The organism is Actinocorallia sp. A-T 12471 (genome assembly GCF_033875155.1).
GTDB lineage: Bacteria > Actinomycetota > Actinomycetes > Streptosporangiales > Streptosporangiaceae > Actinocorallia.
This window is the reverse complement of sequence record NZ_JAWZTE010000012.1, coordinates 56,367-112,283: the sequence shown is the minus strand read 5'-3', so window position 1 is coordinate 112,283 and position 55,917 is coordinate 56,367. Positions and strand designations below refer to the sequence as shown.

The 55,917-nt window shown below is 70.0% G+C and carries 58 protein-coding genes (2 of these 58 running past the window's edge); 26 read left to right on the top strand and 32 right to left on the bottom strand.

Annotation, left to right across the window (positions count from 1 at the left end; genetic code table 11):
* The 5 genes from R9X44_RS27965 to R9X44_RS27945 form a co-directional block, all read left to right on the top strand.
* Positions 1-122, top strand: the 3' end of a protein-coding gene (locus R9X44_RS27965) for a DUF6879 family protein (protein WP_319817294.1). The gene continues 649 nt to the left of window position 1, outside the view; the window shows 122 of its 771 coding nt (coding positions 650-771); the start codon falls outside the window, past its left edge; it ends in the stop codon at positions 120-122.
* Positions 123-288: 166 nt separating this feature from the next.
* Complete coding sequence (locus tag R9X44_RS27960; RefSeq protein ID WP_319817293.1) at positions 289-492, top strand: hypothetical protein; 204 nt, start codon at positions 289-291, stop codon at positions 490-492.
* Between the two features lie 14 nt (positions 493-506).
* Positions 507-1,493 carry an MvdC/MvdD family ATP grasp protein gene (locus tag R9X44_RS27955; RefSeq protein WP_319817292.1) on the top strand — a complete coding sequence of 329 codons (987 nt, stop codon included), beginning with the start codon at positions 507-509 and terminating at the stop codon, positions 1,491-1,493.
* Positions 1,480-2,631 carry a protein-L-isoaspartate(D-aspartate) O-methyltransferase gene (locus R9X44_RS27950; protein ID WP_319817291.1) on the top strand — a complete coding sequence of 384 codons (1,152 nt, stop codon included), beginning with the start codon at positions 1,480-1,482 and terminating at the stop codon, positions 2,629-2,631. Before R9X44_RS27955 ends, R9X44_RS27950 begins: the two co-directional genes overlap by 14 nt.
* 117 nt (positions 2,632-2,748) lie before the next feature.
* On the top strand, positions 2,749-4,038 hold the full coding sequence (locus tag R9X44_RS27945) for a site-2 protease family protein (RefSeq protein WP_319817467.1): 1,290 nt from the start codon (positions 2,749-2,751) through the stop codon (positions 4,036-4,038).
* On the opposite strand, the gene R9X44_RS27940 is transcribed toward R9X44_RS27945, so the two are convergent.
* Positions 4,035-5,573, bottom strand: coding sequence for an ATP-dependent DNA ligase (locus tag R9X44_RS27940; protein WP_319817290.1), 1,539 nt, complete (start codon positions 5,571-5,573; stop codon positions 4,035-4,037). The genes R9X44_RS27945 and R9X44_RS27940 overlap by 4 nt on opposite strands.
* Before the next feature lie 111 nt (positions 5,574-5,684).
* Between R9X44_RS27940 and R9X44_RS27935 the strand changes: the two genes are divergently transcribed.
* Positions 5,685-6,419, top strand: coding sequence for a hypothetical protein (locus R9X44_RS27935; protein WP_319817289.1), 735 nt, complete (start codon positions 5,685-5,687; stop codon positions 6,417-6,419).
* Positions 6,420-6,743: 324 nt separating this feature from the next.
* Here the strand turns inward: R9X44_RS27935 and R9X44_RS27930 are convergent, their stop codons facing one another.
* Genes R9X44_RS27930 through R9X44_RS27920 form a run of 3 tightly spaced genes read right to left on the bottom strand, consistent with a single transcriptional unit; the run spans position 6,744 to position 11,262 of the window.
* Positions 6,744-7,910: a PQQ-dependent sugar dehydrogenase gene (locus R9X44_RS27930; protein WP_319817288.1), complete on the bottom strand. Its 1,167-nt coding sequence runs from the start codon at positions 7,908-7,910 to the stop codon at positions 6,744-6,746.
* A gap of 41 nt (positions 7,911-7,951) precedes the next feature.
* Positions 7,952-9,385, bottom strand: coding sequence for a VCBS repeat-containing protein (locus R9X44_RS27925; protein WP_319817287.1), 1,434 nt, complete (start codon positions 9,383-9,385; stop codon positions 7,952-7,954).
* On the bottom strand, positions 9,382-11,262 hold the full coding sequence (locus tag R9X44_RS27920; RefSeq protein ID WP_319817286.1) for a serine/threonine protein kinase: 1,881 nt from the start codon (positions 11,260-11,262) through the stop codon (positions 9,382-9,384). Before R9X44_RS27920 ends, R9X44_RS27925 begins: the two co-directional genes overlap by 4 nt.
* Before the next feature lie 81 nt (positions 11,263-11,343).
* Here R9X44_RS27920 and R9X44_RS27915 point away from each other — a divergent pair, with 81 nt between their 5' ends.
* Positions 11,344-11,961, top strand: a complete 618-nt coding sequence (locus tag R9X44_RS27915; RefSeq protein WP_319817285.1) for a 4'-phosphopantetheinyl transferase family protein — start codon at positions 11,344-11,346, stop codon at positions 11,959-11,961.
* On the opposite strand, the gene R9X44_RS27910 is transcribed toward R9X44_RS27915, so the two are convergent.
* Positions 11,948-12,625, bottom strand: a complete 678-nt coding sequence (locus tag R9X44_RS27910; protein WP_319817284.1) for a TetR/AcrR family transcriptional regulator — start codon at positions 12,623-12,625, stop codon at positions 11,948-11,950. The two genes, R9X44_RS27915 and R9X44_RS27910, sit on opposite strands and share 14 nt — an antisense overlap.
* A 76-nt stretch (positions 12,626-12,701) precedes the next feature.
* Here R9X44_RS27910 and R9X44_RS27905 point away from each other — a divergent pair, with 76 nt between their 5' ends.
* Positions 12,702-14,135: an NAD(P)/FAD-dependent oxidoreductase gene (locus R9X44_RS27905; protein WP_319817283.1), complete on the top strand. Its 1,434-nt coding sequence runs from the start codon at positions 12,702-12,704 to the stop codon at positions 14,133-14,135.
* 64 nt (positions 14,136-14,199) lie between these two features.
* On the top strand, positions 14,200-14,871 hold the full coding sequence (locus R9X44_RS27900; RefSeq protein WP_319817282.1) for a dienelactone hydrolase family protein: 672 nt from the start codon (positions 14,200-14,202) through the stop codon (positions 14,869-14,871).
* A gap of 48 nt (positions 14,872-14,919) precedes the next feature.
* Here the strand turns inward: R9X44_RS27900 and R9X44_RS27895 are convergent, their stop codons facing one another.
* The 3 genes from R9X44_RS27895 to R9X44_RS27885 all read right to left on the bottom strand — a co-directional run bounded on the left by R9X44_RS27895 (position 14,920) and on the right by R9X44_RS27885 (position 16,790).
* Positions 14,920-15,519 carry a PIN domain-containing protein gene (locus R9X44_RS27895; protein ID WP_319817281.1) on the bottom strand — a complete coding sequence of 200 codons (600 nt, stop codon included), beginning with the start codon at positions 15,517-15,519 and terminating at the stop codon, positions 14,920-14,922.
* Positions 15,520-15,533: 14 nt separating this feature from the next.
* Complete coding sequence (locus tag R9X44_RS27890) at positions 15,534-16,034, bottom strand: helix-turn-helix domain-containing protein (protein WP_319817280.1); 501 nt, start codon at positions 16,032-16,034, stop codon at positions 15,534-15,536.
* A gap of 168 nt (positions 16,035-16,202) precedes the next feature.
* A complete protein-coding gene (locus R9X44_RS27885) occupies positions 16,203-16,790 on the bottom strand; it encodes a helix-turn-helix domain-containing protein (RefSeq protein WP_319817279.1) in 588 nt (195 codons plus the stop codon).
* Between the two features lie 75 nt (positions 16,791-16,865).
* Between R9X44_RS27885 and R9X44_RS27880 the strand changes: the two genes are divergently transcribed.
* A complete protein-coding gene (locus tag R9X44_RS27880) occupies positions 16,866-17,513 on the top strand; it encodes a TetR/AcrR family transcriptional regulator (protein ID WP_319817278.1) in 648 nt (215 codons plus the stop codon).
* Here R9X44_RS27880 and R9X44_RS27875 read toward each other — a convergent pair.
* The 3 genes from R9X44_RS27875 to R9X44_RS27865 form a co-directional block, all read right to left on the bottom strand.
* Entirely contained in the window at positions 17,510-18,004 is a 495-nt protein-coding gene (locus R9X44_RS27875; RefSeq protein ID WP_319817277.1) for a putative quinol monooxygenase, read from the bottom strand. The genes R9X44_RS27880 and R9X44_RS27875 overlap by 4 nt on opposite strands.
* A gap of 61 nt (positions 18,005-18,065) precedes the next feature.
* On the bottom strand, positions 18,066-18,623 hold the full coding sequence (locus tag R9X44_RS27870) for a GNAT family protein (protein WP_319817276.1): 558 nt from the start codon (positions 18,621-18,623) through the stop codon (positions 18,066-18,068).
* Positions 18,624-18,632: 9 nt separating this feature from the next.
* Complete coding sequence (locus R9X44_RS27865) at positions 18,633-20,066, bottom strand: hypothetical protein (protein WP_319817275.1); 1,434 nt, start codon at positions 20,064-20,066, stop codon at positions 18,633-18,635.
* A 271-nt stretch (positions 20,067-20,337) separates the two neighbouring features.
* Between R9X44_RS27865 and R9X44_RS27860 the strand changes: the two genes are divergently transcribed.
* The gene (locus R9X44_RS27860; RefSeq protein WP_319817274.1) at positions 20,338-20,835 is read left to right on the top strand and encodes an ATP-binding protein; all 498 of its coding nucleotides are present in this window, start codon (positions 20,338-20,340) and stop codon (positions 20,833-20,835) included.
* On the opposite strand, the gene R9X44_RS27855 is transcribed toward R9X44_RS27860, so the two are convergent.
* Positions 20,832-21,161: a hypothetical protein gene (locus R9X44_RS27855; protein ID WP_319817273.1), complete on the bottom strand. Its 330-nt coding sequence runs from the start codon at positions 21,159-21,161 to the stop codon at positions 20,832-20,834. The two genes, R9X44_RS27860 and R9X44_RS27855, sit on opposite strands and share 4 nt — an antisense overlap.
* Positions 21,158-22,159, bottom strand: a complete 1,002-nt coding sequence (locus tag R9X44_RS27850; RefSeq protein WP_319817272.1) for a carboxymuconolactone decarboxylase family protein — start codon at positions 22,157-22,159, stop codon at positions 21,158-21,160. Before R9X44_RS27850 ends, R9X44_RS27855 begins: the two co-directional genes overlap by 4 nt.
* 67 nt (positions 22,160-22,226) lie before the next feature.
* Here R9X44_RS27850 and R9X44_RS27845 point away from each other — a divergent pair, with 67 nt between their 5' ends.
* Complete coding sequence (locus R9X44_RS27845; protein WP_319817271.1) at positions 22,227-22,817, top strand: TetR/AcrR family transcriptional regulator; 591 nt, start codon at positions 22,227-22,229, stop codon at positions 22,815-22,817.
* Positions 22,818-22,821: 4 nt separating this feature from the next.
* On the opposite strand, the gene R9X44_RS27840 is transcribed toward R9X44_RS27845, so the two are convergent.
* Positions 22,822-23,214: a hypothetical protein gene (locus R9X44_RS27840; protein ID WP_319817270.1), complete on the bottom strand. Its 393-nt coding sequence runs from the start codon at positions 23,212-23,214 to the stop codon at positions 22,822-22,824.
* A 19-nt stretch (positions 23,215-23,233) separates the two neighbouring features.
* Positions 23,234-24,619 (bottom strand): AarF/UbiB family protein, encoded by a 1,386-nt coding sequence (locus R9X44_RS27835; RefSeq protein WP_319817269.1) that lies wholly within the window; start codon positions 24,617-24,619, stop codon positions 23,234-23,236.
* A gap of 101 nt (positions 24,620-24,720) precedes the next feature.
* Here R9X44_RS27835 and R9X44_RS27830 point away from each other — a divergent pair, with 101 nt between their 5' ends.
* Entirely contained in the window at positions 24,721-26,100 is a 1,380-nt protein-coding gene (locus R9X44_RS27830; protein ID WP_319817268.1) for an ABC1 kinase family protein, read from the top strand.
* Between the two features lie 17 nt (positions 26,101-26,117).
* Here the strand turns inward: R9X44_RS27830 and R9X44_RS27825 are convergent, their stop codons facing one another.
* The 11 genes from R9X44_RS27825 to R9X44_RS27775 all read right to left on the bottom strand — a co-directional run bounded on the left by R9X44_RS27825 (position 26,118) and on the right by R9X44_RS27775 (position 37,558).
* Entirely contained in the window at positions 26,118-26,768 is a 651-nt protein-coding gene (locus R9X44_RS27825; protein WP_319817267.1) for a lytic transglycosylase domain-containing protein, read from the bottom strand.
* Between the two features lie 115 nt (positions 26,769-26,883).
* Positions 26,884-27,993, bottom strand: coding sequence for a hypothetical protein (locus tag R9X44_RS27820; RefSeq protein WP_319817266.1), 1,110 nt, complete (start codon positions 27,991-27,993; stop codon positions 26,884-26,886).
* Positions 27,990-29,216: a methyltransferase, FxLD system gene (gene fxlM, locus R9X44_RS27815; protein WP_319817265.1), complete on the bottom strand. Its 1,227-nt coding sequence runs from the start codon at positions 29,214-29,216 to the stop codon at positions 27,990-27,992. Before fxlM ends, R9X44_RS27820 begins: the two co-directional genes overlap by 4 nt.
* Positions 29,213-30,556, bottom strand: coding sequence for a lanthionine synthetase C family protein (locus R9X44_RS27810; protein ID WP_319817264.1), 1,344 nt, complete (start codon positions 30,554-30,556; stop codon positions 29,213-29,215). The genes fxlM and R9X44_RS27810 overlap by 4 nt, the downstream gene beginning before the upstream one ends.
* Positions 30,553-33,321 (bottom strand): lantibiotic dehydratase, encoded by a 2,769-nt coding sequence (locus R9X44_RS27805; RefSeq protein WP_319817263.1) that lies wholly within the window; start codon positions 33,319-33,321, stop codon positions 30,553-30,555. The genes R9X44_RS27810 and R9X44_RS27805 overlap by 4 nt, the downstream gene beginning before the upstream one ends.
* 89 nt (positions 33,322-33,410) lie before the next feature.
* On the bottom strand, positions 33,411-33,572 hold the full coding sequence (locus tag R9X44_RS27800) for a hypothetical protein (RefSeq protein ID WP_319817262.1): 162 nt from the start codon (positions 33,570-33,572) through the stop codon (positions 33,411-33,413).
* A 116-nt stretch (positions 33,573-33,688) separates the two neighbouring features.
* On the bottom strand, positions 33,689-33,919 hold the full coding sequence (locus tag R9X44_RS27795) for a hypothetical protein (RefSeq protein ID WP_319817261.1): 231 nt from the start codon (positions 33,917-33,919) through the stop codon (positions 33,689-33,691).
* On the bottom strand, positions 33,916-34,239 hold the full coding sequence (locus R9X44_RS27790) for a hypothetical protein (RefSeq protein ID WP_319817260.1): 324 nt from the start codon (positions 34,237-34,239) through the stop codon (positions 33,916-33,918). Before R9X44_RS27790 ends, R9X44_RS27795 begins: the two co-directional genes overlap by 4 nt.
* A gap of 211 nt (positions 34,240-34,450) precedes the next feature.
* Entirely contained in the window at positions 34,451-35,626 is a 1,176-nt protein-coding gene (locus R9X44_RS27785; RefSeq protein WP_319817259.1) for a helix-turn-helix transcriptional regulator, read from the bottom strand.
* Between the two features lie 27 nt (positions 35,627-35,653).
* On the bottom strand, positions 35,654-36,295 hold the full coding sequence (locus R9X44_RS27780; RefSeq protein ID WP_319817258.1) for an HAD family hydrolase: 642 nt from the start codon (positions 36,293-36,295) through the stop codon (positions 35,654-35,656).
* A 72-nt stretch (positions 36,296-36,367) separates the two neighbouring features.
* Complete coding sequence (locus tag R9X44_RS27775; protein WP_319817257.1) at positions 36,368-37,558, bottom strand: M20 family metallopeptidase; 1,191 nt, start codon at positions 37,556-37,558, stop codon at positions 36,368-36,370.
* Between the two features lie 241 nt (positions 37,559-37,799).
* On the opposite strand from R9X44_RS27775, the gene R9X44_RS27770 reads away from it, so the two are divergent.
* The 10 genes from R9X44_RS27770 to R9X44_RS27725 all read left to right on the top strand — a co-directional run bounded on the left by R9X44_RS27770 (position 37,800) and on the right by R9X44_RS27725 (position 47,388).
* Entirely contained in the window at positions 37,800-38,603 is an 804-nt protein-coding gene (locus R9X44_RS27770) for an ABC transporter permease (RefSeq protein ID WP_319817256.1), read from the top strand.
* A gap of 16 nt (positions 38,604-38,619) precedes the next feature.
* The gene (locus R9X44_RS27765; protein ID WP_319817255.1) at positions 38,620-39,474 is read left to right on the top strand and encodes an ABC transporter permease; all 855 of its coding nucleotides are present in this window, start codon (positions 38,620-38,622) and stop codon (positions 39,472-39,474) included.
* Entirely contained in the window at positions 39,471-40,532 is a 1,062-nt protein-coding gene (locus R9X44_RS27760) for an MlaD family protein (protein WP_319817254.1), read from the top strand. Before R9X44_RS27765 ends, R9X44_RS27760 begins: the two co-directional genes overlap by 4 nt.
* Entirely contained in the window at positions 40,532-41,623 is a 1,092-nt protein-coding gene (locus R9X44_RS27755; RefSeq protein ID WP_319817253.1) for an MlaD family protein, read from the top strand. The genes R9X44_RS27760 and R9X44_RS27755 overlap by 1 nt, the downstream gene beginning before the upstream one ends.
* Positions 41,623-42,639 carry an MlaD family protein gene (locus R9X44_RS27750; protein WP_319817252.1) on the top strand — a complete coding sequence of 339 codons (1,017 nt, stop codon included), beginning with the start codon at positions 41,623-41,625 and terminating at the stop codon, positions 42,637-42,639. The genes R9X44_RS27755 and R9X44_RS27750 overlap by 1 nt, the downstream gene beginning before the upstream one ends.
* Positions 42,636-43,646, top strand: coding sequence for an MlaD family protein (locus R9X44_RS27745; protein ID WP_319817251.1), 1,011 nt, complete (start codon positions 42,636-42,638; stop codon positions 43,644-43,646). Before R9X44_RS27750 ends, R9X44_RS27745 begins: the two co-directional genes overlap by 4 nt.
* Positions 43,643-44,638: an MCE family protein gene (locus R9X44_RS27740; RefSeq protein ID WP_319817250.1), complete on the top strand. Its 996-nt coding sequence runs from the start codon at positions 43,643-43,645 to the stop codon at positions 44,636-44,638. Before R9X44_RS27745 ends, R9X44_RS27740 begins: the two co-directional genes overlap by 4 nt.
* Positions 44,635-45,930: an MlaD family protein gene (locus tag R9X44_RS27735; protein ID WP_319817249.1), complete on the top strand. Its 1,296-nt coding sequence runs from the start codon at positions 44,635-44,637 to the stop codon at positions 45,928-45,930. The genes R9X44_RS27740 and R9X44_RS27735 overlap by 4 nt, the downstream gene beginning before the upstream one ends.
* Positions 45,931-45,946: 16 nt before the next feature.
* Entirely contained in the window at positions 45,947-46,852 is a 906-nt protein-coding gene (locus R9X44_RS27730; RefSeq protein WP_319817248.1) for a hypothetical protein, read from the top strand.
* 80 nt (positions 46,853-46,932) lie between these two features.
* Positions 46,933-47,388, top strand: coding sequence for a MarR family winged helix-turn-helix transcriptional regulator (locus R9X44_RS27725; protein WP_319817247.1), 456 nt, complete (start codon positions 46,933-46,935; stop codon positions 47,386-47,388).
* 4 nt (positions 47,389-47,392) lie between these two features.
* Here the strand turns inward: R9X44_RS27725 and R9X44_RS27720 are convergent, their stop codons facing one another.
* Positions 47,393-48,280: a TauD/TfdA dioxygenase family protein gene (locus tag R9X44_RS27720; protein ID WP_319817246.1), complete on the bottom strand. Its 888-nt coding sequence runs from the start codon at positions 48,278-48,280 to the stop codon at positions 47,393-47,395.
* A 177-nt stretch (positions 48,281-48,457) separates the two neighbouring features.
* On the bottom strand, positions 48,458-49,066 hold the full coding sequence (rpsD, locus tag R9X44_RS27715; RefSeq protein WP_319817245.1) for a 30S ribosomal protein S4: 609 nt from the start codon (positions 49,064-49,066) through the stop codon (positions 48,458-48,460).
* A gap of 61 nt (positions 49,067-49,127) precedes the next feature.
* Between rpsD and R9X44_RS27710 the strand changes: the two genes are divergently transcribed.
* On the top strand, positions 49,128-49,901 hold the full coding sequence (locus R9X44_RS27710; RefSeq protein ID WP_319817244.1) for a DUF2470 domain-containing protein: 774 nt from the start codon (positions 49,128-49,130) through the stop codon (positions 49,899-49,901).
* 166 nt (positions 49,902-50,067) lie between these two features.
* Here R9X44_RS27710 and R9X44_RS27705 read toward each other — a convergent pair whose 3' ends face one another.
* From R9X44_RS27705 to R9X44_RS27690, 4 genes are all read right to left on the bottom strand, one after another.
* On the bottom strand, positions 50,068-50,649 hold the full coding sequence (locus R9X44_RS27705; protein ID WP_319817243.1) for a hypothetical protein: 582 nt from the start codon (positions 50,647-50,649) through the stop codon (positions 50,068-50,070).
* 238 nt (positions 50,650-50,887) lie between these two features.
* Positions 50,888-52,066, bottom strand: coding sequence for an aminotransferase class I/II-fold pyridoxal phosphate-dependent enzyme (locus tag R9X44_RS27700; RefSeq protein WP_319817242.1), 1,179 nt, complete (start codon positions 52,064-52,066; stop codon positions 50,888-50,890).
* Between the two features lie 58 nt (positions 52,067-52,124).
* Positions 52,125-52,907, bottom strand: a complete 783-nt coding sequence (locus tag R9X44_RS27695; RefSeq protein ID WP_319817241.1) for a lysophospholipid acyltransferase family protein — start codon at positions 52,905-52,907, stop codon at positions 52,125-52,127.
* A gap of 120 nt (positions 52,908-53,027) precedes the next feature.
* Positions 53,028-54,419: an NAD(P)/FAD-dependent oxidoreductase gene (locus tag R9X44_RS27690; RefSeq protein WP_319817240.1), complete on the bottom strand. Its 1,392-nt coding sequence runs from the start codon at positions 54,417-54,419 to the stop codon at positions 53,028-53,030.
* Positions 54,420-54,570: 151 nt separating this feature from the next.
* Between R9X44_RS27690 and R9X44_RS27685 the strand changes: the two genes are divergently transcribed.
* Positions 54,571-55,347 (top strand): TenA family transcriptional regulator, encoded by a 777-nt coding sequence (locus R9X44_RS27685; protein ID WP_319817239.1) that lies wholly within the window; start codon positions 54,571-54,573, stop codon positions 55,345-55,347.
* A 294-nt stretch (positions 55,348-55,641) separates the two neighbouring features.
* Positions 55,642-55,917: the beginning of a wax ester/triacylglycerol synthase family O-acyltransferase gene (locus R9X44_RS27680; protein WP_319817238.1), read on the top strand. Its footprint extends 1,170 nt past the window's final position; the window shows 276 of its 1,446 coding nt (coding positions 1-276); its start codon is at positions 55,642-55,644; its stop codon lies beyond the right edge, outside the window.

Genomic DNA, 55,917 nt, shown 5'->3' with positions numbered 1-55,917 from the left:
GCGATCATGTGCCGGGCTACACGTATGTGACCGATCCCCGGGAGATCCCGCCCGTCGTCGCTGCCGTGGAGATGGCCTGGGACCGGGCCACGCCGCACGGGAAGTTCAACATAGACGGCTGACTGGGTGCCGTTACCAATCCTTACCAATTTTCTGGTCGCCTGTGGCTGTGATGGGGCAGTGTCGGGCTGTCACGGAACTTGAGGAGGGGCGGCCTTGAAGACTGTCGCTTGTGATGGCGGACCTGATCTGATCGTTTGCTCGCCGGATGGTGAGTCGCGCGGGGAGTTGTTCCGTGTCGGGGACCTGTTCCCGATGGACCCGGGCGGGCACATCCTCATGGCGCCGGGCACGCCCGGCAGCGCCGCGCGGCCCTGGGGGTTGCGGTTCCGGGTCGTGCCGCAGCCGCGCGCTGGGAAACACGAAGGGGCCACGTCCGAGGTCTCCACGAACAACGACGGCAACTCGGCCGAGGAAGTGCAGAGCGACTGATGGGCGCGAACACCGTGGTCATTCTCACTGAGGATCGCGACCGGACCGCGGATCGCGTCGCGGCCGAGCTTGCGGTGCGGGGCGTTCCCGTCGTGCGTATGGCGACGAGCGCGTTCCCGCAGAGCCTTGGCATGACGGCGACGCTCGGTCCGGCGGGCTGGACGGGCGCGCTCACCCTGCCGACGGGCGACACCTTGCCGATTGCCGAGATCGGGGCCGTCTATCGGCGGCGGCCGACCCAGTTCCGGATGGACGCGCGGATGTCCGCGCCGGAGAGGGCGTTCGCCTATGGCGAGGCGCGCCGGGGCCTGGGCGGTGTGCTGAACGCGCTGGCCGTCAGCGGCTGCCGGTGGGTGAACGATCCAGCGGCGGCAGCGGCGGCCGAGTACAAGCCCCTCCAGCTCGCCACCGCGAACGCGGTCGGCCTGGACGTCCCGGAGACGCTCGTCGGCAATGATCCCGTCGCCGCGCACGCCTGGGCGAAGGAACTGGGCAAGCCGGTGGCGTTCAAGCCCCTGTCGGGGGTCTGGCATGCCGATCAGGGGACGCTCGGCATCATCTACACGACGCCCGTCGAGGTCGCCGAGCTTCTTGATCCAGGATTCGGGCGCACCGCGCAGCTCCTCCAGGAATTCATCGATAAGGCCGACGAGGCACGCGCCGTCGTCATCGCGCCGCCGGGCGAGCCCGGGACCGTGTTCGCGGTCCGCATCACCGCGCACAGTGACAAGGCCGGGGTCGACTGGCGTTCGGACTATGACGCGCTGGAGTACGAGCCCCTCGCCCTCCCCGACGACGTGAACACGCGACTGATCGAACTGCACCGTCGTCTCGGCCTCACGGTCGGCATAGTCGACCTGTGCCGGCGGAGTGACGGCCGCTGGTACTTCCTGGAGACGAACCAGAACGGGGAGTGGGGCTGGATTTCCGAGGAGGCCGGGCTGCCGATCGCCTCGGCCGTCGCCGCCGTTCTGGCGAGGGGGCCGCGTGAGGCTGGTTGATGGGCCGGAGGTTCTTGTTCGGGATCTGGAGGCTTGGGGTGTGCTGACGGATGGGCGGGTTCGTGCGGCGTTTCTTGCTGTGCCCCGGCATCTGTTCGTTCCGCGTCGGGGATGGGTGTCGCCGGACCGGACGGGGGCGGCAGGGTATGTGGCCGACGCGCGTGTCGACCCGGACGCGTGGTGCGCCGCCGCCTATTCGAACGCCTCGATATGGATTCAGGCAGACGATGGGGCGACCGATCCGGCGACCGGCCTCGGCTCTCCGACGTCCTCGATCTCCGCGCCCGGTGTCGTCGCCGGGTTCCTGCAGCTTCTCGATGTTCGCCCGGGGCATCGGGTTCTGGAGGTCGGGACCGCCTCTGGGTGGACGGCCGCGCTCTTGGAGCACCTTGCGGGCGGGTCTGGGGCGGTGCGCTCGGTTGAGGTGGACGAGGGCGTCGCGGTGGCGGCGGCGGACGCCCTTGCCGCGTTCGGGAGCGGGGTCACCGCGCTCCACGGGGACGGCGGGCTCGGCGTGCCGGAGGCCGCGCCCTTCGATCGGGTGCACGTTACCTGTGCGATCACCGACGTTCCTGCGGCGCTGATCGGGCAGACCCGGCCCGGTGGCGTGATCGTCGCGCCCTGGCAGCCCGGAGGGCCCGACGGGCACCGGCTCCGTCTGACCGTCACCGGCGACGGCACGGCGACCGGGACCCTGCACGGGCGAGCCAACTACATGCCCATGCGGTCCCAGCGCGTTGGTCGGCGTTGGGAGGCGCATCACGCGGATCGGGCCGAGACGTCAACGACCGCGCTCGACCCCGGGGAGGTCGCTGAGGCCGGGCTTGGTGCGGCCGTCGCCGTCGCCGCGCTGGTCCCTGGGGTGGCCTGGCACGCGGTCTCCGACGGTGCCGGGGCTGTTTCCCTGCTCCTGCATGACCGCGCCGGCTCGGCCGGTTCGTGGGCGGCCTGCGATCGGGAACCCGGCGCGGCGCGCTTTCCCGTCACCCAGTACGGCGAACGACGGCTCTGGGACGAGGTTGAAGCCGCCTATCTCCGCTGGTGCTCATGGGGACGGCCGGACCAGAGCCGCTTCGGACTGACCCTCGACGGGTCCGGCCAGAAGATCTGGCTCGATGATCCGGGTCGCGTGTTGTGACGCCGGCCAGGTCGGTATGCGGCTGGTGGGGGTGGGGTTGGGAGGGGTCAGGTGGGGGTCAAGATCGGATGGGGTGGGGTTCGGTGGGGGAGGGGGTGGGGGTAGGGCGCGGGTGTGATGACCGTGGTGGGGATCGTGGTGTTCTTCGGGCTGCTCATGGCGTCGATCGCGTTGCATGAGCTGGGGCATCTGATCTTCGCGAAGTGGTTCGGAGTGCGGTGTCCGCAGTACATGGTCGGGTTCGGGCCGACGGTCAGGTCGTGGCGGCGGGGGGAGACCGAGTACGGGATCAAGTGGATTCCGTTCGGCGGGTATGTGCGGATGATCGGGATGCTGCCGCCGAGGGCGGGGGACCCCGAAGGGGCGTTGCGGAAGTCGAGTACGGGGAGGTTTGCGCAGCTTGTGGACTCGGCGCGGGCCAGCGCGCTTGAGGAGGTCGGCCCGGGAGATGGGGATCGGGTCTTCTATGCCAAGCCCTGGTGGCAGAAGGCGTTGATCTCGTTCGCCGGGCCGCTCATGAACTTCCTCCTCGCCCTGGTGTTCCTCGGCGCGGCGCTGATGGGGATCGGCGTGCGGGAGCCGTCCACGACGATCGGGACGGTCGCGGCGTGCGTCGTCCCGGCGACCGAGACCGGGCGCGGCTGCACCCCCGCCGACGCCCCCACCCCGGCCGCCGCCGCAGGGCTCAGGCCCGGAGACGAGGTCCTTGCCTTCGACGGCACACAGGTCACCACCTACCGGCAGTTCCAGGGCCTCATCCGCGAGGCCGCAGGACGCCCCGTGACCCTGCGCGTAGTACGCGACGGCCAAACCCTCGACCTCGCGACGACCCCGATAGCCAACCAGGTCAACGACCTGGCCGACCCGACGAAGACCGTCACCGCGGGGTTCATCGGGATCACCCCGGTGCGCGAGTTCGTCAGGCAGGGCCCCGGCGACGTGCTCGCCCAGTTCGCCAGGATGACCACGGTGACGCTCCAGGCGTTCGCCAGGCTGCCGGAGAAGATGGTCGGCGTCTGGAACGCCTCGTTCCATCACGCGAAACGCGATATCGAGGGCCCGGTCGGGATCGTCGGCGCGTCCCGGATCGGCGGCGAGGTCCTGGCCTCGCACGACGAGGCCAAGGGCAAGGCGGCCCTGTTCCTGATGGTCCTCGGCTCGCTGAACTTCGGCATCGCCGCGTTCAACATGGTCCCCCTGCTGCCGCTCGACGGCGGCAACATCGCGGGCGCCCTCTGGGAGGGGATGAAACGGGCTTTCGCGGCGCTCACCGGACGCCCAGCGCCCGCCCCCGTCGACGTCGCCAAGGCCCTCCCCCTCACCTACGTGGTAGGCGCGGTCATCCTCTTCATGGGCCTCCTGCTCGTGTACGCCGACCTCGTCAACCCGATCCGTCTCGGCGGCTAGTCCACTGCGCCCGCAAGCGCGCGCACGGTCTCGAAGGTGTCCGCCTCGGCGGCGCTCTTGTCGGCCCGGTACCGCAGCACCCGCGCGAACCGCAGCGCGAGCCCGCCCGGGTACCGGGTGCTGCGCTGGAGCCCGTCGAACGCCACCTCCACGACCTGGACGGGCTCGACCTTCACGACATATCCGTCGTCTGACACCTTGAGGTCGAGGAACCGCTTGGTCTGCCAGTCGAGCAGCGCGTCGGTGAGTCCCTTGAAGGTCTTGCCGAGCATGACGAACTCGCCGGACTCCGCGTCCCGCGCGCCGAGGTGCAGGTTCGACAGCTTCCCGGTGCGCCGCCCGTGCCCCCACTCGACGGCGAGGACGACGAGGTCGAGCGTGTGCCTCGGCTTCACCTTGATCCACCCTGCGCCGCGCCGCCCGGCCGCGTAGGGGGCGGTCAGGGACTTCAGGACGACGCCCTCGTGCCCCCGCGCGACCGCGTCCGCGAAGAACGCCGACGCCTCGTCGGTCGAGTCCGTCACCAAACGCGGCATCCGCGACGGCTCAGGGACGGCCCCCGCGAGCGCGTCATGCCGCACGGACGCGGGCTCGTCAAGCAGGTCGGACCCCTCAAGGTGCAGGACGTCGAAGAAGAACGGCCGCAGCGCGCCCAGCGAGGTGTTGGACGCGGTCACCTGGAACGACTCCGGCGACCCGTCGGCGCGCAACGCGATCACCTCGGCGTCGAGGACCGCCGCGCCGAGCCCGAGCCCCCGGGCCGCTTCGACGACCTCGGGAACCCGCCCGGTGATGTCGTCAAGGGTCCTGGTGAACACCCGCACGTCGTCCCCCGCGACGTGGACCTGCGCGCGGATTCCGTCCATCTTCCACTCGACGCCCATCTCGCCGGCCAGCCCCTCGGCGATGTCCGGCGCGGAGGAGGCGAGCATCGGCCGCACCGGCCTGCCGACCTCGAGCGTGAACCCGGCGAGCGCGGCCGCGCCCCCGGCGAGCGCCGCCTCGGCGACGGGTCCGAGCGCGCCGCGCAGCATGACCGCGCGCCGCACCGCCGCCAGCGGGGCGTCGGCGGCCTTGGCGATCGCGTCGGCCATCACCCCCGCGAGCGCGCCCTGGCGCAGCTCTCCGGCGAGCAGGTGGACGAGGAAGCCCTGTTCCTCGGCGGTCGCCCGCCCGAAGATCCCGTACAGGAGGTCCTTGCGCGCGGCGACCGAGCCGGGGCCCGCGGTGTCCCTGATCCTGGTGAACGCGGCGTCGACCTCCGCGACGGTCAGGCTCGGCGCGGCGGCGGGCGGCGGGACCGCGCGCAGCGCCGCGTACCCGACGCCGATCTGCCGCTGCGGCAGCTCCCCGGCCAGCCAGTGCACGACGACCGAGGCGGACCCCGGCCCCGCCTTGCGCAGTGCCTCGGCGATCAGCGCGGTCTTCTGCCCGCGCGCGGACGTCGCGGCGACCGCGCGCCAGGTCGCGGCGAGGTCGGCGACGGTGATCGGCGCGCCGCCCGCCGGGGTGAGGGTCGCATCACTGGGGAGCACACTTCCCTCCTTTCCCAGCGGAGGCTGGACAATCCGGAAAGGCGTGAAGGGACGTGGTGATATCTCCACCGGGTACTGACAGACGGCCCTCGGGTCCGTAGTTTCGGGGGCGTGCGCGCAGATTTCGACAGGGTCTACTCTCCGCCGGAGCCTCCCTCACCGCGGCGGATGCCGCGTCCCAGCGGGTGGCAGGTCGCCGTCGTGTTCCTGCTGATCGGCGCGGGGGCGGTGTTCCTCGTGGCCCCGCTCGTCCTTGACGACGACGCGCCGCCGTCGCGGGTCACGCCGTCGTCGGCGTCGTCGTCGGACAGGCCCTCGGAGCAGCCGCCCGCCGGGACGCCGCCCGCCCCCGAGTTCTTCCAGACGCTGCCGAAGGAGATCTGCGAGACCGTCGCTAAGGAGACGTTCCTCAAGTACGTGCCGGGCGGCAGGGCCGAGGCGCACGGCGGCGCGCGCGCGGGCTCCTGCGGGTACGGCGGGTCGGCCGGCGCGCCCTATCTGCGGCTGGAGACCAGGCTCGGGGAGATCGTCGACGACACCGACCCGGTGGGCACGACCAAGTGGTCGTTCGACCGCGAGTACGAGCGCGACAGCCAGGGCGACGAGGCGCGGACGCTCCTGCTGGAGAAGGTGCCGAACCTGGGCGAGGAGGCTTACCGGAGGGTCCTCGCCGAGCAGGGCACCGAGAAGGTCACCACGGCGAGGGTCGTGCTCAGGTCGGGCAATGTGATCATCACCGTCGCCTACTCGCGGCCGTTCTCCGGCAAGGCCGAGGAGGAGCGGGACGAGTGCCTCGACGGGGCCGAGGCGGTGGCTCGGGAGGCGCTGCGGACGTACACGGGGTGACCCGCTTACAGAGGCCGATTCGGTCTACCGGCCGGTACAAGATTATTCGACGAGCCGTCGGATTCCGATCGCTTTCTCGACTGGTCGCTTCTACTGTTATGCCTGGTATTACGGGCCAGGGGGCCTTTGGCCACGTAATGCAGTGGTTTGGCTACATAAGTTGCTGGTTAGTACGACATGACCAGTCTGTATGAGGAGGCGAAGGACATGGCCGCCGATGGCGCCGGAGTGTCCTGGACATAAGCCAGGTACCGCGAGAGTAAAAGGCCGGCACCCCTGAAGGGGGCCGGCCTCCGTCCATCCGGGCTCGCGCGGACCAGGCCGTCAGGCCGGAGCCAGCCGCTGCACCGTGCCGTTGAGACTGAGAACGTACAGCTCACCGGACACGTCGACCCCGAAAGCCGAAACGCTGTTCACATTCGACAACAGCGTCACGGGGTCGCCCCCGTCACGGGTGAACGCCTTGACCCAGCCCGCGCAGAAATCGGCGAACACATACCTGCCCGTGAGCCCGGGGATCGCCGAACCCCGGTACACATGGCCGCCGATCACCGAACACTGGCCGTTCTCACGCAACGCGTACTCATGGACGGGTTCGACGCCGACGGGCTCCTCGGAGTGGAACGCGTGCGAACCCTCACGCGCGCTCCAGCCGTAGTTCTCGCCGCCCTTCGAATCGCCCGGCTGGAAATTCACCTCTTCCCATTTGTCCTGCCCGACGTCGCCGATCCACAGATCGCCGGTCTCGGCGTCGAAGGAGAACCGCCACGGGTTGCGCAGCCCGTACGCCCAGATCTCCGGCTTCGCCTTGCGCTTCCCGACGAAGGGGTTGTCCTCCGGCACCGAGTACGGCTTGCCGCCCGACGCCGTAGGGTCGATCCGCAGGATCTTGCCGAGCCAGGTGCCAAGATCCTGGCCGGTGCGGTCCGGGTCGCCACCGCCGCCGCCGTCGCCGAGGCCCAGGTAGAGGTGGCCGTCGGGGCCGAAGGCGAGCTGGCCGCCGTTGTGGTTGGTGCGCGGGTGCGGCTGCTGGAGGACGACCCGGCGCGCGGACGCGTCGATCGCGCCGTCCGCGCCCACGGGGTACTCGGCGAGGACGATCTTGCCGTCCTTGGCCGTGTGGTACAGGTAAAGGCGTTTTCCGTCCGGGGAGAACGCGATGCCGAGCAGGCCGCGTTCGCCGCCGGAACCCGTCAGGGAGACGAGGTCGAGCACCGGCTCGGCCTTCCCGTCGGTGACCTTGACGACCCGGCCCTCCTGCTCGATCACGTAGAGGGCGTCGTCGCCCTCCCGCACCGCCATCCCGACGGGCTGGGCGGCTTCGGCCACGTCAACCAGCTTCACCTTGCCCAGCCGCTGCGGGGCCTGCGAAGCGGGGGCCGACGCCGACGGCGACGGGGAGGGCGCGGCGTCCGTGGGGGAGGTGTCGGCCGCGCACCCGGCGGCGAACAGGCACGTCAGGGCGGAGGAGAACCAGATCCGTACACGCATGTCCCCATCGTCCCTCCCGTCACGGCGGGCCGCCACCCCCCTCACGCGAAGGCGGCCCCGAAGTCGGCCTCGTCGCAGTCGGAATCGGGCAGCAGGAAGGCCGACTCGCCGCCGTCGAACGGCTTGACCATGACCGACCCGCCGGGCTTCTCCTGGTCGTCGGGGACGCCGATCAGCACCGCGCCCTTGGTGAAGCCGACCGCGCGCCCGAACATGTCGTAGGGGCCGGGGTCGCCGGGCATCTCGGACTGGACGTTGAGCGCGTCGACCAGCAACGACGACGCACGGTCGGACAGCGGGACGAGGTGGACCCAGCCGTGGTCGGGCACGGAGTCCTCGGACTCGTCGTAGGGGACGCCCACGGCAAGGACAGGGCCGTGGCCGTCCGTCGTCTCGCCTCCCGCGAGCGCCACCGACCAGCCGTACTGGTCCTCGGCTTCGGCGTAGGGGACCGCGCTCGTGCTCTGCGCGGCGGCTTCGAGCGGCTCAAGCCCGTTGCCCGTGGAGCTCAGCACCGCGACGACCCCGACGCGCGCCTTGCCCCCGACCGTCTGCCCCGGCACCCCCGCCGCGACGTACACGGTGTCGCCGTCCTCGGCGTAGGCGAGGCTCCAGCCGATCCTGCCGCCCTCGCTCGGGTCGCCGATGCCCAGGTTGCCGTAGTGCCAGTGCTGGCCCTTGGCGGTGCCCTGCGCGGTGACGTCCTCCACGACGCTGAACGACCCGGCGTCCACGGCCTGGCCGTCGACGTCCTCGCCGGGCTCGCTGACGATGAGGTCGGGCGCGTCCTTGTCGCCCATGATCGCGCCGAGCGCGACCGCGTACCCGAACAGGTCGCCCGCCTCCGCGACGCCCTCGGCCTGCTTGTCGTCCTGCGTGACGTGCCGGTACCCGGGGGCGTCGTCGCCGTTGGCGAAGAACAGGTGCACCGCGCCCGCCGACTCCAGCTCCTTGACCGTCTCGTGCGGCGCGCCGATCGCGACGGTCGCCGTGTGGTCGCCGTGCCCGGCGCGGGCCGCGACCGAGAAGCCGAACGTGCGCGACGTCCCTTCGGGCTTCAGGACGCGTTCGCGGGTGAGGCCGTCGGGGGAGCCGAGGAAGATCTCGGCGTTGCCGACGCCGCCGTCGGCCCAGGGCGCGCCGACGACGAGGTCGGTGCAGCCGTCGCCGTCGAGGTCGGCGGTCGCGACCGCGTGGCCGAAGCCCGCGCCCGCCTGCGGGCTGTCGGCGGTCAGGGAGTCGCGCTCGGCGACGCCGAGCGCGCCGTCGCCGTAGATGACCGTGACGTGGCCCGCGCCCGCCTCGTAGCCGACGCCCGCGCCCGGGTCGCCGACGACGTAGTCGGCGTTGCCGTCGCCGTCGAAGTCGCTGAGGACCGCGCTCGAGCAGTCGGCGGCACGGGCGGCGGTGGTCGGCAGCAGGAACGCCGCCGCGACGAGCGCGGCCCCCGCCGCGGCCCCGATCACGCGCTTCACACGACCACCTCCACGCCCTGCGAGTCGTTCGAGCCGTAAACCTTGATCGACTTCAGTTCGGTGGCGACCGGGACGTCGAACAGGAGCATCCCGGAGATCCTGCCGCCCGGCGGCAGACCGGGGTTGCTGTTGATGAACCCGCCGGCGAACTCACGGTTGCGGATCTCGGTGCCGTCCTTGTCGACGGCGACCTGGCGCACGCGCGGGACGCGCACCGGCCTGCCCGTCAGGGCCGGGTTGTAGACGGTGAGCTGGATGAGGCAGAACTCGCCCTTCTCCGGCTTCAGGCCCTCGAACTCCTTGCCGCCGCAGCGCGGGGTGCCGACGCTCAGTTCGAGGCCGCCGTCCTGGCGGGTCTGGCCGACGCCGGTGTCGTCGCTGAGGGGGAGCGCGACGTACCCGTCGCGTTCCATCTGGTTGCCCGCGGCGGAGTCGCCGCTGTCGTCGTCGCGCTGGCTCAGCCCGTACAGCAGCGCCGCCCCGGCGACCGCGACGGCGAGCACGCCGCCGCCCGTCGCCGTCCACTTGCGGCGGTGCCCCTCGAACGCGCGGCGCAGGCCCGGCGCGGTCGGCCCCGGCGGCGGACTCGGCGGCGGCGCGTGCCCGTACCCGGGAAAGTCGTGCGCCCCGTGCCCACCTGGCGCGGTCGGCGCACCGGGGAACGGCTGCTGCGTGGCGGGCACCCCGTGCGCCGCCGCGAACGCCTGCCCAGCACCCGGGAACGGCGGGGGAGTCACCGGATCGGCAGACGGCTGCTGAAACCCCTGCGGCGTCCCACCCGAGCCCGGGAAGGGCTGCGGCGTGCCGCCCGAGCCGGGGAAGGGCTGCGGCGTGCCGCCCGAGCCGGGGAAGGGCTGCGGCGTCCCGGATTGACCCGGGTAGGGCTGCGGGTTCGCGGCCTCGGCAGGGAAGGGCTGCGGGGTCCCGCCCGAGCCGGGGAAGGGCTGCGGCGTCGCAGGGTTCCCCGGCTGGGCCGGGGCGGGGGCCCAGCCGCCGTGGACGCTCTCCTCGACGAGGGCCGTCGCTGCCGCGTCGACGCTCTGGGCCGCGTTGCCGCCGACCAGGGCCAGCATCAGCTGCTGTGCGGTCGGGCGGGCCGACGGGTCCTTGGCCATCGCGGCGCGCACGTGGCCGAGCAGCGGCTCGGGCACGCCCGCGAGGTCGGGTTCGCCGTGCAGCACCCGCGACGCCATCGCGATGGGCGCGCCGCCGCCGAACGGGTGCCGCGCCTGCGCGGCGAACGCGACGAGACACCCCCACGTGTAGACGTCGACCGCCGTCGTCGCCTGGTCGGCGAGCAGCTGCTCGGGCGCGATCCAGCCGGGCGTCCCGATCAGCTGCCCGGTCCGGGTGACGCCGGTGGTCGCGTCCAGCGCGCGGGCGATCCCGAAGTCGATGACCCGCGGCCCCGACACCGAAAGGATCACGTTCGACGGCTTCAGGTCGCGGTGCACGAGCCCCGCGCCGTGAATCGCGGTGAGCGCCGCGGCGACCCCGACGGCGAACCCCTGGAGGGTGCCCTCGGTGAGCGCGCCGTGCCGCAGCACGTGGTCGTGCAGCGTCGGCCCCTCGATGAACTCGGTCACCAGGTAGGGGTGGCCGACGTCGTCGACCCCGTGGTCGAGCATCGCCGCCGTGCAGAACGACGCGACGCGCTGGCCCGCGGCGACCTCCTGGGCGAACCGCTGCCGGAACCCGGGGTCGGCGCCGAGCTCGTCGCGGATGACCTTGATGGCGACGGTGCCGCGCGGGCCCCTGCCGAGGTAGACCGCGCCCATGCCGCCCTGGCCGAGCTTGCCGAGCACCGTGTGCGCCCCGATCGTGCGGGGGTCCTGCGGCCCGAGCGGCTTCGCGCCGCCGGGCAAAGGCTGATCCATGGCCACGGGCTCCAACCTAGTAACTCCGGATAACCGGCCCGGTCATGCCGGATAACCGGTAGATGACGTAATTTGATGGCCGTGCCGCACCCAGAGTTCGCCAGCCGCGTCCTGTGGCGTCGCGCGTCCGACCCGGAAGCCGACGATCTGACCCTCCTCGACGCCGTCGAACGCGAACGGCGCGCCCGCTACCTGCGCGAAGACGACAAGAGACGCTTCACGCTCGGCGTCGTGCTCGCCAAGACAGAGCTCGCGGAACGCACCGGGCGCGAACCCGGCGACATCATCCTCGACCGGACATGCCCGGGATGCGGCGCGCCGCACGGTCGTCCGACATATCCGGATTGGCATCTTTCGGTCAGTCACTCGGGCGGGCTCGTCGGGCTCGCGGTCGCTGCGGTGCCCGTCGGGCTCGACGTCGAGGAGCGGAGGCGGTCGCTTGACGACATCGCCGACGCCGTCCTCGCGGGCGAGCCGGAAGGCGACCTGCACGTCTATTGGACGCGCAAGGAGGCGCTTTTGAAGGCCACGGGCGACGGCCTGAAGGTGCCGATGACCGACGTGACCGTCACCGGCGCGACGGAACCGCCCGCGCTGCTGGCGTGGCGGGGCAGGCCCGACCTTCCCGGCCGGACCGTCCTGCGGGATCTTGACCCCGCGCCCGGCTACGCGGGCGCGCTGGCGTTCATCCTTCCGTGACGGGTTCCCAGCCCTTCGGGGGGCCGTCCTCGCGGTCGTAGAGGCCCTGCAGGCCGAGCCAGCAGAACTCCAGCGTGTAGTGCGCGGCAAGCTCGGGCGTCACGTCCGGACGGGTCGTGAACCACAGCGAGATCCGCTCGCACGCGCCGATGATGATCTCCGTGTACGCCTCGATCGCGATCTCCGGCAGGTGCGGGGCCCACTGCGCCATGATCGGCGCGATCAGCGCGTGCTGCTGGCGACGCGTCGCCTCGACCGCCTCGACCGCGGCGTGCGGCAGGCCGACCGCCTCGTGCTGCAGAATCCGGAACGAGTCGCCGTGGCTGTCGGTGAAGGCGTAGTACGCGACGAGCCCGCGGTGCAGCGTGTCGAGGGGATCGACGCCCTCGGCCATCGCGGCCGCGGTGACCTCGTGCAGTTCGGCCCGCGCCCGGGAAAGACAGGCCAGCAGCAGGCCGTCCTTCGAGCCGAAGTACTCGTACAGCATGGGCTTGGAGACGCCGCAGCGCTCGGCGATCTCCTCCATCGACGCCGCGCGGAAGCCGCGCTCGGCGAAGACCTCCTCGGCGACGGCGAGCATCTGCCGCTCCCGGTTCGCGCGCGACATCCGCTTGCGCTTCGGCGGCGGGGCGCCCTCGGGGGCTGTGGTCTGTGTCACGCTCATGTACCCTACCATCAGTAACTTACCCGAGGTAACTTACCCCCAGTAGTAGACGGTTCGACTAATAAGGGCAGGTTCGATGGGCCAGATCGTGATCATCGGCGCGGGCTTCGCCGGCCTCGGCATGGGCATCAAGCTCAAGGAGGCGGGCCACCACGACTTCGTCATCCTGGAGAAGGCGTCGGACCTCGGCGGCACCTGGTGGGAGAACACCTACCCGGGCTGTGCCTGCGACGTCCCGTCCCCCATGTACTCCTTCTCGTTCGAGCTGAACAAGAACTGGAGCGAGTTCTTCGCCCCGCAGCCGGAGATCCAGCGCTACCTCGCCCACTGCGCGGAGAAGTACGACGTCAAGAAGCACATCCGCTTCGACTCGCACGTCGAGGCCATCGAGTACGACGACGCGGCGAAGCGCTGGAACGTCACCCTCGCCGACGGGCAGGTGCTGCGGCCCCGCGCCGTCGTGTCCGGCGTCGGCGCGCTGCACGTCCCGAGCTTCCCCGAGATCCCCGGCCTCGAGACCTTCGAGGGCAAGGCGTTCCACTCCGCCGAGTGGGACCACTCCTACGACCTGGCCGGCAAGCGCGTCGCGGTCATCGGGACGGGGGCGTCGGCGATCCAGTTCGTCCCGCAGATCGCCAAGAAGGCCGCGCACACGACGGTCTTCCAGCGGACGCCCGCGTGGATCCAGGCCAAGCCGAACATCAAGCTCCCCGCCGCGTTCCGCCTGCCGGGCGTGCCGCGCGCTGTCCGCGACATCGTCTACTGGACGCTCGAGGCGCGGGCCATCGGATTCGCGGTCGACCCGCGGCTGTCCGGGCCGATGAAGTGGATGGCCACGAGCCACCTCAAGCGTCAGGTGAAGGACCCCGAACTGCGCCGCAAGCTCACCCCCGACTACACCATCGGGTGCAAGCGGGTGCTGCTGTCCAACGACTACTACCCGGCCATGGCCCGCGACGACGTCGACCTCGTCACCGACGGGATCGCCGAGGTCCGCGCCAACTCCGTCGTCACCAAGGACGGGCGCGAGATCGAGGTCGACGCGATCATCTTCGGCACCGGGTTCAAGGTCGTCGACGCGATGGAGCACTGGACCATCACCGGACGGAACGGGCAGAAGATCCAGCAGGCGTGGGAGAACGGCGTCGAGGCCCACCACGGCACCACCGTCCCGGGCTTCCCGAACTTCTTCATCCTGCTCGGCCCCAACACCGGGCTCGGCCACAACTCCGTCGTCTTCATGATCGAGGTGCAGGTCAAGCACATCCTCAGCCTGCTCAAGCTGCTGTCGGACACCGGCGCGACCACCGTCGAACCGAAGCCGGAGGCCCTGCGCGCCTACAACGACAAGCTGCACAAGCGGCTGCGCCGGGCCGTCTGGAACGAGGGCGGCTGCGACTCCTGGTACCTCGACCAGGACGGCGTCAACCGCACGATCTGGCCGGGCTTCACCTTCGAGTTCTGGGCGAACTCCCGCAAGGCACGCCGCGAGGACTACATTCTCCGGTGATCTCCCGCGCCGCGGCCGAACCGCGCCCGGCCGCGGCGCGTGCCCTTCCCGTCAAGGAGGAACGATGGACAAAGGCCACCTTTCAGTACCTTCGGGGAAGGGTCCCTTTCCCGGCGTCGTCGTCCTGCACGACGCGTTCGGCATGACCGGCGACGTCGCCCGTCAGTGCGCCCACCTCGCCGAGAACGGCTACCTCGCCTACGCCCCCGCCCTCTACGCGGGCGGCAATCCCCGCTGCGTCAAACAGGTCTTCCAGGGTGCACTCAAGGGCACGGGCCCCGTCTTCGACCGCATCGTCGCCGCCCGCGACGTCCTCGCCCACCGCTCCGACTGCACAGGCCGCGTCGCCGTCGCGGGCTTCTGCCTGGGCGGCCAGTTCGCTTTGATCGCCGGCGGCCAGGGCCTCTTCGACGCCGCCGCCGTCAACTACGGCCTCATCCCCAAAGACCTACCCGCCGTCCTAACCGCCCCCTGCCCCGTCGTAGGCAGCTTCGGCTCAAAAGACAAAATCGTCCCCATCTCCGACGTAACCCGCTACAAGCAATCCCTCGAATCCACCTCAACCCCCCACGACATCAAGATCTACGACGCCCCCCACGGCTTCCTCCAATCCCACGGCCAACCCTACAAATCCCTCATCCGCGTCACCGGCATGCACCACGTCCCCACCGCCGCCACCGACGCCTGGACCCGAATCCTCACCTTCCTAGAAACCCACCTCAACCAGCCCTCCTGACGGGTCGCTCAGCCGCTGACCCAGCAATTGGTAGCAGCTGATCAGCCGTCAACTGTCGCCGGACAAGCCGGACTCCGGACGCGCCAACCGATCGTCGTCGAGCAGCCAGCGCCGCACCTGATGCACGAACACATGCACACCGCAACGCTCAAGCCGACACAGAACGTCCCCCACGGACAGGGCAGGATACCCGTTGCTCCCCGTATCTCCCGCCTGGTCCCGAAGGACCTGAAAAATCACCTCCGGCGCGAACTCAAGTTCATAACAGAGAAAGACATCCGGATGCTGGACGTCAACGTCGAATCCCTCCAGCGCGGAACGCGGAAAATCTTTCAGGTTCGTCGTGACGATCACGTCGGCATGCCCGCGTAGGGCCGCGGCCAGAACGTGCCGGTCTTTGGGATCGTTCGTCATCGACTCCTCAAGGTGCTCCCACCCCTCCACCATCGCTTCGGGGAACGCCTCGCGAATGCAGTCGACGACGTAATCGGCCCGATGCCCCTTTCGTGCCAGGACGCCGTTCACCTCGGAGAGGATTCTGGCGCTCCAAAGAGGTTGGTAGACACCGGCCTCCGCGATTCTCAGGAGCGTGTCACGCAGGGCGCTGGGATACAGGACGCAGGCGTCGAGGAGCGCTGAGAAGGGCACACGCCAAGGTTAGGTCAATCTTCGTGCGTGGGCTCGTCATACGAGCCCGCTTTGATTGCCTCTTCAGTCAGTTCTCGGAGGAGTCTGCGCCGCTTTTCTCGGCGTTTGTCCTGAAATGCCAGGACGTCGGAGAGAAGGACTCGCCGGTGGGCTCCGGGGCGTTCCGAGACCTTGTCGTAGGGGATTTCTCCGTTTTCGAGGAGTTTGACCAGGGTGGGCCGGGATACGCCGAGGATTTCCGCGGCCTGGTAGGTCGACAGCGTCATGTGCTGTGGCGCCACGGTCACCGCGAACCCCTGGGAGAGCGCCTCCGCCACCTGGAGAAGGATCTCGTAGAGCGGCGTGGGAAGCGTCAGGCACTGCCGGTCCGGCCCCACGAGGACGGCGGTCTGGTCGCCGATCGTTCGGCCCCTGGACTTCATCGCTCTGACGAAGTCCACGAGTTCGGCCTGTTCCTTGGGGTCGTTGTCGGGAAGGAACGTGCGAGCGTCCGACGAGGCCGGTATCTCGCCCACTGCCATCACCCAGCCCTCACTGATCCGCTGCCGGGGAAGCTACCCCGAAACGCAACTAACGAAAAGCGTCAGGGGTCCAACGTAGCCAACCGCGTAGCTGACTATTGCGGAAACGGTAGACACACCTGGTGCAGAGTTCTGCGGTTCGGTGGCGCGGCCGGGTCGGGTTCAACCGGCGAGGCGGCGGAGGATTTGGGTGGTTTGGTGGATGAGGGTGCGGGCTTCTTCGGGGGAGTCGGCTATGGAGACCTCGCGGCCCGCCTCGCCGATGGCGGTGGTGAGGATGAGGGCGAGCATCTTGTTCTGGTCGGCCAGGAGGCGGGTGTTCTGGGCGAGCCACTGACGCAGGCGTGAGCGGCGCATCAGGCCGAAGCCCGAGGGGCCCTCGCCCGCGACGAACAGGCGGCTGGTGTACCGGTCGGTCCAGCAGACCTCGAGGAACGCCTCGGTGCCCTTGATGAACAGGGCGATCGAGTCCTTCTCCCCGGCCGCGCGGGCCGTCTTCACCGCGTGGGTCGCCTTGCGCTCCTGCTCGGCGGTGTGCTCCTCCCACAGCGCGAGGAACAGGCCGGACTTGCCGCCGTAGTGGTGGTAGAGGCTGCCGACGGAGATGCCGGACCGCTCGACGATCTCCGCGATCCCCGCCGCCTCGTACCCGCGGGCCGCGAAGACCTCGCGGGCGGCGTCGAGGAGCGCCCTGCGGGTCGCGTCGGCGCGCGCCCACTGGGTGCCGGTCCGCACACGGTTCTCACTCATGCCCGGTTCTCGCTCATGCGCAGACTCTAAACGGTGACCGGGCGTACCCGTACCTGGCCACTAGGATTACCCCCGATGCCTACTTCGACGTGGTTCCGCCTGAATCCCGACAAGCGCGAGCGTGTGCTCCAGGCCGCGCAGCGGGAGTTCGGCGCGCACGGGTACTCCACCGGGAGCCTCAACACGATCGCCCGCGAGGCCGACATCGCCAAGGGCTCCCTGTTCCAGTACTTCGACGACAAACTCGAGTTCTTCACCTACGTGGCGGAAGAGACCGCGCGACGGATTCGCGACGAGATCGTCGAGGGCATCGCCGCGAGCGACTTCGACCAGTCCTTCACGCACTGGCTCGGCGACGTCTGCTGCCTGTGGGCCGACTACTTCGCCAGCCACCCCCTGGAACGCGCCGTCACCGCCGCCATGCACCTGGAGATCGACAACACGGTTCGCACCCTCGTCCGCGAACCGTCGAACCAGCACTACCGGGCCTCCATCACCCCGCTGCTGGCCCGCTGGCGCGAACGCGGCGACGTCCGCCCCGACCTGGACGAGAACGCCGCCCTGGCCCTCCTCATGCTCGTCCTCCCCCACCTGGCCCTGGCCCCCTACTACGACGGCCTGGACCCCATCCTCAACCTCCGCGGCAAACCCCCCGAGGAGCAGTACCCCATAATCCGCTCCTTCGTGGCCACCCTGACCCCCATCTTCGACCCCAAAACCTAACCCCGCCGCGGCCCCTTCAAGACAAGCCAAGCGCACCCAAGAACCACCAGCACACCAACGCCGCCCACAACGGCGGCCTCCACCCGTTCCCTGCCCAACCCAAAGGCGACGAGCAGCACCCCGCACAACGGAGCCAGCGTCAACAGCACGGTCCGAAGCCCCGACCGCTCCCCGGACCCGGCGCCCACACCCCCGACCTTTCCTCCCTGGGCCTGCACCCACGTGACGTCGACCGACGCGAGGTACTGTTCCCGCTCGGCAAGGAACCGCCGCGTATGCCCCTGCTCCTCGTGCACCGCAAACGCCGCCCGATCCGCATAAAGCTCATAGAAGACCCGCGCCAACGGCTCCCCCTCAACCCGGTGCGCCACATAAACCAACGTCCCAGCCTCCCGCTTCTCGATCTCCGCGACCGTCTCCGCGACAAGCCCGTCAAACGCCTCGGCACTCGCCTCATCCCGACAAACAAACCGCACAACAATCCCAACCACAAACCCTCCCAAAGCCGACGAGCAGCCCCAAGTATCCCCTGTCTGGGAGCGCACACGGTCTCTAGGAAGCAGGAGCCCACTCGGGCTCGAGAAGCGAGTGAACCACGGAGTCCCGCCAGGTGCCTGCGATGTTGACGTGGGCCCGGATGCGGCCCTCTTCGACCATGCCGAGCTTGGCCATGAGGCGGGCGCTCGCGGTGTTGTCAGGGGACCTCGCACCCCACAGGCGGTAGAGGCCCAGGGCGCGGAAGCCGAGGTCGATGAGGTGGGTGACGGCCTCGGTGCCGAAGCCCTGGCCCCAGGCGTCGCGGCGGAGGGCGAAGCCGAGCTGCGCGCTCGACTGTCCGGGGTGGGTGCCGTCTACGGCGAGCCGGGCGAACCCGACGCATTCGCCGTCGTCGCTGCGCGCGATGGCCAGGGAGTACTCGGTACGCGGTGTCTGAAGGGCGGCCGCCCGAACCGTCGCGATGGTCTTCGCGACCTGCTCCCGGTCGCGCGGAGTGAAGGACAAATGCTCGGTCACGACGGGATCGCCGTACACCTGCAACACAGCCTCGACGTCACCCTCAACAAACTCCCGCAAACCGACCTTGTCGCCGTAGATCGCCACCGGGTACATGAACCGAGCCTAGCGGGGAAAGGCTGTACGGGCGGAGTTCTGGGTGAAGGCTTCGATCTCGGCGCGGGCTGTCTTGGCGGTTCGGACGTCTCGGTAGTTGGGCGCACCGAGGGCAGCGTGGACACGTTGCATGCTGCTGATGACGCCGCCTATGCGCTGAGCATGCGAGAGGTCGAAGACGGGTTGTAGAGCGTCAAGCGCCCCGTCGAGGTCTCCGGATGCGGCTCGCGAGAGGGCCAGGTCGGTGCGTGCACCGGCTTCGTCGCTGAAGGATCGGTCGTCTGGCGGAGCCGCCTCGTAGGCGCTTATGGCTTCTACGGCTGCTTCGGCGGCCTGGCGCTCGGCACCGGGGAGCCAGATGCGGGTGTCGGCGACGTAATAGAGCTGACGCGGATGGGTGAAGCTCATGATGCCGCCGAGCGCGTCGAGTTCGTCACCTCGGACGTTCTCGCGAGCATCACGTGCGCGGTCGATGGCTGCTTGGGCGTTGTCGCCGTGGCCGAGGATCGCCCAGGCGCGAGCCTCCTGCGAGGTAAGCCAGATGGAGGCGGTGCCGCCGGTGCGTTCGGCGGGCTCCGCACCGAGCTTCGCATAGCGGACGGCCTCACTGGGCCAACCCGCCCAGTAGCTGATGAGCGACTGGAGTCCCCGAGTCCACGCACGTAGGCCGTCGTGCCCGGCATTGTCCGCGCAGATGTAGGCAGTGCGGGCCTGGGTCATGGCGGACTTGGGGTCACCGAGGTCGTGGGACGCCTTGGCGAGCATGCCGCAAATGACGCCGGTCAGGAGATAGAGGTCGAGGGCGTCGTGGGGGCGCTGGCGGTGCTCCAGGATGCGGAACGCGACATCCTGAAGCTCGACGAGATCGCCGAACAGGGTCGGGAGAGCCTGCTGTGGATAGGCGAAGGAGAGTCGGCTGACTTCTTCGCGGAGCTGCTCCAGAGTCTCGGGACCGACGTTGGCGCCTTCCGCCATGACGGCGAAGCGCAGTGCCTTACGGGCTGCCATCTCTACCTGCCTTTCCGGGGAACCTGTGGTCGCGGTGAAACGAGAAGGGAACGGGGTCGCCTCTTCTTGGCGCTCTACGACGTCGCTGCTGCCGTTGAAAGCCGCTGAACAGCGCAGGAGCACCGCGCGTTCGCGAGGGTCCAGGGCGTCGAGGGCTTCTGCGGTGAGGAGACGTAGAGGTGCGGTGCCGTAGATACCGGCGAGGGTGATGATCTGAGTCGCCAGCGGAGCCCGAGTACCACCGCCCGGAAACGCTTCCAGGCGGGAGAGGTGCGGTTGGTCCATCACGGAGCCCGGAGCCGCTTCCACGAACCGCTCGGCCACCTCAGGCTGGGAAAGCCCAGCGGCCATTCGGTAGGCGGCCAGCATTGAGCCGCGCGTGACGAACCGGATCTCTTGGGCAGTGTCATCGATGTCTCTGCCCTGCTCGGCCATGCGACTGCGAAGACGGTTTATGTCCCGCCTGGACCAGGCAGCCATTCCCTCTCCTTCCGTACGCCGTGTCTCAAGACTCACTCCTGGGATTCCGCACGGCAACGGCGCTCTTCGGTGAACGCCCTCCGGAACGGCATGGATCGACCCTCGAACCGCGTGACTTGCCTGATCAGCGCCACGCGCGCACGCATACAAAACATGTCAGCACAGACGGTGACCGCGCGTCTCCGGAACGGTTGACTAAACGACCGGTGGCGCTTCGGCGAGGGCGATGTCAGAGAGGAAACGGCAGAAGATGATCAGCGCATCGGCTCAGGACGGTGTTGGTGTGGAGCCGGGAACAAGCATCTTGGCGGAAGCCTCGCGGGTCTGCTTCCGCGTGGTCGGCAGGCCCGAGGAGGTTCGGACGGCGCGGCGGCTCGTCGCGGAGGCGGGGGAGCGGTGGGACCTGGGGGAGGAAGTTGTTGAGGTGTTGCGGTTGGTGGTTTCGGAGGTTGTGACGAATGCGGTGAATGCGGTGCCGGGTGGGTTGATTGAGGTGCGGGTGGAGCGGCGGGAAGGGTGTGTGGTGCTTGAGGTTTGGGATGAGGGGGAGGTGATGGCTGGAGGTGAGGTGAGGATGCCTGAGGGGGAGGTGGAGTCTGGGAGGGGGCTGGCGATGGTGGGGGTGTTGGCTGCGCGGTGGGGGGTGGAGGCTGAGCCGGATGGGCGGGGGAAGCGGGTGGTTGTGCATGTTGGGGTGGGGCGGGGGTGTTTTTGTGGGGGTTAGGGGAAGTTGGTGGTGGTGGTGAGCATTGTGGTGGTGGCTCGGTCGCCTACGGCCAGGCAGAGGGCGGTTAGTTGGGTGGGGGTGTAGTGGGGGAGTAGGGCGGTCCAGAGGAGTGGGGGGATCATGCGGGTGGTGCAGAGGGCGTCTACGGCTTCTAGGAGGAGGGCTTCGGCTGGGTCGTTGGGTGGGGGGTCTTGCCAGGGGGTGGAGGTGAGGTTGGCTGTGGTGCGGCGTAGGGCCAGGTCGAGGGTCGCGGTGGGGAGGGCGCGGCGGAGGGAGGCGTCGAACTTGTGCCAGGGGCGGAGGATGCGGCGAGGGACGGTCATGGCTTGACCTCCGCGACGAGGAGTTTGGTCAGGCGCAGCAACGGACGTAGTGGCTTGGGGATGAGGTCGGCTGCGGTGGGGGTGTCGGTTATGTGGATCTTGGTTATGCGGTGGAGGCGGCCTAGGCGTTCTATGCCGCCTCGGTCAGTGTGGAGGAGGTTGCGGACCCAGTCGGATTTGTCGCCGTAGGGGAGGGCGATGACGACCTGGGGGCCGGTGCGGAACGCCAATACGGGGGTGCGGTAGGTCCTGCCGGATTTGCGGCCTCGGTGGACGACGACGGCGAAGGGAGGGACGAAGGGGGCGTAGAGAATCTGTAGGCGGTTGAACACCTTGCGGTTCAGCCCGGGGAGGGACGTGGGGGCGAGTCTGTCGGAATCGTCGGGGCGGCGGAGCCAGCTCAGGGGGCCTCGGGTGAAGGCGCCGGGTTCGGGGACCGCGCCCGCGGTTTTGAGGAACATCGCGAGCATTTCGTAATGGCCTACGAGGAGGCAGAGTTCGGCGACGTTCGTTTCGGAGAGGAAGGCGCGCAGCTCGGTGAGGGTCGCCGGGGTGACGGACCGGGTGGCGTGGAGTTCGTCTACGGCTTGCAATAGCGCGCGCTGGTGCGGGTGCAGGCCGGGCGCGGACGGGCCCTCCGTGACGCGCTCGACGGTGTCGATCGAAAGGCCGCCCAGGCGGGAAAGGTGGACGTGGTGGGAGAACTCGTACCAAGCGCCGCAGTTCCACGCCGTCCGCAGCGTGACGAGTTCCGTCACCGCCCGCCCCAAGCCTGACGTGATCACCGCGCGACCGAACGGCAGATAGGCGTGGAAGACCGCTTTGTTCCGGCCGGTGAGGTCGGCGAGGCGGATGCCGTCCGAGCCGAACAGCGGGGCGAGCAGCCGGATCGCGAGCCATGTCCGCAGGCCGAGGGCGCGGAGGCCGCCCGGCGAGATCGTGGGCGGGTCGGCGTGTTCCCAGCGTGGTGACGCGGCGAACCTGGCGACGGCGTCCACGGACGGCTCCCTCCGACGCTTACACCGTACTACGCTCGATTCTGCGACAAACCAGTAGCATTGTTGCGTGACGGCGGAACAGCAGCAGCGGGAGCGCGCCCTGCCGCCCGCGCCGGGCCCCGACCTCGACCCCTACCTCGACGCGGCCGCGCGCTGTTTCACGCGGTTCGGCGTGGCCCGCACCTCGGTCCAGGACATCGCCCGCGAACTCGGCGTCAACCGCACGACCGTGTACCGACAAGTCGGAAATGTCCAATCGGCCGCGCTGCTCCTTGTCTCCAGGGAAATCGACCGCATCCTGTCCGCACTCCCCGCGAGGATCGCCGGGCTGACGGGTCCCGAAGCCGTCGTCGAACTGCTCGCGTCGGTCATCGAGGACAGCCTCGCCCACCCCGTCCTGCACAAGATGCTCACCGACGAGCGCGACATGGTCGGCGCGCTGCTCGCCGGCGAGATCCCGCGCCTGTTCACCGAGATCACCGACCGGATGGCCCCCCTGGTCGGCCTGCTCGTCGGCCGCGGTGCGATCGCCGACCGCGACCCGGTGGTGGTCGCCGAGTGGCTGACCCGGATCGCGGTCACCGTCGTGGTCGCCGAGCCGCGCGGGCCGCTGCGCAGGTTCCTGGCTGAGCTGCTGGTCCCGGCGCTGCGGCCCTGACGCGTCAGGCCGTCAGGTCCTGGATCTTGCGCTGGAACGCCACCTGCTCGGCGGTCGGCTCACCCTGGACGCCGATCAGCGCCATGACCTGCGCCGAGTCCCCCTCGATCGTCAGCTCACCCGACATGATCGACGCCATCACCAGCGACGGGTCGTTCTTCACATAAAGCCGCTCCGCCACCTCGTAAGGCACCGTGACGGTGGCGGTGGCGGCCGGGTCGAGCCCGCGCGCGACGACACCGGAGTTGGTGTGCACCTCGACGTCCCCGTCGGGCCCGCCGGTGACGATGAGGTTGATGAGGAGGCCCGCGAGCTCGGCGGGCGGTTCCGGCCATTCGGGCCGCAGCGCCTCGACGGCGTCGAGCCATGCTGCGGAAAGGAAGACGTGCTTGGCCATCGGATCTCCTCCGGGGGATCTAGCCGGACTCGGCTTCGGTGAGGCGTCGGTTGATGTCGCCCAGGCGGGGCACCAGCGGCAGCAGCGCCTGGATGATCGGCATATCCGGGACAAGATGCCGAGTCAGCGCACGGTAGGTCAAGAGGGCGCGCGCCCAACCGAGAAGTCCGGACGGAACCCGCAGCCCGTGCCGTGACGCGAGGTCGCCCAGGACGCGCACCGCGTCGCCGCCGCCGCGCAGCAGCCGCAGCGGCGACAGCTCGGGCGCGGCCCGCAGATCGGCTTCCAACGCGGCACGGTCGGCGTTCGACGGGATCGCGCCGAGCCGGTCGAGCGCGTCGACCTGGCCCGCGGGGTCGCCGCCGAACAGTGCGGTGATGTAGTCGAGGAAGGCGCGGCGCAGGGCGGGTTCGAGGCGTCCCGCGGCGGTGCATCCGGCGAGCAGGAGGGTGCCGTCGGGGAGCGCGAACAGGTGCTCGGGGCGCAGGTCGGCGTGGAAGACGCCGTCGGCGAGCGCGGCCTCGACCACGAGGGTGAGCAGCGCGGGCAGCGCCTTGCGCACATCGGCGTCGGACTCGGCGAGCGGCACCGCGCCGTCCGGCAGCGCGTACGCGATCACCCCGCGCGACTCAAGGACGGGTTCGGCGAGCCGCAGCCCCTTGAGCCGTCCGTCGAGAAGCGCGCTGAGCTCGGCGGTGTTGCGCGCGTCGTGCCGCAGGTCGGTCTGCTCGACGGCCCGGCGCGCGGCCGAGCGCAGCACCGCCATCGGCTGGACTGACGCGGTCTGCGGCAGCAGCGTCAGCGGCGCGACGAGGTTGGCGGCGAGCCGGAGGTCGTCCCGCATCCCCGCCCGCGCCCCCGGCCGCAGGACGCGCACGACCACGGCCCGCCCGTCGCGCACGACGCCCCGGTGGGTCTGGTGCAGCGGCGTGACGGCGAGGGGATCGGGGTCGAACTCCGTGACCTGCCCAGGCAAGTGCTTCTCTAGCGCGCGGCGGACCGCATGGGCCGGGACGGGGTCGGGCAGCACGGGTTCGTCATTGAGGAGGTCGGCGAGGCCGCGCGGGGTGAGGCCCTCGGCGTCGCGGAGGAGGCCGGCCAGTTCCGCGCCCGAGGGGCCGAGGGCGGCGAGCTGGTCGCGCACCCACCCGGCCGACGCCTCCCGGACTGTGCCGCGCAGCGCCTTGACGGCGTCGGCGGGATCGAGGGCCCCTTCGCCGGAGAGGCCGTCGAGGGCGGTGTTGGGGAGCCGTCCGAGGGCCCAGCGGACCTGTCCGGCGGGGAGCGCCACGGCGTGCCGCGCGAGCCTGCCGAGCGAGGGCGCGCCGGGGGAGGCCCAGACGCGGGCGCGGGCTTGCAGTTCGGCGTCGCGGAGCCGTCCGTCGGACGGGATGTCGGCGTCCATGGGGCGGACCCTAGTTCACGCTCCGAGTGACTTGCAACATATCGACGCTTTTGTCGCAGTGAGCTAGCTTGGGCGGTACTTCCCACCCCCGGAGGCACCGCATGACCTTTCGTGGCCCGTACGCCGACGGCCCCACCGCGGCGGACCTGGAGATCGTCTCGCCACGACTGGAGAAGCTCGCCTGGAAGGACCCGGTACGCCTCGTCGTCGTCTTCTTCGCCCTGGTCGGCTATACGACGCGTCGTCTGGCGCGCTGGGCGGCAAGGCGCGGCGAGAAGGACTGGCGTGACGCGGCCGCGCACGGCGTCGTCGACGCGTTCGAGACCCTCGGGCCGACGTACGTGAAGCTCGGCCAGGTCGTCGCGTCCTCGCCCGGCCTGTTCCCGCAGCCGCTCGCCGACGCGGCGCTGCGCTGCCTTGACGAGGTCCCGCCGATCAGCGGCGCACAGGTCCGCAGGATCATCGCCGAGGACCTCGGCGCGCGGCCGGAGGATCTCTTCACGGTCTTCGAGGACGCGCCGCTGTCGGCCGCGTCGATCGGGCAGGTCCACGCGTGCCGGCTGCCGGACGGGCGCGACGCCGTCGTCAAGGTGCAGCGGCCGGGGATCGCCGCGCTGATGGCGACGGATCTGCGGGTCGCGTACTTCATCTCGCTGCGGCTCGAGCGGATCTCGAAGGTGATGCGCGCGGCGAAGCCGTCGGCGATGATCGAGGACCTGCACGGGGTCACCTTCCAGGAGCTGAACAGCGCGCTTGAGGCCAAGCGTCAGCACGACTTCCTTCAGCGGCTGCACGCCTTCGGTGACAACGAGGGCGTCACCGCGCCCGAGGTCTACTGGGACTACTGCGGCCCGCGCGTCATCTGCATGCAGCGCATGTACGGCACCCCCCTCGACGCGATCGACGCCGACCGCCTCACCGAGATCGACGGCCCCGACCTGCTGCGCAGGGGCGTCAAGGCGTGGGTGGAGGCCGCGCTCGTCCACGGGGTGTTCCACGGCGACGTCCACGCCGGCAACCTCTGGATGCTGGATGACGGCAGGATCTGCTACCTGGACTTCGGCATCATGGGCGAGCTGCACGGCCCGTGGCAGGAGCTCATGCGCGACATGTTCTACACCGGCATGTTCGACGCCGACTTCGGCAGGATGGTCCCGCACTACCGCAGCCTCGGGATCATCCCCGAGGGCACCGGCACCGACGCGGAGATCGCGATGCGGCTCCAGCTCGTGTTCGGGCCGCTGCTGAAGTCGGGGATGGCCGGGATCAGCATCGGCAGGACCATCACGATGCTGCTGGACATGGCCAAGCAGTACGACGCCGAGTCGCCGCGCGAGCTCGTCCTGATCAGCAAGCAGCTGCTGTACTTCGAGCGCTACTCCAAGAACCTCGCGCCCGACTGGGTGCTGTTCTCCGACAAGTCGATCGCGCGGAACGTCTTCCCCGACGCGGTCGCCGAGGCCGAGCGGGTCGCCGACTAACGCGATCTTCCCTCGCGTTAGTACCAGTGGTTGCGCTGCCAGAACGCCCACGCCTTGCACGGGTCGCCGTAACGCGCCCCGATGTAGGACAGGCCCCAGACGATCTGGGTCGCCGCGTTGAACTGCCAGTTCGGCCCGGCCGTGGCCATTTTCGAGCCGGGCAGCGCCTGCGGGATGCCGTAGGCGTCACTCCACGGGTTGTCGGCGCGCTCGTTCCAGTTGGACTCCTTGGTCCACAGGATCTTCAGCGACTCCCAGCAGCCCGCCCAGCCCTTTGCCGCGTTCAGCTTCTCGCCCGCCGCGAGATTCTGCTCGGACGTCGGATTCGGCATCGCCGCAAGCTTCTCCTGCGCGAGCTTCGCGTCGATCTTGGCCTTGTTCTTGCGGTACCACTCCTTCTTCTTACGCGCCGCCTCCTTCGCCTTCTGCTCGGCGATGTACGCGCGCTTCTTCGCCGCGGCGACGGCGTCGGCCACCAGCGGATCCATGTCGTTGGCCTGCACCAGCAACAACGCCTCGTTGGCCGACAGCGCCCCGTCCGCCGAGATCGGCGGCGGCTTCGCCTCCCCGAACTCCACCTCCACCATCGCCCACCCCAACAGCCCCATCACCACCACCCCGATGGTGACGTTGCTCGTCACCACCCGCCGCACAACGGATCGCCTCATGGACAGCAAGAATGCCCCCTCCCACCCCATCCCGTAACCCACCCCCCCGATTTCACCCCCCAACCCCGCCGCCCCCGCCCCACCCACCCAGGACAGCCCCCCACCGATCAGCCGTCTACGGCGGGGGCATCAGTACGAGCGCTTTGGCCAATGAAGCTTCTGCTGCCGACGTGGTGGCTGTGATCTGCTTGAGGAGTTCGGCGGGGACGGTGCCTTGGCTCAGTCCGGAGGCGTCCAGAAGCTCGGTCAGTGTGTCCCGCGCGGAGGCGGAGATGCGGGCTTGGCCGGCGGGGCTCCTGAGGATGTCTCGCGCGGCGTAGGCGTCCTTCGTCCGTAGCGCGTCTGACTCGATCGCCCGAACCAGTCGGCGATCGGGTTCTTCGTCGGCGAGGTCGAGCATGGCGAGGCCGAGGCGTGTCCTGAACAGTACGTGTCGGGGATCGTCGTCATCGAGTGCGAGGCAGCTGTCCGCGAGTGTCGTGTTCGAGATGCCGTGGCCCGTGAGGGTTGTGAGGGTGGCCTTGACGGCGGCTTCCCAGCGGGTGGGTGTGGGGGTGGCGTTCAGGAGGTCGGTGAAAGTCCTGATGTCGCCGAGGGCGTGGTGGGCGATGATCGCAACCTGGCGGCCGTCGAGGAGGCCGTGACCGATGCCCTTGTGGTCGTGGAGGTGTTGGAGGGCCTGGTCCCAGCATCGGGCTTGGGCCAGGGCGCGGGTTCCGTCGGTCAGGAGCACGGTCCACAGCCATCGGACGACTTCTCGATGGTCGTTCGGGGTTCGGGTGAAGCCGTCGAAGTCGGTGGCGATGCCGTCGATGAGGACCGCCTCCCGACGGCGAACTGTGGCGTACAACGTGCTGATCAGCTTGTGGCCCGTGACTCCGTCGTCGTCGCGGGTGTGGAGGCGGCCGAGGTTGATCAGGGGCTGGAGGGCGAGCTTCGCGGTCGCGGCGTCGAAGGGGCCGGCAGCGCGGAAGATCTCGAACTGGCGGCGGCACAACCGGTGGGCGAGGTCGGGAAGGCCGCAATCGCTGGCGATGAGCGCAGCGAAGTTGAGGGCCTGAGCAGCGGAGGTGGCGGCTTGGTCCGGGTTCCCGTGGGCTCCGTTGTCCGCCAGGTCGGTGATCTGGCGGACACGGACCTCTAGCGGATGGCAGGGAGGCGTGGGGCGGGGCACGAGGGGGAAGCGGCGGGCGATGTCCTCGCGTAGCGCCGGATTTTGGTTCACCAGGTGACGGCCAGTACGGAGTGCGGTTTGTCGATGATGGTGCCGGCGACGGGCTGGGCGGGCTTGAGGTGGGCGTCGATGCGAGGAATGCTGTCGCGGTGCTCGTCGTCCCATCGACGGATCTGGTCAAGGAGCACCTGGGTCAGGGCGTCGCTGTCGGGTCCGTGGGCGCGCACTCCCAGTTCGAACGTCGGTCGGCCGTCTGACGTATTCGCGTTCTCCGGTTCGGCGGGCCGGATCGTGAGGTAGGCGAAGGAGTCGGTCGAGTTGGTGAGGGCTGCGCCGCCCCAGCGGAAGGCGGGGGTCACCAGGTCGCTGGTGACGGCGTCGGGAGCGGCGATGATGCGGCAGAAGCCTGGGCTGGTGGTGGCGAGCCACAGGTCGAGGTCCTGGAACGGCTGGCCCGATCGGACGGTCACGCCGGACCGGGTGCGGGTTGAGGGTTGGGTGAGGGCGTCGGACATGGGTTCGGCTGCGGCGGTGCCGCCTTCGTTGAGGAGGAGGTTGACGCCGGTGGCGAGGGTGAGGACGGGTTCGTCTCGGGCGTCGATGCCGCGCATGGCGAGGAATCCGCAGGTGATCATGGAGCGGCTGGTGAGGTGGTCGTTTTCGCGGTCGAAGGCGATGGCTCGGCTGGTTCCGCCGGTGATGCGCAGGGGGACGACGAGGCGGCCGGCGGGGGCGAGCTGCTGCCACCAGGCGGGTGGCAGGTCCCAGGCTCCGGCGGTGACGATGATCCGGTCGTAGGGGGCGCCGGGCGCGTGGCCTTGCGCGCCGTCGGCGGTCAGCGTCTCGACGTGGGTGAATCCGGTGGCGGCGAGGGCGTCGCGTGCTCCGGCGACGACGTCGGCGTCGATGTCGACGGTGACGACGTGGCCGGTCGGGCCGGTGAGGGTGGCGAGCAGAGCGGCGTTGTAGCCGGTGCCCGCGCCGATCTCCAGGATCCGCATCCCCGGTCGGACGTCGAGCTGTTCCAGCATCGCGGCGACGACTCCGGGCGCGGAAGCCGAACTGAGCGCGACTCCGTCGGCGTCGCGCTTGGTCACGACGGCGTCGTCGGGCGCGTAGGCCGTCTCCAGCGGCGAGTCCGGGACGAAGGAGTGGCGGGGCACCGCCCGCAGCGCCGCTTCCACCTGCGGCGAGGTCACGGTTCCTCGGGCGACCAGGAGGTCGATGAGGCCGGTGTGGAGCTGGTCGGCGGTGGCACGGGTGCCGGTGTTCATCGTGGGAACCTACCTTCGGTCGTGGCGCTGGACAGGGAGTGAAACGGACCGCGCTCGCCGCGCCTGGTCGCGGCTGGCATGAGCAGGGCTGCGGTCCAGGTGGCCGGTGTCTCGGGTTCGGCCATGTCGGCGAACAGCAGGGCGATTCCGGCCGCGCCGACCAGGAGGCCGGGCTCGTCGGTGACCGTGCCGTGGTCGGAGTGGGAGAAGAGGAACGGGAGTCGCGGGTCGTGCTGCGCGGTCAGCTCGGCGAGTGCGGCGTTCGTGGTGCTGATGCTGCCCGCGGCTGCGGCGCAAAGCAGGACGCCAGCGGTTCCGTGGCAGATCGTGGCTCCCTCGGTGTCCCAGCGGCCGGACCGGGTGGCGAGCGCGTCGATCGCGGCCAGGCCGAGGCCGATCAGGTCCGGGTCGGCGAGCGCGTGGCCCGCGGCGTGGAGGGCGACACCGATGCCGGGGGCTCCGTAGCACCAGGCGTCGCGGCGGCCTCGGGTGCTGGGTGCGGTAGCGGTTCCGGCGAGGTCGTCGGCGGTGATCTGGGGCGGCCAGCCGTCACCGTCGCGCCAGTCCAGCAGCCAATCCGACGCGACTCGGATGGCCTCGGCCTGCCGGACGGAGCCGTGGCCGGTGAGCTGGCATGCGGCGAGGAAGGCCAGGGGCCCGGCGATGCCGTGCGCGAGTCCGGTGTTGGCGGCGTCGACGTTGTGTGGGTCGGCGAGCGCGGCAGGGTGCTGCGGAGCAGGCCGCCACCAGCCGGGTCTCGACCCGTCTGGGGTTTCGATCATGGCGATGAGGGATTCCTGCGCTGCGTGCAGGCCCTCTTCGGCATCGGCGTGGCCTTCCTGGGCGGCGGCCAAGAGGACCCTGCCGATTCCCGCCAGGCCGTTGATGACGTCGAAGGTCTGCCAGGGAGTTCCCGCGTCGCCGGCGGTCCGTCGGTCGCGCTGCCAGGCCGCGACGGCGGCGGCTCGGGCGGCCAGCCAGCGGACTGATCGGTCGACCGAGGTTTGATGACGGCCGGGGTCCGCCAGGTAGGGCGTGCCGAGGATGAGGGAGGCGGCCAGCGCGCCGATCCCGTTGAAGACACCACCGGTCCGTGGCGGGGTCTCGATGTTCATGTGGGTGGCGCGCGACCAGTGGGCGTCGGCCGCTGCGGCGTATCGCCGGTCGTGCCGGGACAGGCGGGCGTGCAGGAGCGCGGTGCCCGCCAGCCCTCGGGACAGAGAGGTCGCGGCGGGTCCGGTGGCGGTGATGATCGGGACCGGGTCGATCAGCCGGTCGGCGATGGCGACGGCGGTTGCGACGGGATGAAGGACACCGGTGGGGATCGGGCTGACGGTCATCGGGGCGACCCTTCGGTGAGGTGGACGCGGTGGGCGATCAGATCGGCCGCCAACGCGCGGACGAGCGGTTCGTCGCCGGGGGCCAGCCGGTTGCAGTGCATGTGGATCAGATCGGAAGCGATCGCCTCGTCCGGTCGGGAGAGCGCGGTGGCGTAGGCGTCGAGCGTTGCTTCCCACCCGTTCCCGAGCATTGGGGCGGCGCGGCGGACGTGGGGGCGCAGCACGTTCATGCGGTGGTGGTCGGCTCGGTCGAGACGCCGACGCAGAGACGCCGTTCCGCCGCCCATGCGTTGGGCGATCTCGACGGCGGCGTTCGCGGCGGCGGCGAGGCGCTGCTCTTCCCGCCGACTGGCAGAAAGGAGGCGCAGGCCAAGACGGCTGTCGGCGTCGAAGAACCTTTCAGCGGCGGTTATGGCTTCGGGGCCGCCGTACCGTTCGGTCTCCTGTTCGTATGGTTCGACGCACAACCCACTGATCAGCCTCCGCGCTCGCTGGTCGGTCGCCCACGTCGCCAGCGACGGCAGCAAAGTCCCGTACAGGAGGGCGGGGTCGCCCTGGAACCTGACCCGCAGGTGTTCCCCGTGTCGGCTGTCGTGGAAGCGCAACCAGAACCACCGGTCCCAGTCGACGGGAGCGTCCTGAATCCAGCGTTCGAGTGAGATCAGGATCGGCTCGTGGCAGGCCGCCGGGGCCTGAAGAGCCAGCGACAGCCATGGCCCGCCCGGGAGGTACAGGCCGTCGCCCGTGCGGCGGGGCGACGGTACGGACGGAGCCGGGCGGTCGTTCTGCGGCCCGGCGCGGTCCAGGGAGACGACAAGTTCCAGAGCGTGGTCGCCGTGAGGGCCGGGGATCACGGCGCCGGATCGGGCTGTGCCCGGTGGGGCGGTGACGGCCGCCAGCCCCCGCCGGACGTAGCGGCGCAGGAGTTCACGGTCGTCGGCTCGCGACAAGTCCAGAACGAGCTGCCTGTCGGAGTCGTCGGTGACCACCACGTCGGGCAGGGGCGGAACCACCGTTCGCCGCCATGACGCCAGAGTGCGGTCCCATCGGTCGGCGCTGCTCGACGCCGAGGCCAGATGGTGAGGGAGGGTCCAGCGAGCGGTGGTGAGCCAGGCGTCGCGGTAGCGGACGGCGGGGGTGAACGGTGCTTTGAGACTTCCCCAGGTCCAGCAGTGCCAGGGGCGCTCTCCCGAGTGACCGGCCATCGCCAGGAATCGGGCGGCCGAGGGCAGGAGCGGCAACGCGATCCGGCTGCGGAGCACAGGACGAATGGGCCGACCCAGGAGCTGAGACCAGACGATGAGCCGGTGCCCGTCGGAGAACACCGTCAGCGCCGCCAGATCGAGGTCACCCGGACGCGACGGGACGCCGATCGGAATTCGACGGCGCGCGACGCTGGTCTGCGCGGAAACCGAAGCGAGGGAGGCTCGCCGGGGCCGGACCACGAGTTCGGCGTCAACGGGGGCGGTCTCATCTGCGGGCGGAGCAGGCGCGACGCCGAGCAGCGGGGAGAACCGGCGGCTGGTCGATCCCGCGTTTTGTGATCCTCCGGACACCACGATCTGGAACGGGCAGGACGCCGTCGGGTCGGCCAGGAGCCGGAAGGAGATCTCAGCCGTACGCGGCGCGCTTGCGGGAGCGCGATTGGTCAGCAGGTCCACGTCCGCCGCGTCCAGGACGATCTCGGTCCGCCCGTGTGCCGCGGCGTCAGCCAAGAGCCGGGCCAGCACGGCAGACCGGGTCGGGTCGTCGGCAGCGGCTCCGATCGTCTCCATCTCCTCCACGGGGCCGAGACCGACCACAGGATCCAGCAGTTCCAGGAGCGGCACGGCCCGTGCGGTGCTGTAGCGAGTGAGGAACCGCTGGTGGTAGCCGTCAAGCGGATCGGTCCCCCATCCGATCCTCCACAGGAGGCTCGCGGTCTCGGCGGCCTTGCGGGCGACCTCGGCGGGCAGCGTCACGGTGGCGTCGACGGCGGTGTCGACGCGGAGGATCCGATCGGCCGGCATGAGGTCACGCGCAGTGGCCAGAGCGTCAGTGAGGAACGCCAGCCTCTTCGGTGTTCCGGGGCGATGGCGGTCGGCCTCGATCAGGAGCGCGCGAAGCCGGTCCAGCCGCTGTCGACGGGATGAATCCGCAGGCAGTCGAAGCAGCAGGTGCCCGAGAGGATCGGAGCGCGGATCGTCAGGGACGAGGTCATGGAGCAGGAATCCGCTGTCCAGGAGCTCACGCAGCAGACGCTTTGCTGGACCGGCGGGCCATCGTGTCGCCAGCTCGGCCAAGACCGTCGCAGCGCGCCTTCCTTCGCGGCAGGATTCGAGAACGAACCGGGTCACGTCGGTGGCGCGGACGCTGGTCGTCGTCCGCGTCGCGCTGTCGTTGAGCGCGGCCTCGATCTCGTAGCGGTCACCCCGCGTGACGGTGAGGTTGTTGGTGGTCACTGTCGCTTCGCCCATGCCATCGGGGCCGTTCATGACCTCGCTGACGAGCCTGTTCAGCCACGCGGGATCGGGATAGGTGACGGTTCTGTGGTCCGAGCCCAAACGGAGGTCCGTGGTCTCGGCGAAGAAGGCGTCGGCGACACCCGCGAACACACCGTGCGGGGTGGCGCGGGTCTGCGCCCTGATCCCGTAGGCCCTTCGCGTCAGGCTCCCCGGCCCGCCGCGTTCGGCCGCCTCCTGGGCTGCCGGACTCGCCAGAGAGATCGCCTCGTCCAGCAGCTCGGCCGAGCCGACACCGCCGCCTGATGCGGGGAGAAGAGGCACGCGAGCGAGGGCGTGAGGCCGGGCGGTGAAGATCGGACGGGCCACAGCACACTCTCCTTGAGGGCCGTGGCCCGTCTCGTAGGGAGCGGTCAGCTCTGCGGGTCGGGGTAGCGGCAGGCGGGGAGCGTCCCGCACCCGTTGTCGGTGATGCTGTCGACGACCAGGAGGTCGCTCGCGACCGTCCGGGCGTCAAGGTCGAACAGATCGTTGGTGAGGTCGTCCAGGACCTCGGTGCTGGTCTGCATGGTCACTGCCTCTCCTCGCGGCGCGGCGATCGTGCTGCTCCGTCCCACTGGCGCGCCGCCGGCCAGGGAGCCGAAGTCACGGGCGGGACGATGTCCCGCTGTGGTTCCGTCATCGCCGGTCCTCACGCGGAGGCACCTGATGCGACGGAGTCCTGCTCTGCGCGGAGCATCAGCGTCCGCAGGTCCGGAGTCGGTTCTGAGGTGGTGATCTCCACGAGTTCGCCGTCGGCGTCCAGGCAATAGACGCGTGAGCCGCTTTCCGGCATGTCCTCCCGCGGCACCGCAGGCTTGGGGAGCAGCACGGCGAGGATGGGGTGTCGAGGGCCTTCGGGGCCGGTGACCACGTAGATCACGCCGCCACCGCCGCCAGACCGGCGCCACGCGGGCGGAACATCCCGATGCGGCTGCGGAACCAGCCGACGGGCTCGACGAACGTCTCCGGTTCGGGTGCGGACCAGCCGAGCGCTTCCATGCCGAGGTTCAGCGCGAGTCCGCGCGCCGTCTCGTTCTCGATGAGGCGGTCACCGACGAGCGCCCAGAACTTCCCGGTCGCCTCCCCGAACCAGATGACGGCCTTGGGGAAGCGCGTCTTGAGCGCGGTGAGCGGTTCCGAGATGGGCGCCGGCCCGCCGCCGATGCGTTGTTTCGTCGCGTACTCCCGGGCTCTGCGCATGGTCGTAGCATTGGCCACAGTCAGGACTCCGTTTCCTGGCTAGGCCCCGGAACTCCTCGTCGTTGGCGCGACGGGCCGGGGCCGTCTTCGTTCAAGGTGGTCACTCGCTGGTGGAAGCCATATGAGTTTGGCGGTCACCCGCAGTTAGATAGTTGCGGGTCCACTCTTTTGCCAGTGACACACCTTGTGTCACCCCGTGTGAATTGCCGGGTTAAATGGCTTTTGCCCATTCGGCATAGCTCAGAAGGGCATGGGGCGGCGACGTGTAGAGACGGATGAGCGTCGCGAGCGCGTCGCGAACCTGGCGATGCTCGCGCACGTGCTGCGGAGCGATTCGGCGCGCTTCCTGGAGGGACTGGAGTGAGGCGTCGCGTTGCCCGAGCCAGAGCTGCGCACGCGCGAGTTCGATGTAGAAGTGCGATCGGCGTTCCGCAGGCAGCGACGCCGGGACCTCCCAGGATTCCGCGGCCTCAACCGCGCGCACTCCGTCGCCGAGCTCCACGGCCACAGAGACCTCATGGACGCGCATGGAGTCCGGTCCGAACGCCGTCCCGCTGTAAATGCCCTCCGGGACTCGACCAGCCAGGCGGCGCGCCTGCCGCATGTGCTCGTCGGCGACCTCGGTGTCTTCGAGCAGCCGCGCGGCGACGACAGCGGCCCTCATGTGGAGGGCGCCGACTGCGGCGATCTCCTCGGGCGTCCTCGGCGAGGGGATGGGGCGCAAGGCCGCTTGCAGGGCACGGAGGCCGGGCGCGAGGTTGCGGCTCGCGAAGAACGTCTCCGTGCGTACGTAGGCGATCGTGGCGACCAACACCGGGCTTTCAGAGATGGCAGCGCTCCATCGCATCAGCTCGACCATGCGCCCCGACAGGTCGTGATAGCCGAACTTGTACGCGACGGCGTCCGCAGATCGGTAGGCGAGTGCGAACAGTTCGGCCGCACGCGCCCGCTCCGCGCCGCGGGCATTATCAAGTGCGCGCGAAAGCTCGCCGAGAAGTTCGGGAATGGCTTCGCCGAGGCGCGAGTACTGCGACGTCACCCGTAGGTCCGTGGCGGATTCGACCATGTTGTGAAGCTCGTCGAGAGACCGTGTCGGTCCGTCCTCCGGGAGGTCATAGGCGTCGACGGCATGCCGAATGCGTGGGATGGCCGCATGGACGCGAGTCCCGGTCTTCGCCTCGGCAAGGGTCAGCCGCTCTGGTTCGATACCGAGAGCGTCCGAGATGGCGAACAGGACGTCGTCGGTGAGGTTCCTGCTGCCCTGCTCGAGCTTCCGGAGCAGGCTGAGGGAGATGTGTGCGCGCTCGGCGAGCGCGGCTTGCGACAGGTGCCGTGCCATCCGGGCCGCGGCGATGCGCTGACCGATCAGGTTCTTGGACGCGATCATCAGGACTCCGCTCGGTCGCGTCGCCGATCAGGTGGACATGATCAGCGACGTCAGTTCGGTGAGTTCGGTTATCTGCCAATCGGCTGCGGTCGCGGATGGGGCGTCGGCCCAGAAGTGGCCCCAGGGGCCGCGGCGGAGGTGGGCCGTTCGGATGCCTGCGGCCTGTGCCGGTAGTACGTCGTTCGCGGGGTGGTCGCCGACGTAAAGGATCTCCGGTGCGGGCAGGGCTGTCCACTTGATCAGCTTGGTCCAGAACTCGGCGTGGGGCTTGGCGACGCCCCATTCGCCCGAGGTGGCGATGGCGTCAGCTGGTAGGGACAGGGCGCGCAGGAGTTCGGCTGCCCGGCGTGTCTGGTTGCCCGCGATGCCCACCCACAGGCCGTGCTCTTGGAGCGCGGCGAGCGCGGGGCGCACGTCCGGGTAGAGGTCGGCCTCGGTGAGGACTTCTCCGTGGCCCGCGTTCTCGCGGGACTGGCGTTCGGCTTCGATGTCGATGCCCGGCCGGACGAGGCGAAGCGCGTCGGCGTTGTCCCTGCCCGTCACCACGACTGCGCCGACGAGAGCCGACACCGTGTGCAGGGGGACCGACAGCCAGTCCGCCCACGCTTTCCACTCCCGAGTGTCGTCAATCAGGGTTTCGCCGACATCGAAGACAACCGCCTTGATCACGCCACCAGAGTACGTCGCGCCGCCGGACTGCCTCATGCCTTCCGTGAGGGCAGGTCGGGGGGCTGCTGGTGGTTAGGGGTGGGTTAGGCGGGTTAGGGCCAGGGTGGTGTAGAGGGCTGCGCCTCGGGAGAGGATGGAGTCGTCGAATTGGGCTTCGGCGGAGTGGTTGCCGGGGGCGGTGGCGGGGTTGAGGGTGGGGAGGGTCGCGCCCAGGACGGCCAGGGCGCCGGGGATGTCGGCGAGGATGAAGGAGAAGTCCTCGGAGGAGGGGAGGGGTTGGGGGACGTCCAGGTAGGAGTTCTCGCCCAGGAGGGTGCGGGCTGTTTGGGCCAGTAGGGCGGCTTCGGCGGGGTTGTTGTGGGTCACGGGGTAGTCGATGCGGTAGTCGATTTCGACTTCGACGTTGTGGGCGGCGGCGATGCCCTGGTAGAGGCGGTGGAGGCCGTCGCGGACCCGGGTGCCGGAGTCGGTGGAGAAGGAGCGGACCGTGGCGCTGAAGGTGGCGTCGTCGGGGATGACGTTGGGGGCCGCGCCCGCGTGGATGCTGCCGACGGTGACGACGACGGGGTCGAGGACGTCGAAGGAGCGGGTGACGAAGGTCTGGGTGGCGGTCACCATCTCGCAGGCGGCGGGGATGGGGTCGCGGGTGCGGTGCGGCATCGAGGAGTGGCCCCCCGCGCCGCGCACGGTCACCTCGACGGTGTCGGCGGCGGCCATGATCGGCCCGCCCTTGCTCACCACGAACCCCGAAGGAAGCATCGAAGACGACACGTGCAGCGCGTAAGCCGCGACGGGTTTCTGCCACGTCGCCTCGAGCACGCCCTCGTCGATCATGAGTTTCGCGCCCGCGAACCCCTCCTCGCCGGGCTGGAACATGAGGATGACGCTGCCCGCGAAGTCCTCGCGCGACAGCAGCTTCGCGGCTCCGGCGAGCATGGCGGTGTGCAGGTCGTGGCCGCAGGCGTGCATCGCCTCGGGGTTGCGTGAGCGGTACTCGAGGTCGGTGTGCTCGGTGAGGGGGAGCGCGTCCATGTCGGCGCGCAGCAGGACCGTCGGGCCGGGCCGTGAGCCGTGCAGGACGGCGGTGACTGAGCTGAGCGCGCGGCCGGTGGTGATCTCCAGCGGGAGGCCGCGCAGTGCTTGGAGGACCTTGTCCTGGGTCGCGGGAAGGTCGAGGCCGGTCTCGGGTTCGGCGTGGATCGCACGCCGGAGTGCCACGAGGTCGTCCTGGAGGGCCGAGGCGTCGGCGAGCGTCACTGTCACAGAACGATCCAACCCTGCCCGGACGCGCAAGGCAACGCCCCGGTAGACGTGAAAGTCATTCACATTATCTCGTCGCAGAACACAGCCGCTCAGGGGCCGCGTCGGGCGATCCCACCAATCTGACAACGCCTATTCCCATTTTGGACTCACCGCCAGTAGAGTGCGGCGACCCCGCCTGGGTGTGACGCACGTCGCCCCGCGGGGCCGTCGTCCACACGAGGTGCGAAGGGGGATTCGACCGATGGCCGTGCTGGTGCGGCGGGGGCCCGGCCTCCTCGCCAAACGCGTCCTGGCCCTCCTCGACGAGGTCGGCGAGCTGTTCGTCACGCTCCTCGAAGGGCTCCGCAGGACCTGGGACTTCAGGACCTGGTGGGGCGAGTTCGTGGAGCAGGCGTGGTTCATCGTCCGGGTCACCAGCGTGCCGCTGCTGCTCATCGCGATCCCGCTCGGCGCGACGATCTCGCTCCAGGTCGGCGACGTCGCCCGCCAGATCGGCGCGCAGTCCAGCACCGGCGCGCTCGTCGTCGCGGGGATGGTCCGCCAGATCGCGCCGCTCGCCTCCGCGCTGCTCATCTCCGGCGCGGGCGGCAGCGCCATCACCTCCGACATGGGCGCGCGACGCATCCGCGACGAGCTGTCCGCGTTGGAAGTGATGGGCATCAACCCCACCCACCGCCTGGTCACCCCGAGGCTCTGGGCGGCCGCGGTCGTCAGCGTCCTGCTGTGCTCGCTGGTCATCCTGTCGGGCACCGCGGGCGGCTTCTACTTCAACGTCGTCCAGCAGGGCGTGACCCCCGGCGCCTACTTCGACGGGGCCGCGACCCTCCTCCAGCTGCCCGACCTCGGCATCACCCTGTTCAAGGCGTTCGTCTTCGGCCTCGTCGCCGCGGCGGTCGCCTGCCACATGGGCATGACGTGCGACTACGGGCCCGCCGGGGTCGGCAGGGCCGTCACCCGCGCGACGGTCGCCACGTCGCTGCTCGTGTTCTTCCTCAACTACGTCCTCGAAACGCTCTACCTCGTCCTCGTTCCACCCAAGATCTAGCTGCGAGGAACCCCCCTTGGCCGCCATTCTCCCCGGGCGCAAACTGGGCGCGGTCGTCCAGGATCGGGTGAGCCGGTTGCCCGAGCTCGCCGGAATGCCGATCTTCCTCGGCCGCGTCATCCACCACCTTTTCGCCGACCTGATCCTGCGCCGCAAGTACGGCAAGACCGTCGTGCGGCACATGAGCGACATGACGATCGGCGTGAACGCGCTGTTCGTCGGCGGCGGCATGGTGTTCGTCATCTTCGCGATGTCGTTCTTCACCGGCGCGATCGTCGGCGTGCAGGGCTACCCGTCTTTGGAGCGTCTCGGCGTCGAGTCCTTCACCGGGCTCGTCTCCAGCTTCTCCAACATCCGTGAGCTCGGACCCGTCATCACCGGCATCGCGCTCATCTCCCAGGTAGGCAGCGCCTGCACCGCCGAGATCGGCGCGATGCGCATCAGCGAGGAGATCGACGCGCTCGAAGTCATGGGCATCAACTCCATCGCCTATCTGGTGTGCACGCGGATCGCCGCGACGGTCGTCGCGCTGGTGCCGCTGTACCTGCTCGCGCTGTTCGCCAGCTTCTTCGCCACCCGGTTCATCACCGTGCAGTTCTTCGGGATGTCGGCGGGCGTCTACGACTACTACTTCGACCTGTACCTGCCACCGCAGGACGTGCTGTACAGCGTCGTCAAGGTCGTCGTCTTCGCTTTCATCATCATGTTCATCCACTGCTACCGGGGCTACTACGCGGCGGGCGGGCCCGTCGGGGTCGGCGTCGCGGCGGGACGGGCCATCCGCGAGTCGAGCGTGGCGATCGTGCTGGTGAACCTGCTGCTGTCCTACATCTTCTGGGGCCACGGAGGGACGGTGAGCATCACCGGATGAGCGGATCAGACATCTCCCTGTCCCGCGCGTCACGGCTCAGGTTCGCGCTCGTCGGGACCGCGGTGCTCGCCGCCGCGGCGGCCCTCGCGGTCGCCGGCGCGACGCCGTCGGAGCCGCCCGCGCACGAGTACACCGCCGTGTTCGACCGGGCGGGCCAGGGCCTCGACGCGAAGTCGCGGGTCAAGGTGCGCGGCATGACCGTCGGCTCGGTGGCCTCGGTGACGCTTGACGAGCGCGGCAGGGCCGTCGTCCGGCTGCGGGTCGACAAGGGCGTGCGCGTCCCGGCGACGGTCAGCGCCGAGATCGAGCCGCTGTCGGTGTTCGGCCCGAAGGACGTCGCCCTCGACCTCGGCGCGGGCGAGGGCCAGGGCCCCTACCTCCCCGACGGCTCCACCATCACCAAGACGGTCAACCCGGCCGAACTCTCCGAGACCGGACGCCCCCTGGCCGACCTCGCCGAGGCCATCGACCCCGACGACGTCGCCACCGTCCTGCACACCCTCGCCGCGGCCCTGCGCGGCAACGGCGCAAAACTCCACAAGACGACGGACGACGCCGCGAAGATCCTCAACACCGCGCACGCCGACCTCGACCGGACGACGCGCACCCTCAAGGACCTCGCCGTCCTGTCCGACGTCCTCGGCGGCAGGTCCGACAAGATCGCCGCGATCATCGAGGACGCCGACGCGCTCAGCGACACCCTCGCCGCCCACCCCGACGACTTCGAAGCGACCCTCGCCAACGCCCGCACCCTCGCCGGAACGCTCTCCCGCACCCTGGAACGTGACGGCGACGCCCTCGGCGAGCTCGTGGACCGGGCAAGCCTGGTCAACAACACCCTCTACCCCCGTCAGAAGGAGCTCCGCGAGCTGATCGGCGGCCTGAACGAGTTCTTCGGCGGCCTCGCCGCGATCCTCCAGCTCCCCGGTCCGGAGGGCACCAAGATGGGCGCGGTCAACCTCTTCGTCTCCCTCAACCTCTGCGACACGTTCAACGAGGCATGCCCCGCGACCTGGATGTACGGCGGCAGCCCTTCCGCAGGTAAGGAGAGGCCGTGATGGCGCGCGAGCGCGGCGGCGCGAAGCGCGGTCCGGCGCGGCACGTCCTCATCAAGTTCACCCTGTTCACCGTCGTGACGTCGTTGCTCACCTACCTGATCGGCGCGCAGATCGTCGGCGCGGGTTACGGCGAGCGGTACGCGGTGAAGGCGTCGTTCGAGGACGTCGGCGGCCTGCTCGAAGGCGACCTGGTGAAGGTCGCGGGCGCGCCCGTCGGGAAGGTCACCGAGGTCGCCGTGGTGTCCGGCAGGGCGGTGGTCACCATGGAGGTCGAGCGCGACCTGAGGCTGCCCGCCGACACCACCGCCGAGATCCGCTGGCGCAACCTCATCGGCCAGCGCCTCGTGTACCTCATGCCGGGCAAGGACGGCGCATACCTCAAGGACGGCGACACCGTCGCCGCGACCAAGGCGGTGGTCGACCTCGGCGAGATCGTCAACTCGCTCGGCCCGCTCACCGGCAGCCTCGACCCCGACCAGCTGAACAAGATCCTCCAGGCGACCGCGGCGATGCTCGAGGGCAATGGCGACGACATCGGCCTGATGACCGTCAGCCTCCAGAACCTCGTCGCGTCCCTGGCCACCCGCAAGGACAACCTCACCTCGATCCTCGACAGCTACTCGACCCTCACCGCGACGGCCGTGAAGCGCGACGAGCAGATCGCGGGCGTCGTCGACGATCTCGTCGCGATCAGCGAGGCGTTCGCCGGGAACACCGACGTGCTCGCCTCGGCAAGCACCGAACTCGCCGAGGTGAGCAAGGTGCTCGACAAGGTCGTCAGCGGCAACCAGCGCGAACTCGACAGAACCGTCGCCAACCTGGACAAGGTGGTGAAGACCGCGGTCTCCGACATGGACGAGCTCGAGACGATCGTCACCGGCCTGCCGCCCGCGCTGCGCTCGCTCTTCACCGTCACCAACGGCGGCCACTATGTCCGGATCAACGCGATGTGCCTGAACCTCGTGCAGGGCGAGTGCCCGACGGAGATGAAACTCTCCGGTCCGGGCAACAAGACGAGCCGCCAGCAGATGCTCGACGGCCAGGAACAGCTCGCCGACCTCGTCGCACGGCTCACGAAGGGGGTGGGCTGATGCCGCTGCCCTCACTGCGCGACCTCAACCGACGGGTCGTCGCGCTCGTCTCCCTCGGCCTGCTCACCTCGTGCATCGCGTTCGCCTTCGTGTACGGGCAGCTCGGCCTTCTGCAGGGCGGCTACCACGTCACCGGGGTGTTCGCCGAGACAGGCGGCCTCAAGGAGGGCGACGACGTGCGCCTGGCCGGGGTGAAGGTCGGGAAGGTCACCGCGATCGACCCGGACTTCCACGAGGGACTCGTCAAGATCACCTTCCGGGTGGAGTCCGGCATCGACCTCGGCCCGCAGACCCGCGCCGACGTCCAGCTCGCGAATCTGCTCGGCGGCAGGTACCTGAAGCTCACCGGCCCCGTCCAGAAGCCCTACCTCGCCGACCTCCCCGAGGCCAAGCGGGAGATTCCCAAGGACAGGACGGGCACCCCGTACACGGTCGTCGCCGCGCTCAACAAGACGACGGGCGACCTCGGCAAGCTCGACATGAAGTCGATCACCAAGATCCTCGAGGAGACGGAGAAGATCGACCTGCCGTCCCAGGAGAACCTGAACAAGCTGCTCACCAACGTCAGCACGCTCAACGCCGCGCTGAACGCCAAGAGCCCGCAGTTCCAGCGGATCATCAGTGACGCGAACCGGCTCACCGGGGTCCTGGCGACCAAGAACGAGGACCTGGCCCGGCTGCTCACGGCGTCCCAGACCCTGCTGGAGACCCTCACCGACCACCGGGACGAGCTCGCCGCGTCCCTCGGCGCGAACTCCCGCGTGGTCGACGGCCTCGCCGACGTCGTGGGCAAGCGCGGCAAGGAACTCGACGACCTCCTGGCCAACCTGCACACCCTGACCCAGCGGCTGGAGCCCCGCATGGCCGACCTCAACACCGACCTCGCCCTGCTCGGCCCGACCTTCGCGGGCCTCGCCAACGCGGGAAGCACCGGCGACGGCCTGGCCGCGATGGTCACCGGCCTCGGCATCCTCCAGGGCTCGGAGACGATCCTTCCCCCGGAGGCGCGGCCGTGAGGACACGTCTCGCGGCGCTCGCCGCGGCACTTCCGCTGCTCATGTCGGGCGGCTGCGCGGTCCTGCCGGGCGGCGGCACGTCAGTCACCGTCTACTTCGACCGGGCGACGAGCTTCTACGAGGGCTCACACGTGCTGGTCATGGGCGTGGACGTCGGGACGGTCAACGAGGTCGTGATCGAGGGCGACCGGGTTCGGGTCCGCGCGACCGTCGACGCCGGTGTGCCGCTCCCGGCCGATGTGAAGGCGTCGATCATGCCGATGAACCTCGTCGGGGAACGGAACCTCGTCCTGTTTCCGCCGTACTCGCCGGGCAAGCCCAAGGCGAAGGACGGCCACGTCATCGAGCAGGCCGACACCACGCTGCCGATCGAGACAGACGAAGCGCTCGCCGCGTTCACCGAGGTCCTTGCCGCGATCGACCCGCTCCAGGCAAGGCGCGTCACGCAGAAGGCGGCGGCCGCGTTCGACGGCAACGGGCAGGCGTTCAACGCGGCGCTCCAGCAGACCGGCCAGCTCACCGAGACGCTGGGCGGCCAGGCCGACGCGCTCGCCCAGCTCGCCGACAACCTCGCGTCCCTCGCCGAGGTGGTCGAGGGCAAGGAGGACGCGCTCGGCACGATGATCGAGCAGGTCTCGTCCGCGACCGAGGTGTTCGCGCAGGAGCGCGAGGCGATCCGGACCCTGGTGGAGGGCCTGGTCAAGCTGGTGCGCAGCGGCGACGTCCTGCTGCAGAAGTACGAGGGGACCCTCGCCGACGACGTCCGCGTCCTCACCCAGGTGTCCCTCGTCGTCAAGGGCAACAGTGAACAGCTCGCGCAGCTGGTGGAGGCGCTGCCGGGCGTCGCGCGGGCGTTCCTGAAGTCGTGGAACCGCAAGAGCCACGTCGCCGAGCTGCAGTTCGCCGTCGATCCGAGCCTGCGCGCGCTCATGAAACAGCTCGGGTTGCCGGATGAGTGCCTGTTGCCCGCGCCGACGTTCTCGAACTGCCCATGGGAGGACAAGTGAGACGGCTCGTGCCGCTGCTCGTCGCCGCGGCGCTCGTCGCGGGCTGCTCGCCCTCGACGCTCGGCGCGCCGACCGGCGCGGTGACGCTCGTCGCGACCTTCCCCGACGTGCAGAACCTCGTCGCGGGCCACAGCGTGCAGATGAGCGACATCCCGATCGGCAGCGTCGTCAGCGTCCGCAGGGTCGGCTATGAGGCGGAGGTCCGCTTCTCGATCGAGGACGAGTACAAGATCCCCGAGGGGACGGCCGCCGAGATCGCGCAGACCTCGCTGCTCGGCGAGAACTATGTCGAACTCACCCTCCCCGAGGGCGCGGACATGGCGACCGGCCCGTTCCTACGCGACGGGGCCCGCATCACCCGGACCAGCGTCGCGCCCGCGTTCGAGCAGGTCGCGGGCGACGCCGGCCGCATCCTTGAAGCGATCAGCGGCGACGACCTCGCCACGCTCGTCAACGAGACCGCGACCGCGCTCGACGGCCAGGGCCCGGCCCTGCACAAGATGGTCACCCAGTCCGCCGACCTCGTCGCCGCCTTCGCCCAGCAGCGCGACGACCTGGGCCGCGCGATCGAACGCCTCGCCGACCTCGGCGAGACCCTGAAGGCGCACAAGGACACCCTCGGCACGAGCGACATCGACAAGACGATCGGGCTCATCGCCGACAACAAGGCGGAGATCCTCGGGACCGTCGAGGACCTGACCACGACCGCGCGTCGGCTGAACGACAAGGTCTTCGCCGGACGCGCGGAGAAGCTGCGCCTGCTCGTCAAGCGGCTCGATCCGACGCTGGCGACGCTGGGCGGCAGCGGCGACCGGATCTCGGCGCTGCTGAAGAGCCTGATCGGGTTCCAGGAGGTGCTTCCCGAGGTCGTCTGGGACGGACAGCTGATGGTCTACGGGGCGCTCAAGCTCGGGCTGTACAACAACGCCGAGGAGCACGGGAACGACGTGCTGCCGTTCCTCGACCAGATCATCCAGGGGGGCGGGCGGTGAACGGGCGGCGCATCCTCGTCAACGTCGCGGTGTTCGCGCTGCTGTCGGCCGTGCTGACGGTGTGGGCGCTGGCCAACGTCGTCAGGTTCGACTTCGTGGAGCGGCCTTACGTCATCACCGCCGAGTTCGCCTCGTCGCCCGGGCTGCACGAGGACTTCGAGGTGGCTTATCTGGGCGTGCGCGTCGGGAAGATCAGGTCGCTGCGGCTCGACGCGCCCGCGCACATGGTCGTCGCGGAGCTCGCGATCGACCGGGGGGTCGAAATCCCGGCGGCGTTGACGGCGTCGGCGGGGCGCAAGTCGGCGGTCGGCGAACCGTACGTGGACCTCGCACCGAGGCCCGGCGCGGATCTCGGCGACCACATCAAGCCGGGCGGCCGCATCCCGAAGGAGCACACGTCGGTGCCCGTCGCGTACGGCGACCTGTTCGCGCAGGTCATCGATGGGCTCAAGGCCATCGACCCCGAGTCGACCAAGATCCTCTTCCGTGAGCTCGCCGACGGCTGGGAGGGCCGCGAGGACTCCCTGCGCCAGATCATCGACGGCAGCGCCGCGCTCACCGAGGCGTTCGCCGGACGCACCCAACTCATCGAGGGCCTGACCGGCGACCTGTCCCGGCTCACCCGCTCCCTCGCCGGGCACCCCGAGGCGCTCGGCGCGAGCATCGACAACACCGCCGCGCTGCTCGGACCCCTGTCTGACCTGCGCGGGGAACTCCGCGAGATCCTTGAGCGCTCGCCGGGCCTCACCACACGGCTGACCAACCTCACCGCGGCGACCGACCCGTACTTCGGGTGCGGGGTCGACGCGCTGGGCGAGGCGCTGGGGGCCGTCGCGACGCCCGCGAGGATGCGGGACGTGCGGGACACGCTCGGCATGTCCGGGACGCTCATCGCGGCGCTTGACGACATCATCCGGCCGACGTCGTCGGGTGCGGCGATCAACCTCGCGGCTGTGCTCTCGACCAAGGGGACCGCGCCCGAGGAGTACCGGGAGCCGCTGCCGCAGCCTTCGGTGGGAGATGTCCCGAGTTGTGCGAACGGGACGAATCCGTTCAAGGCCGCGCCCGGTGCGGTGCAGGACGCACCGGAGGAGAAGGAGCGGGAGACGGCTTCGGCCGCGCCCGCGACGCCCGTCACGCCGGGGACCGCGGTCGCGCGGCCCGTCGCGGACGCGTCGGCGGGCGGGCCGCCCGGCTGGCTCGTCTGGCTGCCGCCGGTCCTCGCGCTCGCCGTGCTGGCGCGGGTCGCCGCGCGTACCCTGCCCGTGCTGATCCGGCGACGGAGCCGGTGACCCCCCAGGAGGAACGATGAGCACGACAAGCGGCAAGAAGCCGGTGCGGCGCGTCCGCGTCATCGAGATCGTCGACGAGGACGGGACCGAACTCGACGAGGAGACCGTCAAGGCGGTCCTCGCGGCGGCCGACGCGGAGGATGCGGGGGAGCGGGCCGCGGTCGCCCTCGACAAGCCGGAGAAGTCCGACGAGTCCGAGAAGTCCGCGAAGGCGGAGGCTGACGAGGCATCCGCGAAGGACGCGGAGTCCGTCGAGGAGGCCGAGTCTGGGGAGTCCGTCGCAAAGGACGGCGACGGGGGTCCGCGGAACGTCGAGCCCGGTCGGGCATGGGGGCTCGGCGGTGTGACGGCGGTGCGGGTGCTCGCGGCGGCCGTGGCCGTGCTCGCGGTGCTCGCCGCCTTCGGCCTGTACGGGTGGCGGTCTGCCGCGTCGGCCGCCGCCGAGCGTGACGCCCTGGTCGCCAGGATCGCCGCGTTCGGCGACGTCATGGCCACGTTCTCCTACACCGACGTGGCCGAGGGCAACGACAGGACCCTCGCGTTCCTCACCGGCGACGCCAAGGCCGAGCGGGAGCAACTCGACCTCGCCGCGTTCGGCGAGCGCCTCACCGCGCAGAAGGCCGACCTGAAGTCGAAGACCCACGCGGTCTACGTCGGCCAGATCGACGGGAGCCTGGCCAGCGCCGTCCTGGTGTTCGACCTGTCGATCGAGGCGCCCGCGCTCAGCCAGTCGCAGACGATCTCGCGCAGCCACCTCACCCTCGGCCTGATCAAGGTCGACGGCACCTGGATGATCAGCTCGATGGTCCCCGCGGGCAGCGAGAGCGACACCGGCTCGGCGGTCCCCGGCGTCGAGGGGCCCGCGACGGAGCCGGCCGCGCCGACGCCGTCCGGCACGGCCTCGCCGAAGGACGGTGAGTAGCGCTTTTGGGTCAGAACCTTCCCGAGATTCCGGCTGTCCGGCGGCTGTCAACGGGGCGTGCCGTGGATGACAATGTCTTGGTGGAGACCGAGGAAAACACGCTCATCGGCGAGTTCGGACTGCTGCTGAGCGTCAGCGCGCGGCTTGAGCGGATCGCGGGCCGCGCGTTGGAGCGCCGCGCCGGGATCTCCCACGTCATGCTCGAAGTGCTGCTGCGGCTGGAACAGGGCTGTGTGTCGATGAGCCACATGGCCCAGGAGATGATCCTCACCAGCGGCGGCATGACCCGGCTGATCGACCGGATGGAACGCGCTGGCCTGCTCACCAGGCACACCTCGGAGACCGACCGCAGGGTGCAGAAGGCGTCCCTGACCGTCAAGGGCCGCGAGACGCTTGCGCGGGCGCGGGCGATCCACGCCCAGACGCTGCTCGAGTTCTACGCGGGCCCGCTCGACGACGCCGAGCGGGCCGTTCTGCGCGCCGCCCTTGAGCGGCTGGACGCCAAGGGACGGGCCGAGCTCCCGTCCCTCGGCTAACGCGTCACAGGTAGCGCGCGGCGTTCGCCTCGGCGGGCGCGTCGTCGCCGGTGACGCCGTTCGGGCCCTTCGGGATGCCGTCGTCGATCGCCGCGGGGGCGTTGATGGTGACCCGGTGCATCTTGCGGCGCTGGGTGTAGTCGGCGACCGCGTAGTGCTGGGTGGGCCGGTTGTCCCAGAACGCCATCGTGCCGACCCGCCAGTTCAGCCTGACCTGGAACTGCGGGTCGCGGACCGCGTCGAACAGCAGCGGCAGGATCGCCTCGTTCTCGCGCCGCGACAGCCCGATCAGCCGCGTCACCGAGCTGCGGTTGACGTACAGGGCCTTGCGCCCGGTCTCCGGGTGCACCCGCACGACGGGGTGGACGACCGGCGGGTTCTTCTCCTGCAGGTCGCGCAGGTCCATCCGGTGGCCCTTGTCGATGGCCTTGGAGACCGACATCGTCAGGTCGTGCTCGGCGTACAGCTCGTCGGCGAGCCTGCGCAGCCACGGGGCCAGCGACTCGTAGACGAGGTACATGTTGGCCCACAGCGTGTCGCCGCCGACCTCGGGCAGGATCACCGCGCGCAGCATCGACCCCATCGGCGGCGTCTTCATGAACGTGTTGTCGCTGTGCCACGAGTCGCCGCCCTCGCCCTTGGGGTCGGTCTGGTCGAGCACGTGCACGGCCGAGCCGCTGACGTCCATGGGCGGCATGTTCGCCGTCCCGAACTGCTTCGCGAACACGACGTGCTGCTCGTCGGTGATGTGCTGGTCCCTGAAGAACAGCACCCCGTGGTCGAGCAGCCCCGTGCGGATCGTCTGGATCTGCTCGGGGTCGAGCTCCTTCCGCAGATCCACCCCGGACACCTCGGCCCCGATGTTCCGCGTGACCTTCCGAAATTCCACCATGCGCCGAGCCCTCTCCGTCACCAAGACAAGCACTTGCTTGTTTGAATGTACTACGCACACAATTTTTGGGCCAGCCCCCATTTCCGCGCCCCCGCCGGGGCCCGGGAACGCGCGACGGCCGGGCCCTGTGCGGGTCCGGCCGTCGGTTCGTGGCTTCGCGTCCTGCGCGGGATCGGGTCAGCGGCTGTAGAACTCCACCACCTGCTGTTCGTCGCACACCACGGGGATCTCGCGGCGTTCGGGAAGGCGCTCCAGGCGCGCGACCAGGACGTCCTGCCGGACGTCGAGGTAGGGCGCGGAGACCGCGGGGGCGTAGCCGCCCTGGGCCGCGGTCTGGAACGGGAGCATGGGTTTGCTGCGCTCGGAGACCGAGATCCAGTCGCCGGGGCGCAGCCGGTAGGACGGGCGGTCGACCCGCTTGCCGTTCACCAGGATGTGGCGGTGCACCACGAACTGGCGCGCCTGGTAGATGGTCCGGGCGAAGCCCGCGCGCAGCACGAGCGCGTCGAGACGGCGCTCGAGGTCGACGACCAGGGCCTCGCCCGTCTTGCCCTCGACCTTGCGGGCGCGCTCGAACGCGAGGCGCAGCTGCGCCTCGCGGATGTTGTACTGCGCGCGCAGCCGCTGCTTCTCCAACAGCTGGTCCTTGTAGGGCGAATCCTTCTTGCGGCTGCGTCCGTGCACACCAGGCGGGTAGGGACGAGCCTCGAAATATTTGACGCATTTCGGCGTCAGCGGGACTCCGAGCGCCCGGGAGAGCTTCGCCTTGGGGCGGGGGTTGTTCAAGTTTCCTCCTTCATGATTAGGTTAGCCTTACTAAGGCTAGCCTAACCTAATGGAGTCTACCGTGACCAAGGGTCCCAGCGCGGCGGAACGGGCGCGCACACTCGCCTACGGCGTGGCCGGCGCCACGCTGGCGGTCCTCGGCCTGGACGAGGAACTGACCGTCGCCGCGCACGCCACCGGCGACGACGGCGTGCCGCTCCTCCTCATGCCGACCGCGACGCCGCTCGTGCAGACACTCCGCCAGGAACCGGACCTTCCCGCGACGCTGTGCGTCACCGACCTCGCGCCCGTCCCGCTCGCCGACAGGGTGCGCGGGACCGCGTGGCTGCACGGCTGGGTCAGCGAGGTGCCGCTCGACCGCCGCCGCGAGGCCGCGATCCGGATCTCCCGGCTGCACCCGCGCTCCGACCTCCTGGACATCGGCGCGCGGATCCCCGCCGAACAGGAATGGACGGTTCTCTGCCTCGACATCGCCGAGGCCGAGATCGACGACCTTTGGGGCGACGAGGCCGTCGAGCCCGAGGACTACGCGGCGGCGCGGCCCGACCCGTTCGTCGCCGTCGAACCCGGGATGGTCGCGCACCTCGACGCCGAGCACCGGGCCGAACTCGTCTCGCTCTTCCGGGCGAGGTACGGGCAGGTCAGCCCCGAGCCCGTCGTGCGGGCCGTCGGGCTCGACAGGTTCGGCCTGCGCGTCCGCTGCACCCCGCCCGCCTCGGGCGGGCCCGCGCCGTTCGACCTGCGCTTCGACTTCCCGAAGCCGGTCCGCGACCTCGGCGGGCTGCGCTGCGCGTACCGCAAGATGTTCGGGTTCGCGCGCGACAGCGCGGCCTGACGCCTTCACAGACCTGACCCCACAGACCTACCCCCAAAGACACGGCGAAGCCGCCCTCCGGCGCGGTGAGGGCGGCTTCGTCGTCACTCCGGTACTCGGCCCTCCCCGTGGCGCGCGGAGAGGGCGCTTCCCCGGCCCTCTCCGCGCGGCGGGAGGGCCGACGCCGTCAGCGGCGGTGGTGCTCGATGCGGAACGACATCACACGGCCGTCGATCTCACGCAGACCCCGCTGGGAGCAGGTGTCCGCGCGGATCACCACGTTCTGGCTGAACAGCAGCGTGGCCTCGACGCTCGAGCCCTTGAACCTGCCGCCGACGACCTTCGCGTGGTGGATACGGGCGTTCGCGAGCGTGCCCGTCAGCTTCCCGTGCGCGAGCCGCGACACTTGGCCGTCGTCCCAGCGGATGATCCCGCCCGCGCGGCCGTTGCGGATCGTGCCGCTGCTCGTCGTCCGCGAGTCACACGACGTCTTGGCGTGCGCCCGCAGGTGCCACGTCCCGCTCGTCACCGACGGCCGCTGGTGCGTGATGCAGGAGCCGAGGTCAAGATCCCCGTTCAGCCGGGTCTTGCGCAGGTGCCCGTCCCGCGCCCCCGGGTGCAGGTACACCTCCGCGCCGCCACCTCCACAAGCCACCCGGGTCCCACCGGCGCCGGCCGCGGCGGCCTCCGAGGCCGAAGCCACACCCCCGACCGCCACCGCCAGCGCCAGCCCGCCACCGGCCAGCATCGCCTTCACCCGAGCATCCATGCGTTCCCCCTCCTCTGGGAGCCGCCCCCGCGACCCCTCGCGCCATCCCCTACCCGCCCAAGATCACCCCCACGGATTCCCTTCCCCCAAGATCACTTCAACGCACCGTCACCCCCTTTCGTACTCCTCCATTTCCCCCAGGAAGCGCAGCAACGTAGGGCGTTCCAGCACTTCACCGACCTCATGACCAAGCCCCCGCAGCCGGAGAGCAACCCGTCCGACTCTCCAGCGAAGGGTGTTAGAGGGCTTCGAGGGTGGTGTACAGGTCGGACCAGAGGTCTTCGGGGTGCTCGATGCCCACGGCGAGCCGGATGGTCCCCTCGCCGAAGCCCGCGGCGGCAAGGGCCTCGGGCGAGTACATCCGGTGCGAGGTGCTCGCCGGGTGGATCGCGAGGGTCTTGGCCTCGCCCAGCGACGCCGTCAACGCGATGAGCTTCGTGGACCCGATGAAGCGGCGGCCCGCGTCCCGTCCGCCCGCGAGGTCGAACGCGAGGACCCCGCCCGCGCCCCCGTCGAACTGGTGTGCGGCGATCTTGTGGTCCGGGTGGGTGGGCAGCCCCGGGTAGGAGACCGAGGCGACCTTCGGGTGGGCCAGCAGCCGCTCGGCGAGGTACTGGGCGTTGGAGGAGTGCCGGGTGACGCGCAGGCCGAGGGTGGCGAGGCCGCGCAGCAGGAGGTAGGCGGCGAACGGGTCGAGGGTCGGGCCGGTCTCCACGACCTCCGCCCACACCTCGCGCACGTCGGCCTCGGTCGCGAGCACCACGATGCCCGCGACGGCGTCGCCGTGCCCGCACAGGTACTTGGTCGCCGAGTGCAGCACCGCGTCGGCCCCCAGCTCGAGCGGACGGCACAGCAGCGGCGTCGCGAACGTGTTGTCCACGATCTTGCGCACCCCCGAGGGCACCGCGTCGAACAGGGCACGGAAGTCCGGCACCCGCGTCGTCGGGTTCGCGATCGTCTCAAGGTAAAGGATCTTGGTGTTCGGCCGGACCGCCGCCGCCACCTCGGCCGCGTCCTCCCCGGACACGTACGTGACCTCTACGCCCCACTTCTCCTTGAGCGTCTCCAACGTCCCGTAGGTGCCGCCGTAAAGGCAGCTCTGCGCGATGACATGGTCGCCCGACCGAAGGAACGCCTTCAGCACCGCGTTGACCGCCGCCATCCCCGACGCCGTCGCGACGGCCCCCGCACCACCCTCAAGATCGGCGAGCGCCGCCTCAAAGGACCGCACGGTCGGGTTGCCGAGCCTGCTGTAGAACGGCGGCTGCGCGGGTCCGTCGAACGCGGCGGCCATGCCCTCGGCGCTGTCGAACGCGAACAGGTGACCCTGGTAGATGGGCATCCCGAGCGGGACGCTGCCTTCGGGGGTGATGATCGGGGCGTGGATGGCACGGGTCTCGGGACGCAGGTCGCTCATGCCCTCAAGTCTGACCCCGGGTGAACAGTGCAAACAGCGCCAATTCCGAAGAAGTGGCCTATTTCTCCTCGCGCGCTGCCTTGGCTTCCCGTGCCGCCTTGCGCGCCGCGCGCTCGGCCCGCTCGGCCTCGTCAAGGGCGGCGGCCTGCTCGGGCGTCGGCGCGGTGCCGCCCAGGTGCGCGGGCTGCCACCACTGGCCCTTGCCGTCGACCGGGTAGGTGCTCTCGGCCTTGTCCACCAGCTCCTGCATGCGGATGCGGAGCTCCTTGGTGACCTGGTCGTAGTCGTCGCCGCGCTTGGGGTGCATCGGCTCGCCGACGAGGATCGTGATGGGGGTGCCGCGCTGCCACAGCTTGCGCTTGCGGCCCTTGGTCCACAGCCGCTGGGTGCCCCACAGCGCCACCGGGACCAGCGGCACCTTGCCCGCGACGGCCATGCGCACCGCGCCGTTCTTGATCTCCTTGACGGTGAACGACTGGCTGATCGTCGCCTCGGCGAACACGCCGACGACCTCGCCGTCCTTCAGCGCCTTGAGCGCCGCGATGTAGGAGGACGCGCCGTTCTCCCGGTCGACCGGAATGTGGTGCATGCCGCGCATCAGGGGGCCCGCGACCTTGTTGTCGAAGACCTCCTTCTTCGCCATGAAGCGCACGAGACGGCCCGCGGGGTTCGCGCCGAGCCCGGCGAAGATGAAGTCGAGGTACGAGACGTGGTTGCTGCACAGCACCGCCCCGCCCGTGGCCGGGATGTTCTCGTGTCCCTCGACCCTGATCCGCAGGCCGAGCACCTTGAACATGATCTTCGCGGCACGGATCACCGGCGGGTACACGATCTCGCTCATATGGAGAAACCTAACCCACCCGGGCGCGGCCATCGACCCGGCCGAGGGCACAAAAGAAGGCCGCTGGTTTTGCGTTCGCTCACCTTGCGGCGCTTTTCCGCCCCCGACCCTGCCACGTGGTCAGCCCGCCTTGGCGTCGGCGGTCCGCTCGCGCGGCGCGGGGATCTCGGCGGGCGGGCCGTCCGGCAGCGGGACGCTCCGCGACGCGGCGATCCTGCGCAGCATCGCGGGCCGGAACAGCGCGGTCGGCTCGACGCCGAGGCCGAGCGCGTCGATGAGCCTGCCGCACACGACGGGATCGACGTTCGCCGCGCGCACCGCGTGGTCCACCGCGGCGTTGAGCGCGCGGGTGTGCGCCCGGACGGGCGGGCCCTGGGTGTCGGAGTAGCGGCGGTCCTCGCCCGTAGAGATCAGCCAGGCCCCCGCGCCCGCGCGCTTGGCCCGCTGCTGGAACCAGCGGGTGCTCCGGTCCTCGGCGAGCATCCTGCCGAGTTCAAGGGCGCTGCGCGCGGCGACGGTCATGCCCTGCCCGTAGATCGGGTTGAACGCGCAGACCGAGTCGCCGATCGCGGCGAAGCCCGCCGGCCAGTCGCGCATCCGCTCGTAGTGCCTGCGGTGGCCCGCGGTGTGCCGGTAGGACACGATCGGCGTCAGCGGCTCGGCGTTCTTGATCGCGTCGTACAGGACGGGGTGGCGCAGGCCCCTGGCGAAGGCGAGGAAGCCGTCGTCGTCGGTGGCGGGGTAGTCGCGGCCCGCGCCGCTGAGGCTGCACAGCCAGGTGCCGTCTTCCAACGGGAACAGGCCGCCCGTACGCTTGTGGGTCGGGGCCCCGGCCTGGAGGTAGAGGGCGCGCCAGTCGGCCTCGAACCCCTCGGGGACGGCGAAGCGGCGTGACGCGTACCCGAGCAGCGGGTCGATGCGCGTCTCGTCGGGGAAAGGACGGCCGAGCTTGGCGAGCCACTCGGGCGCCCGGGAGGAGCGTCCCGTGGCGTCCACGACGAGGTCGGCCTCCAGGGACTGGGCGACGGCGTGCGCGCCGCGCTCACGCCAGCGGACCCCGGTGACGACGCGGTTGCCGCGCGACGCCGTCAACTCGGTGACCTCTACGCCGGTGCGCACTGTCAGGTTCTCGCGCTCGAACAGCCGGGCGCGCACCACGTGGTCGAGCATGCCCCGGCTGAAGGTGAGCAGGCGGCTGACGCCGTCGAACCGCTTGCGCCAGCCCTGGGAGGTGAGCCACAGGATGTCGGCGGGCAGCCGCAGGTCGGGCACGCCCCGCTCGACGAACTCGCGCTCGAGGCCGGGGAAGAGCCCTTCGAGCAGGCCGAGCCCGTGGTTCCACAGGACGTGCAGGTGACGGCCCTGCGCGACGCCGGGACGGTCGTCCGGGCCGTCGGGATAGGTGTCCCGTTCCAAGAGGGTGACCTGCGCGAAGTGGTCGGTGAGGACGCGGGCGGCGAGCAGGCCCGCCATGCTCCCGCCGACCACGATGGCGTGTTCGCGTGACTCCATGGGGCGATTTTCGGTGCTCCGGCCGAGTCTCGCCACCCGATTCACCGTCCAATTTGTCCATTCAGGACAAACCGGAATTGCGGTAACAAAGATCTCGTATTTACATTTCGATGGATAAAAGAGAATAGTTGGCTGGGTCATGATCCACGGCATGGAGGGAGTCACCATGACCGTCACCACGCAGAGCGAGGCGCGCACCCGTCCGCCCTCGCGGACCCAGCACCACAGGACCGTGAAGAGGGAACTCGCCGAGACGCCGCACCCGGCGTGGGTCGAGGAGATGATCGCCGACCTGCGTCCCGACTGGGAGGGCGTCCTCGCTTCCCCCGTCTTCACCTCCACCGCCGCCGACGGCGTCTCCGACGAGACGTGGCGGACCATCGTGAAGGAGTTCTTCTGCGTCGTCGAGGCGTTCCCCAAGTACATGGGGGTCCACCTCGGCCGCACCACCTACGGCAAGCGCGACGGCGACCTCCTCGCCCGCGACTGGCTGATCGGCAACATCCGGACCGAGGCCCTGCACGCGCAGTGGTTCATCGACTGGGGCGTGTCGCTCGGCCTGACCGAGGACGAGATCATCGACCACAGGCCAGGACCGGAGGTCGCGTCCCTGTACGAGTTCCTGTGGTCGGTCGCCTACCGGGGCTCGATCGCCGAGGCGTTCGGCGCCGTCAACTTCGCCATCGAGGGCACGACCGGCGAGTGGACGCGGCTGGTCATGCCCGCCTTCCGCGACCGGCTCCCGGACGACAAGTACGGGCTGATGTGGCTCGCCGAACACGCCGAGTACGACGACGCCCACCCGCGCGAGGCCCTCGAGCTCATCAAGCTCACCGTCCGGGACGACGACGACCGCGCCGCCGTCAAGGAGGCCACCCGCCGCTCGCTCGAGCTGTTCCGGCGCGGCTTCGACGCCTGCGTCCGCTGACCGACGGCTGACCCGCACGCACGACACGCGCACGACCGACACGCACGACACGCACGACACGCACGACACGCACGACACGCACGACACGCACGACACGGCCACCGTCGGCCGTGGCCCGGCGTCCGGGACGGAAGTCCGGTTCGCTGGGTCGCGGCCGAATGTGGCCGATTTGTTATCGCGGCCGCAAGTTAAGACCTGGTTATTAATCTGTGACCTCGGTTGACCGGGTCCTCTCCGACGGCATAGCTGTAGGGAAAGGCGCTCAGGGTGCGACGAGGACGGGGACGTGACGGAATGAGCCAGCTCACCGCGGTGGACGCAGGATTCCTCAACATCGAAGGGGACCGGACAAGGGCCCACATCGGCGGACTGGGGATCATCGACACCACGCTGTGCCCGGGGGGACGACTCACCAGGGCGGACATGGTCGAGCTGGTGCGGGAGCGGGCCCACCTGGCCCGTCCGCTGCGCAGCAGGCTCGTCCAGGTCCCGTTCGGCCTCGACCACCCGTACTGGGAGGACGACCGCGACTTCGACGCCGAACGCCACGTCCACGAGGTCGCGCTCCCG

What these genes read in the sequence shown, in the direction of transcription:
- R9X44_RS27945 (WP_319817467.1), top strand. Translation starts at nt 2,749, where the DNA reads ATGACCGTGGTGGGGATCGTGGTGTTCTTCGGGCTGCTCATGGCGTCG.
- R9X44_RS27785 (WP_319817259.1), bottom strand. Translation starts at nt 35,626, where the DNA reads ATGATCGCGTCCAAGAACCTGATCGGTCAGCGCATCGCCGCGGCCCGG.
- R9X44_RS27865 (WP_319817275.1), bottom strand. Translation starts at nt 20,066, where the DNA reads ATGGCCGAGCAGGGCAGAGACATCGATGACACTGCCCAAGAGATCCGG.
- R9X44_RS27885 (WP_319817279.1), bottom strand. Translation starts at nt 16,790, where the DNA reads ATGAGTGAGAACCGTGTGCGGACCGGCACCCAGTGGGCGCGCGCCGAC.
- R9X44_RS27920 (WP_319817286.1), bottom strand. Translation starts at nt 11,262, where the DNA reads ATGGATCAGCCTTTGCCCGGCGGCGCGAAGCCGCTCGGGCCGCAGGAC.
- R9X44_RS27840 (WP_319817270.1), bottom strand. Translation starts at nt 23,214, where the DNA reads ATGGCCAAGCACGTCTTCCTTTCCGCAGCATGGCTCGACGCCGTCGAG.
- R9X44_RS27730 (WP_319817248.1), top strand. Translation starts at nt 45,947, where the DNA reads ATGAGCACGACAAGCGGCAAGAAGCCGGTGCGGCGCGTCCGCGTCATC.
- R9X44_RS27685 (WP_319817239.1), top strand. Translation starts at nt 54,571, where the DNA reads ATGGAGGGAGTCACCATGACCGTCACCACGCAGAGCGAGGCGCGCACC.
- R9X44_RS27770 (WP_319817256.1), top strand. Translation starts at nt 37,800, where the DNA reads ATGGCCGTGCTGGTGCGGCGGGGGCCCGGCCTCCTCGCCAAACGCGTC.
- R9X44_RS27810 (WP_319817264.1), bottom strand. Translation starts at nt 30,556, where the DNA reads ATGACCGTCAGCCCGATCCCCACCGGTGTCCTTCATCCCGTCGCAACC.
- R9X44_RS27910 (WP_319817284.1), bottom strand. Translation starts at nt 12,625, where the DNA reads ATGAGCGTGACACAGACCACAGCCCCCGAGGGCGCCCCGCCGCCGAAG.
- R9X44_RS27870 (WP_319817276.1), bottom strand. Translation starts at nt 18,623, where the DNA reads ATGTACCCGGTGGCGATCTACGGCGACAAGGTCGGTTTGCGGGAGTTT.
- R9X44_RS27830 (WP_319817268.1), top strand. Translation starts at nt 24,721, where the DNA reads ATGACCTTTCGTGGCCCGTACGCCGACGGCCCCACCGCGGCGGACCTG.
- R9X44_RS27690 (WP_319817240.1), bottom strand. Translation starts at nt 54,419, where the DNA reads ATGGAGTCACGCGAACACGCCATCGTGGTCGGCGGGAGCATGGCGGGC.
- R9X44_RS27700 (WP_319817242.1), bottom strand. Translation starts at nt 52,066, where the DNA reads ATGAGCGACCTGCGTCCCGAGACCCGTGCCATCCACGCCCCGATCATC.
- R9X44_RS27825 (WP_319817267.1), bottom strand. Translation starts at nt 26,768, where the DNA reads ATGAGGCGATCCGTTGTGCGGCGGGTGGTGACGAGCAACGTCACCATC.
- R9X44_RS27695 (WP_319817241.1), bottom strand. Translation starts at nt 52,907, where the DNA reads ATGAGCGAGATCGTGTACCCGCCGGTGATCCGTGCCGCGAAGATCATG.
- R9X44_RS27835 (WP_319817269.1), bottom strand. Translation starts at nt 24,619, where the DNA reads ATGGACGCCGACATCCCGTCCGACGGACGGCTCCGCGACGCCGAACTG.
- R9X44_RS27750 (WP_319817252.1), top strand. Translation starts at nt 41,623, where the DNA reads ATGCCGCTGCCCTCACTGCGCGACCTCAACCGACGGGTCGTCGCGCTC.
- R9X44_RS27720 (WP_319817246.1), bottom strand. Translation starts at nt 48,280, where the DNA reads ATGGTGGAATTTCGGAAGGTCACGCGGAACATCGGGGCCGAGGTGTCC.
- R9X44_RS27760 (WP_319817254.1), top strand. Translation starts at nt 39,471, where the DNA reads ATGAGCGGATCAGACATCTCCCTGTCCCGCGCGTCACGGCTCAGGTTC.
- R9X44_RS27755 (WP_319817253.1), top strand. Translation starts at nt 40,532, where the DNA reads ATGGCGCGCGAGCGCGGCGGCGCGAAGCGCGGTCCGGCGCGGCACGTC.
- R9X44_RS27905 (WP_319817283.1), top strand. Translation starts at nt 12,702, where the DNA reads ATGGGCCAGATCGTGATCATCGGCGCGGGCTTCGCCGGCCTCGGCATG.
- R9X44_RS27705 (WP_319817243.1), bottom strand. Translation starts at nt 50,649, where the DNA reads ATGGATGCTCGGGTGAAGGCGATGCTGGCCGGTGGCGGGCTGGCGCTG.
- R9X44_RS27860 (WP_319817274.1), top strand. Translation starts at nt 20,338, where the DNA reads ATGTCAGAGAGGAAACGGCAGAAGATGATCAGCGCATCGGCTCAGGAC.
- R9X44_RS27900 (WP_319817282.1), top strand. Translation starts at nt 14,200, where the DNA reads ATGGACAAAGGCCACCTTTCAGTACCTTCGGGGAAGGGTCCCTTTCCC.
- R9X44_RS27855 (WP_319817273.1), bottom strand. Translation starts at nt 21,161, where the DNA reads ATGACCGTCCCTCGCCGCATCCTCCGCCCCTGGCACAAGTTCGACGCC.
- R9X44_RS27880 (WP_319817278.1), top strand. Translation starts at nt 16,866, where the DNA reads ATGCCTACTTCGACGTGGTTCCGCCTGAATCCCGACAAGCGCGAGCGT.
- fxlM (WP_319817265.1), bottom strand. Translation starts at nt 29,216, where the DNA reads ATGAACACCGGCACCCGTGCCACCGCCGACCAGCTCCACACCGGCCTC.
- R9X44_RS27790 (WP_319817260.1), bottom strand. Translation starts at nt 34,239, where the DNA reads ATGCGCAGAGCCCGGGAGTACGCGACGAAACAACGCATCGGCGGCGGG.
- R9X44_RS27930 (WP_319817288.1), bottom strand. Translation starts at nt 7,910, where the DNA reads ATGCGTGTACGGATCTGGTTCTCCTCCGCCCTGACGTGCCTGTTCGCC.